Origin of the sequence: Gemmiger sp. An50 (assembly GCF_002161595.1) — a bacterium.
In the GTDB taxonomy this organism is placed as follows: domain Bacteria; phylum Bacillota; class Clostridia; order Oscillospirales; family Ruminococcaceae; genus Allofournierella.
Map to the genome: position 1 here is coordinate 1 of NZ_NFID01000009.1, position 57671 is coordinate 57671.

Below are 57671 nucleotides of genomic sequence, written 5' to 3' on the forward strand. Positions count from 1 at the left end.
GTAAAAAAGCAACGCCAAGTGCGGTTGGCGTTGCTCATTACGCACCTTTAGGTGCTGCTGGAATAATGGCCCTTATAGGGCCGTTCTGCAAACCCCACGTTCAACGTGGGGTTATGATTATATGTCGGTGAGCAGGCCCATCTCCTGCTTCAGCTCGTTTAAAAAGCATTCGGCAGCCTTGGACAGAACCTGATAGCGCTTCCAGATGATGGATGCTTTGGCTTCTATCGTGGGAGAAAGAGGGCGGAAACATAGATTGCTGTCTCCGCTCACGTTGATTAGCTTGTCAAAGCAGACCGCATATCCGAGTCCTTCCTCCACAAGCAGAGAGGCGTTGAACACCAGATTGTAGGTGGCCACCACGTTCAGCTTTGAAATGTCCTGCCCGAACCAGTTGGACATGGGCCAGGCATCGGCTTTCTGGGCGGAAAGAATCAGCGGCTTGTCCAGCAGGTCCTGGGGCTGGACGGCATCCTTTTTTGCCAGCGGGGAATCCCGGCGCATCAGAACGCCCCAGGTATCGTGAACGGGGATTTTAATGGTGCTGTAAATGCTGGTATCCACCGGGCTGTAAACAACGCCGAAGTCGATCAGGCCCCGGTCCAGATGCTCCTGCACGAAGGATGCGTTCCCGCTGAGAATATGATAGTGGATGTCCGGGTATTTTTCCTGAATTCGTTTGGCGGCCCTTGCAAAGATGCGAATCAGATCCGATTCGCCGGTGCCGATGTACACATCCCCGGCGATCACCTCGTTGGACAGGGAAATCTCACTTTCTGTCATTCGCACCAGCTCCAGAATCTCCTCCGCCCGTTTGCGCAGGAGCATGCCCTCCTCGGTCAGCAGCACCTTGCGGGAGCCCTTGGTCCCCCGAATCAGCAGCTGCTTGCCCAGCTCGTTTTCCAGTGCCTTCAGCTGGGTGGAAAGGGTCGGCTGGGAAAGATGCAGTGATTCCGCTGCCGAGGAAATGTTTTGTTCCCGGGCCACCGCCAGAAAGTATTGCAGCACGCGAAGCTCCACCTTCATCACCTCCTGATTTCAGTATAATTGAAAATTCTATAATTTTCAATTATGAAAATGCATCAAATATAAGTATTTGATATGGCATTCTTGCCGCTTTATAATGAAGCCAGAGATCAGGACCAACAAAGGAGGTTGTTGTTTTGGAAAAGGAAATGCTGAAAGGAAAGGTGGCCATCATCACCGGAGCCAGTTACGGTATGGGCCAGACGATGGCGGAACTGTTTGCCGAGGAAGGTGCCGCCGTGGTGCTCACTGCCAGAGGGCAGGAAAAGCTGGATGAGGTGGTGCAGGGCATCCGCGCCAAGGGCGGCCGCGCAGTGGGTGTGGTGGCGGATGTCTGCTCCACCGAGGATACACAGCGGGTGTTTGAAACCGCTCTGCGCGAGTTTGGGGATGTGGATATCCTCATCAACAACGCGGGCATCGGCGAACAGAAGATGATCGACGAGACCGACGATGACTGGATGCTGCTTGTGATGAACACAAACCTGGGCGGCCCCATGCGCTATATCCGCGAGGCCTTGAAAATCTTTATGCCGAAAAACGATGGCGTCATCATCAATATCTCCTCCGTGAACGGTGAGCGCCCCTTCTGTGGAGCTGCCTATACCTCCACCAAGGGCGCGCTGAACACGCTGACCAAGAATGTGGCCATGCGGCTGATTGACACCAACATCCGATGCAATGCGGTGGCTCCCGGCGCCACGGTGACCCCGGCCCACATCGCCAATAAGGCCGGCGAACAGCCCGGCGGCGCAAAAATGCTGGAGCACAGCGGGCATTTTGTGTATTTCCCCGGCCCGGAATGCGACCCCATGGACCAGGCCTATGCCTGCCTGTTCCTGGCCAGCAAAATGGGCCGTCACGTCAAGGGTCAGGTGATTCAGGTCTGTAACGGTGCGTTCCTGTAAACAGCGGCAGTGCGCTGTACAAGCAACAGCGAAAAAGAGGAGGCAATTTGAATGATACAACTGCTGATTGATCTGCTGACTCCGATCTTCATATCAATGGGCGTCAGCACAACCGATGTGCAGACATACGTAAACATGCTCAGCGGCTATATTTACACCATCATTGGCCTGTTGGCAGTGGCTGTTATTGTTATGGTAGCCGCCCATTTTCTTGTAAAAAAGGGAACACGTCACGTGGTGCGCTGGAGCGCGGGTCTTGCCTGGGCCCTGGCTGTGGCCACCATCGCCAACATCATGTGCTTTGGTCCGCTTTACAACAATCTTTCTCCCATCATGAACACTCGGGCACAGGTGAGCGAGGAGTCGATTCAGAACAGCAAGGCGGTGATCAAAGAGGTTGGAGAGGAAGGCATGGTTCTTCTGGAGAACAACGGCGTTCTGCCGCTGACCGATACCACCAATCTGAACGTGTTCGGCTGGGCATCCACCAACCCGATCTTCGGTGGCACCGGTTCCGGCTCTTCGGACAACAGCGCTTCGGTGGGAATTCTGCAGTCGCTGACCGATGCCGGCATTTCCTACAACAAGGAAATCACCGACATGTACACCGAATACAGCCCCACCCGCAACCTGGGCGGAAATGTGGTAAGCGTCACTTACACGGACTGGTCGCTGCCGGAACCGCCGGTGGAATACTACACGGACGAGCTGATGGCCAACGCGCAGAAATTTTCCGATACGGCGATGATCGTCATCTCCCGCTCCGGCGGCGAAGGGCAGGACCTCCCCACCGATATGAATGCCATCATCCACGGTACTTAACGGCCGCAGAGGAAGGTCTGATCGATTACGATGCCACGGTCCAGTATCCCTTTGGTTACGGTCTGAGCTACACCAGCTTTGCCCAGGAGATCGTGGACTTTTCCGACAATGGGGATACGGTATCCCTCACCGTCAACGTAACCAATACCGGCGATGTGGCCGGTAAGGACGTGGTGGAGGTTTACTTCACGCCGCCTTATACGAACGGCGGCATTGAAAAGGCTTCGGTCAATCTGGTGCAGTTTGCCAAGACTGCCCAGCTGGAGCCGGGCGCGTCCGAGACGGTCAGCTTCACCATCGACAAGGAGGATTTCGCCTCCTATGATTCCGGCTGTATCAAAACGGCCGACGGCGGCTATGTGCTGGAGGCAGGGGAATATGCACTGTCCATCCGGGCAGATTCCCACACCGTGCTGGACAGCGTGACCTTTACGGTAGAAAGCGATGTGGACTACAGCGCAAACGGCCGCCCGTCCGACAGTGCTGTACCCACCAATCAGTTCCAGGACTATTCCGCCGGCAACGTGACCTATCTTTCTCGCGCGGACGGCTTTGCCAATTATGCCGAAGCGACGGCAGCTCCCGCGGAAGACGCCTATTCCATGGACGAGGATACCCTGGCCCGCATCACGGAAAAATCCGTGGCCTATTATGACCCCACACAGTACGATGATCCGAACGATGAAATGCCTGTCACCGGCGCGGACAATGGCCTGAGCCTGGCGGATTTCACCGGCAAAGCCTACGATGACCCGCAGTGGGAGGAGCTTCTGGATCAGCTGACCTTTGATGAAATGTTCAACCTTGTAAACCTGGGCGGCTTCCAGACGGTGGCCATGAAGTCGGTGGGCAAGGTGCAGACCATGGACTCCGACGGCGGCACCGGCCTGAACGACTGGTACATTGGCGTTTACGGAACCTCGTTCCCCACGGCGGTGCTGATCTGCCAGACCTGGAACACCGACCTCACCTACCGCACCGGCGAGGCGCTGGGCGCAGAGTTTGCCGATTGCGAGATCTGGGGCTGGTACGGCCCGGGCATGAACACCCACCGCAACGCCTTCTGCGGCCGTAATTTCGAGTATTATTCCGAGGATGGCGTGCTGGGCGGTTATATGGCTTCCGCCATGGTGAACGGCGGTACCAGCAATGGAATCTACGCCTACATCAAACACTTTGTGCTCAACGATCAGGAAACCAACCGCTGCTCTTTCCTGCTGACCTATTCCGACGAACAGGCCATCCGGGAGATCTACATGAAGCCGTTTGAACTCTGCGTGAAGGAAAACCGGGATATGGGCGGCGCTGCTGCTGGGTATCTCATGGCGGTGATGACCTCCTTCAACTTCATCGGCGATGTTTACTGCGGTTCCAATCCCGCATTGCTCAATGATGTGCTGCGGGGCGGCGGCGATCTGATGCTGGGCTTTTTGCAGCACGAGTCCAATCAGCTGACCGACCGGGATTCCGCCACGCTGGTCAAGGCGCTGCGCCAGGCGGCGAAGAATATCTTCTTCACCACCGTGAATAGCGGTGCCTATACCCGCAGCACCGCCGGCACCGGTCTCAGCCCCATGGTCAAGACCTTCATTGCCATTGATGCGGGCATCCTTGCCGCGGTGGCAGTGGTGGAAGCCATTGTGATCGTGCGGTGGCGCAGAAAAAGCAAGACCACGACCTAAAGAATAAAAAACAAACCGGTTTGGTTTGCGGAATGAACGGATAAAAAATCACCTGTACTCCCGGCGGAAAACTGCCGGGAGTACAGGTGATTTTACGGTTTTAAGACTGTTTGTAAATGTTTTTCAGGAGTGGGTTTCTACGGTGACAGCGGGCTCTTTTTTCTTTTTGTAGCTGCGCAGCACCAGCATCTCCAGACCGATCAGAACAATTGCAGCGGCTGCGTCGGCGGCATACACATAAACGCGCCAGCCGATGCCCTGTTTGGCCTGATAGCTGTCGCTGTAAAGGTAGCTGTTGACCACCGTGTACATTACGTTTTTGCAGGCCCGGCGCATGTAGGTCACAGAGGAGGGATCGGTGCGGTCGGTCACAAAGTTGGGTCCGCCGTCCACAGTTGCCAGCATGCCGTCCACGCCATTGGCCAGCGCCGCGTCGGCATTCATGAAGCCGTGACCGTTGTTGCGGAAGAAGTCGGTGATGGCCATTCCACGGAAGCCCCATTCATCCCGCAGAACCGTCTGCATCAGGTTACTGTTTTCGCCGGTCCACTTGATGCCCAGGAAACTCCAGGAAACCATCAGGGCATTGGCCTTACCCTCCTTGACACAGATTTCAAAGGGCTTGAGATAAATTTCCCGCAGGGCCTGTTCGTTGGTCCAGACGCAGACCATCTTGCCGTTGAAGTCGTAGGCGGCAAAATGCTTGATGTAGGAGTAGACTCCCTTGCTCATGGCGCCTGCAACCGCTTGGGCGGCGATTCGCCCGGCCAGTACGCCGTCCTCGGAGAAGTATTCGTAGTTGCGGCCGCCAAAAGGGCTGCGGTGGGTGTTCATGGCGGGGGCGTACCAGCCCTGGATGCCCATTTCCACGCACATCTGGCCCATGGTCTCGCCCCACTGGCAGGCAAGCTCCTTGCTCCAGGTGTTGGCGATCACGATCTCGATGGGGAAGCCCAGCGAGCCGTAGCCGGTGAAGTTGTTGTTGATGGCGGCGGGGCCGTCCATGTCCAGAGTCTGGGCCTTGCCCACCGACTTCATGGCCGGGGTCTGGTAGCCGCACAGGGCGATCATATTGGCCATGTCATCCACGGTAAGCTGGTCCAGCAGCAGTTCCCATTGGGGATCGTCATAATCCAAACCGCGCATGTCGGCCAGGGTAAGGCCGTAGTCCGCTCCGGTGGTGGGCATGGAGGCGTTGGGGTCCAGGTAGGTGGAGGGGTCAAAGTTGCTGTTCAAGTGGTATTGCTGCACCAGGTCCTCCGGCATTTCCCTGGAAACAGGAGCAGCCACGGCGGCAGCGTAGTTGGCAAAATGATCTGCCCGGGAGAGGTATTCCACATCACCGGCGCAGTCGTCAAACCGGTTGGTGGCGGTCAGATTATCGCTGACCCGGCCCTCTTCGCCGTCGTACACGATTTTCTCCTCAAGCGTGAACACCTTCTGATCCAGAATGGTGTGAGAGTCGCTGTTGATGGAGATCACATAATCTCCGGCATCCAGAATGTAGGCCTTGGCATCTTTGTAATCGTAGGAGGCCATGTCCTCCAGCGCAAAAGAGAAGGAGAACGTCTGGCTCTGACCGGGCTGCAGCAGGTCAGTTTTTTCAAAATCAAGCAGATTGGCGGTGGCCTTCTCCACACCGCCGTTGATGTAGGGCGGGTTGTAGAATACCTCCACCACGTCTTTGCCCGCCACGCTGCCGGTGTTGGTGACCGTGACGTCGAACTGAACGGAGTTGTCGGTGACTGTCAGCTCACTCATGGTCTGGCGGAAGGTGGTGTAGCTCAGACCATGACCGAAGGGGTACTGAACTTCTTCTTCGTAATGAATCAGGCCCTCTGCGGCAGCAGTCTCGTAGAACTTGTATTCCACATAGATGCCCTCCACATAGTTGGTGAAAGAGGGGTAATAGGTTTGAGATACGCCGGAATTCATGCCCTCAACCGCCAGATGCTCCAGGTTGGAGTAATGGTAATCCTCGTAGTTGTTCCACCAGGGAGCGTTCTTCAGATGATAGGCAAAGGTATCGGTGCTTTTGCCGGAGGGGTTCACGGTGCCGCGCAGAATTTCGCCCAGGGCAGAAAAGCCCACATTGCCCGGGCCGGGGCACCAAAGCACCGATTTGATCTGCTCGTAATCGTTCACGAAGCCAAGTTCCATGGGATTGCCGCTGTTCACCAGCAGGATGACCGTATCAAAATTGCTGCACACCAGCTCGATCATGGCCCGTTCGGTCTGGGAAAGCTGCAGATAATGATCGTCCGGCTGGAAATCGGCGTAGGTATCCGAGTTGTTGTCGTAACCGGCTTCGCTCATTTTCATGGGCATGTCGTTATGTCCCTCACCGGCCAGGCGGGCGATGGTAACCACGGCCACGTCGGAGAAGGCCTTGGCGTTGTCCATCAGCTCCTGGGGATAGGCGTCCACCGGCGGTTCATACAGCGTCCAGGACTGGGTGGTGATGGTCATGTCCGGCCGCTGGGCGGAATAGTTCGTGTAAAAATCCAGCAGCTCCTGGTTCACAGAGAATCCGGCCTGCTCCAGACCCTGCTGGATGCTCACGATATCGTACAGCGCGTTGATGCCGCCCGAGCCGGTGCCGCCGTAAATGGGGTTGGAGGAGGCCCAGCCGAACAGATTCAGGCTTGTCGCGTCCGTCAGGGGAAGGGTGCTGTCCTTGTTTTCCAAAAGAACAAAGCCTTCCTCCGCAATTTGTAAAGCAGTCTCCTCGGCTGAGGTCATGGTCTGGTCGCTGATCTGCGCTTCCTTTTCCAGCGCCAGATCCAGCAGGGAGGAAACGCTCCCCAGCATAATGCCGTTTACTGCCACCAGAACGGCGAGCAGCATGGCCAGGCCAGCCTGCGCCCGCACGAGAAACCGCTGCGGGCGGGGCCGCCGCCCGGCCGCAAGCACAACAACGATCCCGGCCAGAAGCACAATGCCCAGACCGATCAGATACGGGGCGCATTTTTGCAGTACGCTGATCACATCTTCGATTTCAAATGAAAACATTGATTGCCCTCCTTGTTTTTCGCTGTTTGGGGTGATGCAAAAGAAAATGGCCAACTCTTTTTCCTTGCACAAATTATACCCGGGGCAGCGGGGGACGAAGAAGAGCAGAACAAAGCAAGTTGTACGGGAGCAGACAGTTTTACAAAAACTGTTCAGCAGCCGAACAGATTTCCGAGGATTGTACGTTTCTTGACAGTGTGTACAGTAATGTGACATAATGATCCCAGGAGGTGTTGGCATGGCGAAGGAAATAACCAAAAAGGAGGACCGCCGGGTCACATACACCAAAAACGCGATCAAGGATGCGCTGCTGGATGCACTGCGGCACAAGCCTTTTGAAAAGCTGAGCATCAGCGCGGTTTGCGCGGATGCTCAAATCACCCGCACAACGTTTTATACCCATTATGAAAATCTGAACCAGGTATTAGATGAGCTGATCTGCGAGGCCTTTGAAATGGCGGCGGAAAGCGCATCCGCTGTACACCTGAGCTTCCCGGAACGAATGGTCTATCTGACCCGGTTCAATACGGCGGAAGAGCTGCGCGAACATAACGGGGATCTGCCTACCTGCCAGCGAATCGCGGATACGCCAAAATACCGCGTTTTGTTTCAGGATGGCACCATTTCGGACTATATCCAGAACAAACTGTTCCTGATGCTGAAGCCCACCGTGGTGCCGGAGCTGGCGGAATACTGTCTGGTCTCCCCGCAGGAGGCAGAAGCAATGTTTCACTATTTCCTTTCCGGTTCCTACGCCTTGAACAGCGCCTTGGGCTGGATCAAGGACGACCGCTGGTTTTCCATGCGGCTGCATGTTATTCATTTGGAGGCGGCTGGCCTGGAGGCGATCCGTCAAAGAAATCTGAAAACGGGTACCCGCAGCTGAAAACTGCCTGTGATATAAGCTGGAGGGAAAAGATGTATCAGTACAAGACGATCGAAGGGATGTCGTTTAACAAACTGGCGGAATGCCTGAATCTGGCTTTTTCCGATTATTACCTTCCCATACGGTTAAATGCTGCCGCGCTTGCCGGAATCTGCAAAGCAAGCGGAGTGGACGAAAAATTGTCCTTCGCCGCGTTCCAGGAAGAGAAAATGGTGGGGGCACTTCTCCATTCCCGGGGCGTTTACCGGGGGAAAACCGTACTGTTTGATGTGGCCGCGGGCGTTGTTCCGGAGCATCGAGGCAGAAAGGTTTTCACAAACCTCTTTTCGCTTGCAGAGCAGGAGGCCAAACGACAGGGAGTGGAAGCTTGTTGTTTGGAGGTGCTGCAGCAAAACGAAAAAGCAATCGCGTTGTATCAGAAACAGGGCTTTTCAGTTTGCAGAGAGTTTGTTGTTTTGCACGGAGATGGTTCTTGCTGTTCTGTTTCCGCACCGGACAATGTGGAGTTTACGGAATATGAAGATTTCCCGTTTGAGGCAGTAAATGCCTGCCATTGCCCACTTCCTTCCTACGAGCATTCGGAAGCCGTTGTTCGGAAAAATCCGGAGCTGTATGGGGTGGCATCAGCAAAAAGGGAAAGAGCATTCGCGTTTTGTGTTTATGCAAAGGCGGATGGGAGCATCGTTCAGATGGGTTACCAAAAGATTGAGGATCTGAACCTGGTCCTTTGCAGTCTGCTTGCACGGTATCGCTCGCTCACGGCAAAAAACATTGACGAAGAGGAACGGGGAGTTCTGGAGCTGTTCCGCTGTCTCGGCTTCAAAGAAGTGGCAAGACAGTTTGAAATGGAAAAGCAATTTGCCCGGATGGAAGCGTTGAAATAATAAAGATCTTCCAAAAGCCGCCGTTTTCTTATGCCACACCGGCTAAAGGCATCGAGCTTTTTGCTCCCGCGACTTTCTGACACAACAAGAAAGCCGTGAAACCAGTGTTTCACGGCTTTCTTTATGGTGGACCTGGAGGGATTCGAACCCTTGACCTCTGCGATGCGAACGCAGCGCTCTCGCAAAGTGGTAAGTTTTCTGCCAACGGACTGCGGTGTATGGTATGCCAAAAATTGATTATACAGCATTTGCAGAAACAAAAATTTGCAATGGCTTTTTCTATCGACTTGTGACGCGGCGTTTTGTTACAAGTGGGCACTGATGTGGGGATAACTTTTTGCTCAAATGGTCTTGCTTAATTTCGTTCAAACGAATATACTAATAATAATTGAGTGTAAGCCCATAAGAGAAACTTTGAGGTGTCACAAGTGAACGGATATATGACAGTGCAAGAAGCTGCTGAAAAATGGGGCGTGACCCCCCGACAAGTTCAAATTTTGTGCAAAGAAAACCGAGTTGCTGGGGCGGCGCGCATGAGTCGGATTTGGATTATTCCAGACAATGCAGAAAAACCGACAACTGATAAAAGAGGACAAGGTAGGGAAAGAAATGATTCTCAAAAGCACCATGTATCAAAAACAGAATATTGATTTATCTTCCGCACCTTGGACGATGCATGAGTTTTTTGCTGGCAGTGGTCTTGTTGCGTATGGTCTAAGAGAAATGTTCTCTCCCGTTTGGGCAAATGATATCAGCGAACAGAAGGCCGCCGTTTATGAGGCTAATTTTGGGCGTGAGCGGTTTGTGCTGGACGACATCAAGAATATCAGGGGGAGCAACTTACCTTTCGCTCACCTCTCCTGGGCCAGTTTTCCTTGTCAGGATTTGTCTCTGGCTGGTTCTATTGGCGGAATCCATGCGTCCCGCAGTGGCTTGGTTTGGGAATGGCTACGGGTACTGGACGAGATGGACGAAAAACCTAAGATTCTATTGTTGGAGAATGTGGCGGGATTGCTGTCTACAAACGGTGGCGACAATTACCGTGTTCTTCATCTGGCGCTCGTAGAGCGAGGATATCGTTGCGGGGCCATCTTGCTGAATGCTTCCCATTTTGTGCCCCAATCCCGACCGAGGGTGTTCATTATTGCTGTACAAGAAGACTGTTCTATTCCAAAGGAATTAGTTGGGGATGAACCATGCTGGCTACACAATAATGCAGCGATACAACTGGGCCACGAACTGCCGGGCTGGGTGTGGTGGTATACAGAAAAACCTCCGCGCCGTGTTGTGTCTCTTAAAGATATTGTGGAGGACAGCGCGCCATTTGATAAAGATGACGTTTTACGGCTGGTTCCCGAGCGGCATCAAGCAAAATTGCGTGCGCACGATGCCGTATACGCCACAGGCTATCGTAGGACGAGAAACGGAACACAGCAGTTGGAGCTGCGTTTTGATGGGATTGCGGGTTGCTTGCGAACGCCAGAAGGCGGGAGTAGTAAGCAGTATCTGGTGGTCAAGAAGAACGGCCAGACTCACGCGCGTCTCTTGACCGTGCGCGAAGCTGCCAGACTGATGGGGGCACCAGACAGTTTTCTACTTCCAGGTAGCTATAACGACGGATATAAAGCGATGGGTGATGCCGTGGCCGCCCCGGTCGCACGGTTTATAGGAGAGCGTTTCCTGACAAAAATTGCGGAGGCTGTATACGATGATTAGTCCTGAAGAACGCCTGAAAGCGTTTCAATCTGAAAACCATATCACCACGAAGGGGCCCCTGTCTTTGGTCGTACAATTTACCCGTATGGTGAAAGATAAGGACTTTCCGCTGAATCCAGATGACTTCCAGACGAGCAGTAAAGGGCAGGTTGCCGGGCTTGGTGGAGCCAATCTGAAAAAGATACTAAAAGAACACGGCATTACCCAACAGTTGTCCTCCGAAGGCGGGAGAACCAGCCGGGGTAGCATGGGCCTGATGATTAAGTACGTGGACTTTTTGAACGAATGGAATGCAGAAGAATCCGTGGATTTTTCCGTGATCGAGGACTTTTGGGCCGAGCAGGTGCGTGAATACTTTAGAAATCAGCCGTTCGTTCTGACTGCAGACACGTCTAAAACTATCGGAGCAAATCTGGATGAACTGTTTGAGCAGGCGAAAAAACGCCAGAGTCAAAATCCCGGTACACAGTATCTCGGTACTGTGTTGCAACATCTTGTCGCGGCGAAGCTTTGTTTGATCATGCCGGAAAACTCTTTCGAAATTCACGGGGCATCCGTTGCCGATGGTCCCACGGATCGCAACGGCGATTTTGTCATCGGCAGTACGGTCATCCATTGTACGACCATGCCTGGCGCCTTGCTGATTGAAAAATGCAAGGCTAATCTCCGCGCTGGTTGCCGTCCCGTCATTATCACGATTTTTGAGCGCGTACATACCGCTCTTAATCTTGCCGAAGACGCTGGATTGGCCGGACGCGTAGAGGTATGGGATGTTCAGCAGTTTTTATCTGCTAACGTTTATGAGCATAGCCTTTTCGACGAGACAAGGCGAAACTCTACTCTCTCCGGAATAATCGACCGATACAACAAAATTGTGCTGGAAGCAGAAACAGATCCCAGTCTCCGCATAGAGTTTGAAGCCAGGTGATTTGTAGTGGCGGATATTTTCGATGCAGAAAAACGGTCCGACATCATGCGACAGGTCAAGTCCAAAAAGAATAAGTCCACTGAACTGCGTTTGATTGAAATATTCAAGCATAACGGAATCACAGGCTGGCGAAGAAACTATCAAGTAAAGGGACATCCCGATTTTGTATTTCCCAAGGAAAAGATCGCTGTGTTTGTGGATGGTTGCTTCTGGCACGGACATGATTGTCGGAATACACGTCCCGCCGACCATCAGGAATATTGGCAGAAGAAACGTGAACGGAATATGAAGCATGACCAAGAGGTAACCGCACTATTTAAGGCAAGAGGCTGGATTGTATTGCGGATTTGGGAGTGCGAGTTGAAGAAGAAAAATGAAGAGTTCTTAAGTGAGAAACTATTAAGCTTGTTAAATAGTAAAAGAACCCTTATGTCCAAGGAGGAACCATAGTTATGCCGGTTGCAGCGGTAGACTTATTTTGTGGTGTAGGCGGTCTCACCCACGGATTGGAACTCGCAGGGGTTCCTGTAGTTGTAGGTGTTGATGTTGAAAATTCATGCAAATTTGCATATGAACATAATAATCGTGCACGATTTGTTTTGCGCGATGTTACTCAACTTGCAAGCGATGAATTAGAAAACTACTTTCCTGAAGGAACTACAAAAGTACTTGTGGGATGTGCCCCATGTCAACCGTTTTCCACATATTCGCTTAGATACAATAAAAACGGTAAGAAGGATGATAAATGGCGGCTGCTATACTACTTTGCCAATTTAGTTGAAGCCGTACTTCCGGAAATAGTATCTATGGAAAATGTTCCGCAACTGTCCCACGAACCAGTTTTTAACGACTTCATTAGCAAGTTACAAGAACTACAGTACCATTGCTGCTGGAAAATCGTTAACTGCGCTGACTATGGCGTTCCACAAAGCAGGCGACGATTGGTTCTTTTGGCATCAAGGCTTGGAAATATAGAATTGATTCCTCCGTTATTTGACGAGGAACATTATTTAACGGTTAGAGATGCAATTGGAAACTTACCATATCTTGAAGATGGTGCAGTCGATCCTGACGACCCTCTTCATAGAGCCAGTCGATTATCGCAAACAAATAGACGAAGAATTCGGCAATCAGTGCCAGGTGGATCATGGAAAGATTGGGATGATGATTTAAAATTACCTTGTCACAAAAAAGCTTCTGGTAAAGGGTATCGTGCAGTATATGGTCGTATGGAATGGGATAAGCCATCGCCGACAATTACTACCCAGTACTATGGGTATGGAAATGGTCGCTTTGGGCATCCTGAACAAAATCGAGCTCTCTCTATGCGTGAAGGCGCATTATTGCAATCCTTTCCACCGGAGTATCAATTCCTTGATCCCGAACATTTTGAGACCAATCGAAGTATCGGCGTACACATAGGCAATGCCGTCCCTGTAGAATTGGGGCGAGCAATAGGACTTAGCATTATGGATCACTTAAATAACATGGGGGTGAGATAATGTCTACTAAGCAGGTCACTATTAGCGAGGCGCAAAAAGTTGCTGCTGAAGAGCAAATTAGCAAATTGAGGAAAGAAATTGACTATAACACACGCGATTATACGATAGACTTCTTAATCCAACAATTTAGGTCTGATGAGTTTTATATTCCCGACGAATATCAACGACAGTATATTTGGAATGAGGCGGACAAAAATCGATTCGTAGAGTCAATTCTTTTAGGACTTCCTATACCGCTCATGTTCTTTTCTGATACTGAAGATGGCCGTTGTGAGATAATTGACGGAGCGCAGCGAACTCAAGCTATGGAAGAGTTTATGTCTGGCGACTTAGTTTTATCTGGTCTGAAAAAACTTAATTCATTAAACGGCTTTTCCTACAACGATGTACCAGCCTATTTTCGCAAGAAATTTGATAAAACCAATATGCGAGTAATTGTGTTGTCTGATGATACTTCATTGGAAATCCGGCAGGAAATATTCAACAGAATTAACACAACAGGAAGAGAGGCTAAGCCAAGCGAAGTCCGTCGAGGGAGTTTTAGGGGTCCATTTATGGATTTCTTAATGTCATGCACTGAAGACGATATATTCAAAGAAGTGTGTCCTATAAGCGATACTATGAAAAAACGGTATGAGCAGTTGGAATTGGTGATTAGATTCTTTGCATTTTTAGACCATTATCAGGAGTTTAATCATCGCGTTGATAGTTTTTTAGATGATTACATTGAGAGCACAAAAGATTCTTTTGACGGCGAAAAAATGAAAACAGAATTTGATCGAATGCTCAGTTTTGTAAAAAAATACTTCCCATTTGGTTTCGCGAAGACTTCACGGGCCAAATCTACACCAAGAGTTCGCTTTGAAGCTATCTCTGTTGGTGTCGCATTGGCCTTGCGTGAAAAGCCTGACTTGGTTCCTCAGTCGATGGAATGGCTTGATTCGGAGGAGTTCAAACGCCATACAACTACCCATGCCAGTAATTCCCCTGCAAGGGTAAGCGGACGCATTCTTTATGTAAAAAATATGCTTCTTGAAGGTGCTGATTAATGCAAGCTATTTTGGATATGTTTGATGAGCGTGTTCAAGAAATTGACTTGTATTTCGAAGCGATAAAGGAATTAGACAGGGGCTCTATTGGACACGCTACCGATACTCACTATTTTAATGAAGAATTTATAAAAATATTAAAAGCCAATACTTTGCTCATGATCTACAACCTGGTGGAATCAACCGTAATGGGGGGAATCCTTGAGATATACGATAAAGTTAAACAGGAAGGTCTTACTTATTCTGGAGTTAGGAAAGAAATCAAGGATATTTGGTTTGCATATAAATTCATGCAGGTATATGATCAGCAAGCTCATTTTAACTCATACAAGAGCAAAGCGCTTGAAATTATTAATTCTATACTTAATGGAGAGATAATTGAATTAGATAGAAAGGCCACAGCCATTAGTGGAAACCTTGACGCACAACAAATACGGAATGTATGCAATGAGCATGGAATCAGATTTAGTGCTGAAGAAGGAAGCCGAGGTGGTATTGTTCTTGAGACAGTAAAGGAAAGACGAAACGATCTTGCTCATGGGACCTTGTCCTTTGCAGAATGCGGCAGAGATTATAGTATTGATCAGCTTATTGATATAAAAAAAGAAACAGTCCTATTTTTGAAAGGGCTTTTAACTGGCATGAAAAAATATTACGATGAGCAACAATATAAACTTTGAAAACACCACTATTTCATCGGAAATATTCATAAAAGGCTGGCTATTTTTGCCTACGTGTGCTATTGTGTCTTGCTACAAGGAGGCGAGACGTATGAACAACACACTGAAGCTACTGTATGACAGATTGTATACCGCTTTACCCATGTCAGAGGCTGAGCAGGAAATCGAAACTTGTCACCGGCAACTCATTGAGCGCCTGGAAAAACCGGAGAGAAAACTGGTGCTCCGAATCATGGACGCACAGGGCCTGATTGCAGAGGAACGCTCCGTGGACAGTTTCCTTTGCGGGTTTAAATTGGCGTGGGAACTGGCATATGAACTGAATCACTTTGAAATGGACAGGCATCCATCTCCAGTGGAAGAAGCGGAGATGGATGCCTGATTCTATCCCTACTTAATGACAAGGGTGCCGCCCAGCCGATACCGGCACAGTCCAAAGCCTGTTTCAGATCGCTCTAAAATGGTCTCCGGGATTTGTTTCAGATACTTCCGCCCAAAGCTGGTGGTGCCGAAATATGCGTCAAAGTTGGCCACCGGCAGCACCACCCAGTCGGAGTCCTCCGGCTTATTGGCAAGGTAGTAGGCCGCCAGCGTCTCCACCATCTCCACGGGAACGCCCTTAGGCGTGAGGCTGCGAAGTTGCACCACCAATGCGGGTGGAAGTATCGGCTCCTCTGTCCGGAGCGGCCCCAGCTCCAGAGCCTGGGCCAGAAAACTGTCAAACCGCAGGCCCCACTGCCCCTTGGTGGTGGGGGCAAACAGGGGGATCTGCATCTGAATTACCTTGTCCCGCCAGGCACGGTCAAAGCCTTTCTCAATGGAGGCGCACTTCTTTTGAGCGCTGCTGGATACCCGCTCGGGATTTTCCCGCACAAAATCCACCACCCGATGCACATGCCTGTGAAACCATCCGCTGCCGTTTTCCTCCACAAGGCCGGGAAACTCCCCATGGAGTTTTCCAAAATCACTGCTGAACTGCCACGCCTCCCGAGGCGTGGCTTTTTTGCTGCTTGGCACACTGCACCAGGCGCACAGACCCCGCTTGGCATAGTCGATTCGCTCCCGGGGCGCTTTGACCGGGCTGCCATCCTCGTTATGAAACAGAAACCCTCTTGCCAGGATGGTCAGCACCCGGTTGAGTCCCTCGAAATCCAAAATGGTGTCGAAGGTAAAGAGGCCCAGGTAGGTGGTGTCCTGCTTGTTCCGGGCGGTGTACTTTACCGCACCGGTGTAGTCCTGAAATTCCTTCCACTCATTCAGCATGATCCACCTCCAGCACATGTTCCTCAATATGATCCGGCAGCAGATCCCACAGTAGGTTCCGCTTGCCCAGGGCTACCACATAGGGCGCCGCCAGGCTGGGCCGGACGATCTTGTCCAACAGCTTGCGGCAGACCTTGGACACCACGGCCCGCTCGTTGCCGCTGAAAGGGGCGGACAGATAGGCCTCCATCATCTTCTGGAAGGCCGGGGAGTCCGCCGGGCGGCGGAGCTGCTTCCGTTCCCGGGCTGCCGCCAGATCGTCCGTATCACAGACCAGATCTCCCAGCAGACGGAACCCGCCGTGGCGGAAGTCGGTCAGAAGATCGTAGTAGTCGGCTCCCTCCGGCAGCCACTCCCGCAGAAATTCTTCTCTCTGCCCTTCTGCCATCAGGTGCCACTGCTGTTCCACGATTGCCTTTCGCAGAACGGCGATACGCTCCGGGGAAAGCTGCTGGAAGAAGGCATACAGCTCGTCGCTGTCGTAGAGTTCCTCTTGCCCCCTGGCGTAGAGGATACGATCGATGTCCGTTTTCCGCTGCTGTCCCTTGGCGGGGGCGCGGCAGGCCCGAATGCGGGAAAGACAGTGCTCGTAGTCCCACAGCAAGGCAGAGACAGAAGAAAGAATGTTCTCATCCAACTGTTTTTTCCAGTTTCGCTCCTGAGCGAAGGCGAATAGTTCGCTGTCCTTCGCTGGTTTCTCCTGAATCTTCGGCGTGTTGCGCTCCAGCTGGCGGGCCAGCCAGGGCAATCGCTCCACCGGGGAGTCCACCGTGTCCCAGTCGATCCCGGCAAAGAAGGTCTCCAGCCGCTCCCGGTGGGTGGGCTCATACCAGGCGCGGTTACGCTCCTCCGCACGCTCCACCAGGTACTTGTATTGGAGGAAGGGGGTGCGTTTCACGCTTTTCCTGCTGAGAAATTTATCCAGGTTGGGCCGCACACCGGTCTTGGCCGCGTCGATCTCCAGTCCGCTGTAGATGGCCAGGGCCTCCAAGTCCCGGCGGCACCGCTTGCGCTCCTCCGGGTCGGCGTGGTTGTTGTAGGCGATGACGCTGCGATCCAGGGCGGCGTTGCAGATCTGTCCAATGCGGGCAGCAAAGGTGTTCTCCACCGTCTGAAACCGGGCCTGCCAGTCGTTAGCGTCGGACTTGGGTGCGGACAAGGATGGAATTTTCAGCAGGGGCAGGTTGGCGTTATTGGAGAGCTGCTGATGGACATCGTAGTCATAGTTCCGCTTCACACATCGGTTCAGAATGGGATCGGCAATGGTCTTGATGAGGTCGCCGTCGTAGTCGGCGCCGCCCAGCCGCTCCGCTGCCAAACTGTCAGCGGTCACCATGACCACATCGGTGAGGTGGCCCAGGTAGTGTTGGCGCAGGTCGTCTCCCCCCGGATACACCGACAGCTGCAATTCCTCGTTCCGGGCGATGTGGGGATTGCGCAGCAGAGTACAGCTGTCCTCATGGTCATAGGCTGCACCAGGAGCAAAGAAGCTGTCCTCCGCAAAGAAATCTCCCATCACCTGATTGCAGAAGTCCCGCTCACCGGGCAACTGGAACACACGGGGCGCAATTAACTGCCGCAGCAGTTCCAACAGATCACCGGAGAGGAATCGGTTGTCCCCTGGCACCAGCAACCGCCCAACGGCGTAGCCTCGGAGGATCTTCCGGGCCTGCCCATCCAGCTGTTCCGCGTAGATAGGTTCCCGGATAAACTTCGGGTTCTTCTCCAACACCCGGGCCATGATGTTCGCCCGACTTCCTTTTGACTGGCTCAGGCCCCGGCGAAAGTATTCCTGCTGATATGCTTCATTGGCACGAAAGTTATAGTAGGCCGTCTCGGTGGCCTTGGTCAGCCATTGCCGGGGGTCATCCTCTGGACTGTGGCTCCAGCCATCCGGCAGGTCGGCGGGGCGAAACTCCTCCAGCTGGATGGAGAGGGTGGAGAGAAATTGATAGTTGAGCTCCACCAGCTTCTCTGGCTCCGTCTTACTCAGGTTGGTGATGTACAGGGCGTGGTTGTAGTCCCGAAAAGCGTCCCAATAGTCCTCCCAGGTCATACCGTTCTCCCGCAGCCAGCCGTAGGCTTTGAACTGGCTGCGGGTGAGGATGATGTCCACACTGCGGACAGGGTGCGCCTTGCCCCAGATGTCCACAATGGTCTGGGTGCCGCTGCGCTTCAAAAAATCCTTGAAATCCACCTGATGGAGCATCCCCTTGATGTAGGGCATCCGAATCTGGAAGGAGGTGTGAGTGTGGCTGCCGCAGCAGGCCTTGTCCACTACCTCGGCGTACTCTTTGGAGATGAGGCCCACGCCGTCAAAGCAGGTGATGTCCAGATCTTCCAGTGTATCTGCCCGGTAAAAGGTTCCCGGCTCTCTGCCTTCCCGCAGGGTGATGACAGGGGCTCGCTCCACTCTCTTGGTTGGATTGTCTATGACGATGACCCGGTGTTTTTTGTCAATGCGGATGCCGTCCACCCGGGTTCCGCTGGAGAACATGAGACCATTGTAGGCGTAGCGTTTGCTGAGCTGGCATCGGTCCAGCTCCATATTCAGCATGATCCGCTGGCGCATGGGCTCATACAGATCCGCCCGGATGAAGGAGAGACGGGACTGACGGCTCATGCTGGCGGAGCGCTCAAAGGCCACATAGCGGTGTAGACCGCTGCCGAAGTCCAGGGTGATCCCCTCGGGGCGGAACATGTCTCTGGCCTTCTCCCGGCGGGCCTGCTGCGTCTTTCCGGTTCCGCGCCGGTCAAAGATTCCGGCGAAGTCCATATAGAACAGCACATCGGAAAGCGATGTGACTTTCTCATCGCTACGCTCCCGCCAACCCTCCCCGTGGAGTTGGTACATCAGCTGATGGAACATAGCGCAGCTGTCCTGCTCGTGCTTGGCGCCCGGTACCTTGCAGTGCTCGGTGGCACTGCGGTTCAGAGCAAAGGTGTAAACGCCGTCTTGCTCCGCGGCATAACTCATCACCGCCCGGGCAGAGAGTTCGTAGATCTGATAGGTCGTCATTGGCTCACCTCCGTTTGCTCTATTCTACCACAAACCATTTCAAAATCAAAATGAATACTACTCCCACTTCTTTTGAGGTGGGAGCTTTTTGTATTCAAATTCTTGAAATGGAGGTACTAAACATGAACAACAAAATGAACCATCCCCTGATCACAGTTGACGGCAGAACCCTGATGGATCGTCCGCTGGAACCGCCCAATTTTGTGGTGGACACCCTGATCTCTCAGGGCCTGCACATCCTGGCAGGCTCCCCGAAAGTGGGCAAGTCCTGGCTTGCTCTGTGGCTGGCGGTGACGGTGGCTAAGGGAGAACCTGTCTGGAACATGACCACCAGGCAGGGTACCACCCTCTATCTCTGCCTGGAGGATTCTGTCCTCCGCATCCAAAACCGGCTTTTCGAGATCACGGAGGATGCACCAGACAGCGTCCACTTCTGTACCGAGTGCGCCCTCATCGGCCAAGGGTTGGAGGAACAGGTGGACGCATTCGTCGCCGCACACCCCGACACCGTGCTGGTCATTATCGACACCCTGCAGATGGTCCGACCGGTACACGACGCCACCTACGCCAATGACTACCGGGATCTGTCTGTGCTCAAGCGGCTGGCGGACAAGCACGGCATTGCCATCCTGCTCATCCACCATCTGCGGAAAGAAAAGGCGGAAGATGTGTTCCATCGGATCTCTGGCACCACCGCTATCAGCGGTGCAGTGGATTCCAGCTTCACACTGGTGGAAGAAAAGCGGGGCAGCGGCAGGGCCAGACTGACCTGCGTGGGCCGGGACATCGAATACCGGGAGCTGGAGCTTCGACGCAGCGAGGAAAATGTGTGGGAGTTGGTTTCGGATAGCAGAGAAGAACCCGTGCTGCGTGAGGATCGGATCGTCGTTCTCCTCTCTGCATTTATGAGCACCAGAACAATATTTATCGGCACTCCCACGGAACTCTCCGAAAAGATCGACCCTGACAGAATCGAAGGGGTAACGCCCAAAAAGATTTCAAGGCTGATCCTGCAAAGCATTGAGGCCCTAAGAAAAAATGGGATTCAGGCAACGGTTCGCCGCAGCAACGGGAAGCGAGTAATTGAGCTGCGTCGTGCCGATAGTGTCGATTTGGAGGGTGACGGAGAAATCGTCCCTATCGACCCTGTCGGGGCGCTGTGCGGCGATTTACGGGCAGTTTCCAGGTGCGGTGAGTAAACCCCGCAAGGCAAAAGAAACGCCGCGTGGGGCCGTTTGTGGCCGAAGGTGGAACGCGGGTGTTCGGCGTGGGAGAATCACCTCCTTGGAGGTGGCCAGCATCGCGTTTGTCTGGTCACCGGCACAGCCGCCGCCCGCCTTCCGCCTGTTTGCGGGGCGCTGCCCCACACCCCATTTTTACGAAAGACTGGAGGAAACGACATGAAAAAAGATATCAAATTCAGCACCAGGATGGCATCCGAAGACCGAGAGGCCATCAAAGAATTGGCGAAACGCTCCGGGATGTCCATGAGCGATTATGTGACGGCCTGCTGTCTGGGAAAGCAGGTGGTAGTCATTGACGGACTAAAAGAAGTGCTCAAGGAGCTGAAGTCCATGGGTAGAAATCTAAACCAGCTTGTCACCCTGGCGCACATGGGACGCGTCACGGTGGTCAACCTGGACGGTGTACGCCAGGCGTTCTCTGAACTCTGCACTGCTGTCCGGCTGATCCTGGAACGAAGGCGGTGGTGAAAAATGGCGATCATCAGCTTCACTAACTACAAGCGTGGTCAGAGCACCGGATGCATGGGAGCCGTGATGCGGTACACCATGCAGAACAAGAAAACCGAGTGTGACGGCCAACAGTTGGTCACAGGCATCAACTGCCAGCTGGAATCTGTCTACTCGGACTTCATGACCACCAAGCGGCTGCATCACAAAACCGACGGCGTGCTGTTCTACCACATGGTGCAGAGCTTCCCGAAAGGCGAAGCGGTCGACCCGGTCGCCGCCCATGCGGCGGCATTGAAGCTGGCTGAGTACTATGAGGGATATGAAGTCTTGGTCTGTACCCACACAGACCGGGAACACATCCATTCCCACTTTCTCATCAACTCGGTCAACTTCGACACTGGGAAGAAACTGCACATCGCAAAGGAGCAGCTCCAGGAACTGCGACAGCGCAACGATCAAGTCTGCATGGAGTTTTCTCTCCCTGTGTTCAACCCCACGAACAGGAAAGAGAAGAGCAAGACGATGTCCATCGGCGAGTATCACACGGCCGCCCGTGGCCAAAGTAAGAAACTGCAGCTCATGAACATCATCAACGACTGTATGCGCCACGCCTCCAGACGGGAGGAGTTTATTGCGCTGATGGAGGGCGAGGGCTACAAGGTACGCTGGGAAAGCTCCCGGCGGAACATCACCTACACCACACCCAGCGGCTGGCAGTGCCGCGACCGCCTGCTGTTCGGGGACAAATATCTGAAGGAGAATATGGAATATGAATTCAGGATCAGAGAAGAAATTATCTATGGACGAGCTGTTGGAAAAGAATCGACCTACGCAGATGGTACAGACCACACCGCAGCCTCCGGCGCAGGAGTTGACACTGCCTCCCGAAGTGCATCCCACGAAAGCAGAGTGGGAGAATCTGCTGAGCGACCTCTGCACACTGGGGTACCGCACCGAGAGACAGACTGGCTATCTGAAGAAGAGCAGCGAACTGCTGGCGCAGCTCCCGACGCGGACGCAGATGGACGAACTGCTGAAAGCGGTGAGACATCTGGAGCAGATGAGCGAACAGGCTGGGAAACAGAAAGAGAAGCGTTTTTCTCTGCCCAGCATCAGACTGCCCAGACCGAGTCTGCCGGACATTCCATGGACCAGTCTGCTGTTGGGACTGGCGGCTCTGGCGCTGACTGGGCTGGTGCTGTGGGTGGTGTGGTCCAGCTTGGACACGCTCTGGAGCGCGGCCAGGGGCCTGCTCCTGTGATGGACGCTACCACTACGCACCACCACACCGACAGCAAAGCCCTTCGGAAAGAGCGGCAAAAGAAAATCGCTCTCGGTCACAAGGAGGACGATCATGAAGAAGAACCAACTTGGCAGCAGACCATGTAAAGGAGGATGATCACATGAGTTATCAGCAGGCAATGTATGATCGGGAGCATCCCCGATACTCTGAGCCGACAGAATATATCACGATGGAAGTGGACGGACTGATTGTTGCTCTCCGCTTCAAAAACACCATCACAAAGCCTGACACAGTGTCTGAAATTGAGCAGACGCTGTTGATGGCACAGGACTTTGAAAACCTGAACAAGCCTGCTTGATTCAGTAGACTTTTTACCAGTGGTGTGGGATACTGTGTGTGCATATGAACCTTGACAATTTAATCTGAGCAAACCATATGCACCGCAGTCCTATACCAGAAAGGACAAGGTGCAATCATGGAAAAAAGCAAACGAGTATACTGCCTCTATCGAGTCTCTACCAAAGGACAGGTAGAAAAAGATGATATTCCGATGCAGAAACAATACTGCCGTGAATTTGCGGAGAGCCAGGGATGGACGATCATCAAAGAATTTGCGGAAAAAGGTGTCTCGGGTTTCAAGGTGGCTGCTGCTGACCGCGACGCGATTCAGGAGATCCGTCAGGATGCCGAGGAACGGAAGTTTGACATCCTGCTGGTGTTCATGTTCGACCGCCTGGGACGGAGAGATGATGAGACGCCCTTCGTGGTGGAGTGGTTCATCCGCAACGGAATCGAAGTGTGGAGCGCAATGGAAGGGCAGCAGAAGATGGATGATCATATCGACAAACTGCTGAACTATATCCGTTACTGGCAGGCCTCCGGTGAGAGCCTCAAAACCTCCGCACGAACAAAGACACGTTTGTCACAAATCGTGCAGGAGGGGAGGTTCCGCGGCGGGATCGTTCCCTATGGATACCGCCTGGAAAAGCAGGGGCGCTTCAATAAAAAGAATCACGAAGTCAACGAGATTCTGGTTGACCCGGATGAAGCTGCGGTGGTGCGCATCATCTTTGAAAAATATGTCTATGAGGGGTTCGGTGCACAGCGGTTGTCCCGGTGGTTATATAACAACGGCTATCTCAATCGAAAGGGAACCAACTTCGCCAATACCACCATCATCAAAATGCTGAAGAACATCATGTATGTTGGAATCCTGCGCAGTGGGGATACACGCTCAGAAATCTTTCCGGAGCTGCAAATCGTTCCACTGGATCTGTATGAGCGGGCACAGGAGCTGATGGAGGCCAGGACAATGCACCACAATGAGGTGCCCTTTAACTCCAAGGGGAAGTCGCTGCTCTCCGGGATGGTCTACTGCGCCCACTGCGGTTCAAAGTTGGTGCTGACCACCAGCAGCGGCAGACGTGCCAAGGGTGAGCCCAAACGGGAAACCCGTATCCGATACGCCTGCCACTACAAGATCCGTCATCCTCAGGACTGTGACGGTCAGACCGGATACTCCGGTGAGAAACTGGACGGCATTATTGATAAGATTGTCATCCAACTCTTTGAGCGAATGAAGACTGCACCCAGGAGCCAGCTCATTCAAAAGCAGCGGGAGAAAGAACTCCAACTGGCAAACAGTTCGGTGGCCAATCTGGAGAAACTCCATGCCGCCGCAGAACGGGAGCTGGAGAGCTACAAAAAAGAGATCATCAAGACCATCAACGGGACTGGTAGTTTTGGAGCGGACATCCTCGGTGAGATGATAGAGGACACCCGGAGCAAACTGACGGCACTGGCACAGGAGCTGGAACAGGCCAAGGAAAAAGCGGCTGATCTGAAAAACTCTGCCGTTGCCGTTCAAAAGGAGTATGACAAGATCATGTCCTGGGCCGACCTGTATGCGGGCAGCAGCATTGAGGGAAAGAAGATGATCCTGCGGCAGCTCATTGAGCGGGTGAATATCGGGAAGAACTTTGAAATCGAAGTGGAATTCAAAATCAGTGTCACACAGTTCTTCGACTTCCTGTATCCGGAAGGGGACAAGAGTGTGTACTATCGCGCATCCTGAAGGCATGAAAAAACTCGGGAGATCTCGTTTTGAGATCTCCCGAGTGTGGTGGACCCGAAGGGGATCGAACCCTCGACCTTACGGATGCGAACCGTACGCTCTCCCAGACTGAGCTACGGGCCCAAATCAACAGTTCCAAAAGCGGAACAGAAGAATAAACAATATGAAATTATAGGTGTGGCAGAAAACCGAACCCTTTGCGCTCCCAACTGAGCTACAGGCCCATGCGAAGCTTACTTTTCATATTTTACTCTGTTTTCTTGAAAAGTCAATACCCAAAATCAAAAAAATCGAGCGTGTTTTTGTTCTTTCCGGCAAGGGCATTTCAAAACAGACGGGAAGCTTTGAAACACCCCTGCCGGAATAGTATGGATTTTTCAGCGAAGGCGCAGCTGCCAGAATGCCACAGCACTGGCGGCAGCAACATTCAGCGAATCCACTCCGTGTTCCATAGGGATCATCACGGTGTAATCGCACCGGGCGATGGTCTGATGGCTGAGTCCATCGCCCTCGGTGCCAAGCAGAACGGCCAGCTTTTCCTCCTGCCGAAGCCGCGGGTCATCGATGGAGATCGCCCGGTCATCCAGCGCCATAGCGGCTGTTGCAAAGCCATTCCGGCGCAGCAACTCCATGCCTGTTTCCGGCCAATCGGCGGGCGAGTCGCCAATCCGCGCCCAGGGTACCTGAAAAATCGTGCCCATGCTTACCCGCACTGCCCGGCGGCACAGCGGGTCACAGCAGGTGGGGGTGAGCAGAACGGCATCCATGCCAAGAGCGGCGGCTGAGCGGAAAATCGCACCCATATTGGTGGAGTCAACGATGCCCTCCAGCACGGCAACGCGATGGGCGCTGTTCAGAAGCGATTCAGCGGTTTTGGGTACAGGGCGCTGCATGGCGCACAGGATTCCCCGGGTGAGGGCGTAACCGGTAAGGCTGGCCAGCACGTCACGGTCGGCGGTGTAGACAGGTATCCCGGGGCAGCGCTCCATTAGTGGGGCCCCTTGTCCCTGGAGATGCCGCCGTTCCATTAATAAGGAAAGGGGGACGCAGCCCGCATTCAAGGCAAGCTCGATCACTTTCGGACTTTCGGCGATGAAAACGCCGCGCTCGGCTTCCAGCCGGGCACGCAGCTGGGCCTCAGTCAGGCGGGCGTACACATCCAGCTCAGGGGCATTCAAATCGGTGATTTCGATGATTTCATTCATATTTATATATACTCTCTTGTACTTTAGAGTGGATCGCACAGAAAAGAGTGCTCGCGGACATGCCCTTTTCTGCATCGGAATGTTTCTATTATAGCACGCTGCCAGCCGCAGCGCCAGGCGAAGTAAAACGAAGAATAAAACCTGTTGCACGGTATGACATATTTCGCTACTATTATATTAGGCGATGATACGCCCAAGCGGCCGAAGGCACTGAAACGTACGGTGCTGGGGCACGAAAAAGATAAATGGTGGGAAGTTTGACGTGGAAAAAAGCAATCGAGAACAGGTGCGGGCGGCAGTGAAAAACATTGTGTTGGTTTATGCCGACCCCATTATGCTGCGAACCCTGAACTGCCTGCTGAATATGAACGGTTATCAGGTTGTGAATTCCTTTCAGACCGGGCGCAGCGCTCTGCGCTTTTTAAAAAGTGGCCAGCAGGTGGATCTTGTGCTGCTGGGCTGTTATTTGCAGGACATGGATACCGTGCGCTTTTTGCGGCAGATGGAGCAGGAATGCGCCGACCAGCGTCTGCGCGTGATCCTCACCGGCCCGGCCCGATATATCGAACTGGTGGAACAAGGTCACTTGTCAAACTGTGTGGATTATTATATGATAGAGCCATACGATCCGGACGATCTGCTGTCGGCGATGGCGATGTTTTCACCGGCGCGCCGCTTGCCTCAGGTCACACCGCTGGACAAAATCATTCACCGGCAGCTGCGCTCGCTTGGTGTTTCCGATACGATGGAAGGGTATTGGTATCTGGGCGGCTGTCTGCAGGAGTGGCTGCGCCTGATCGGAAGCGGACAGGTCCCTCAGATGAAAAGTGTCCTGCCGGATGTGGCACGCTATCATGGAGTGGCGGTCAAAGCGGTGGAAAGCGGGATTCATCGGGTGATCCTGCAGCTGAAGAAGGAGGGGAAAATTCCTGCTCCCTACCAAAAGATGAAGCCGTTTCTCGGCTGGCTGGCAGATCGTGTCTGGGCGGAATCCTTGCAGGAAGGTTTGAACGACAGTTATGAACAAGAGCCTGGAACAACAACTGTGTGAACAAAAGCAGAGGGGAGCGCTGTGCTCCGGTCTCTCTCATGAAATATATCAGGCATTGTCTGCGATCCGGGCTTCCAGCGGCCTTTTGCGTCAGTCGATGGGGAAGGAGTCTCCCCAGGCCTGCGGGCAGCTGAGCTGGGTGTTTGAAAACATCGACCAGAGCACGCTGCGGCTCAGCCGGGTGGCGGAAAACCTGCAGGATCTGCTGCAGGCCGAGCGGGGCACGCTGGTGCCGCGCCTGGAGTCGCTGGATCTGAAGGGCCAGTATTCCGAGGCCATGGAACTGCTGACCAATGGTGCGAAGCTTTACGGCGTTTCGCTGGAGTGGGAATGCGATCTGGAACAAACGGTTTTTCTCCCGGCCGACAGCGACTGGGCCGATAAGATCCTGCTGCATCTGGTGACCAACGCGGTGCTGTGCAGTGAGCGGGGGCAGACGGTGAAGGTGGCGCTGCAGCCGCAGGGGCAGGCGCTTGCCCTTACGGTGGAGGACCAGGGGCCGGGGCTGCCTGACTGGGTGCAGGAGCATCTGTTTGAAGCGTTTGTGGGGCAGTATGATCCCATGGGCGAGGGTGCTGCTGCCGGTTCGGGGCTGGGGCTTTATCTGGTGCATATGTATGCGGAGGCCATGGGCTGGAAGCTGGAACTGAACAGCACGCAGCAGGGAACAAAAGCCTGCGTTTTGATCCCGCTTGTGCAGGCAGAGACGCCGGTAGTGCCTGCTGCCGATCCGGTGCTGCGAAGCGAAGCGCGCGGCTGGCAGGGCTCGGTGCAGCGAAGCCGCGTTCTGGCGGAGCTGGGGGTATGGCAGGCCCGCAAGATCGCTGGTGAGGAACAGGAAAGCATATAAAAGTGTTACGCCGGGGAAGGGTTTCCCCGGCATTATTTTTTGTTTGTTGTTTACAAGAAATACGTTTTATTGTAAAATAGGAACAAATATAATATTGATCAGGCGGTGTATTGGTTTTGGATACAAAATACAAGCGTATTTTATTGAAGGTCAGCGGGGAGGCGCTGGCGGGCAGCAAGGGCACCGGGTTCGACGAACCCACCATGGAGGCCATCTGCCGCGGCATCAAACAGGCATATGATCTGGGTGTACAGATCGGTCTGGTCGTGGGCGGCGGCAATTTCTGGCGCGGCCGTTCCAGCGGCAGCATGGAGCGCACCTGCGCCGATAAGATCGGCATGCTCGCAACCGTGATGAACTGCCTTGCAGTGGCGGATCAGCTGCGTCAGCTGGGCGTTCCCGCACAGGTCCAGACCTCGATCGTCATGCCCCAGGTGGCTTCCGTTTTCACCCGCGACAGTGCGGTGGAAAGCATGGAGGCCGGCAACGTTGTTCTGTTCGGCGGCGGCACCGGCAACCCGCTGTTCTCCACGGATACCGCCAGTGCGCTGCGGGCCATCGAGACGGGCTGTGACGTGATGTTCAAGGCCACGATGGTGGATGGCGTGTACGACAAGGACCCGAAAAAATATGCGGACGCCGTGAAGTATGACCAGCTCACCTTCACCGAGGTGCTGGAAAAGAACCTGGCTGTGATGGATGGCACCGCGGCCACCCTCTGCCGGGAGAATAAGCTTCCGATCCTGGTGTTCGACCTGAAGGGCCCGGATAACATCGCAAGAGCGGTGCGCGGCGAAACCGTGGGCACCCTGGTTGTGGAGGAGTAACAGCGCAGCTTTCCGTGAAAGCTGCGCTGAAAACCGGCCGCACATTGCCGCCGGAAGATTCAAAGAGCATAGGATTCGGCCCAAAGCCGAAGAAAAGGAGTATAACACATGAGCACTTACACCAAGCCCTACGAAGACAAGATGAACGGCGCTATTCACCACCTGGGCAAAGAGCTGGCCGCCATCCGCGCCGGCCGCGCCAATCCCGCTATCCTGGACCGCGTGGCGGTGGACTACTACGGCACCCCCACCCCCATCAATCAGGTGGCCGCGGTGGCTGTGGCGGAAGCGCGCATCCTGACCATCACTCCCTGGGATACCTCTCTGATTCATCCCATCGAGCATGCTCTGCTGGTCAGCGACATCGGCATCAACCCCACCAACGACGGCCGTGTAATCCGTCTGGTGTTCCCCGCTCCCACCGAGGAGCGCCGCCGTCAGCTCACCAAGGACGTACAGAAGCTGGGTGAGGAAACCAAGGTTGCGGTTCGTAATGTGCGCCGCGAGGCTATGGACAAATTCAAGACCCTGAAAAAGAACAGCGAGATCACCGAGGACGATCAGAAGAATCTGGAAGAAGAGATGCAGAAGATCACCGACAAGTTCGTCAAGCAGGTCGACAAGGACTGCGAGGCCAAGAACAAGGAGATCATGGAGATCTGATTCTCGGGCAACAAACATCATGTGCCGCGTGCGAGTTTTGCGCGCGGCACCACTTTGTAACAGGAGAGATTTGCGCTTATGCCACAACCGGAAAATTTTGCAAAAGGGCTCAGCATCGGCATTATCATGGATGGCAATGGCCGTTGGGCTAAGAAGCGGGGCCTTCCCCGGACCGCCGGCCACAAAAAGGGTGCGGAGGTTTTTCAGGATATCACCCGTTACTGCAATTCCATTGGGGTGGAGTCGGTCACCTTTTACGCCTTTTCCACCGAAAACTGGAAGCGTCCCTATGAAGAAGTGGGCGCAATCATGAAGCTGTTCGGGGAATACCTCATCAAGGCCTTCGATTATGAAAAGGAAAACAACCGGGTCGTTTTTCTGGGCGACCGCAGCGCTCTGGAGCCCAAGCATCAGAAGCTGATGAACGAGATCGAGACCAAAACAGCCAATAATACCGGTATGACGCTGAACATCGCGGTAAACTATGGCGGACGGCAGGAGATCGTGCGTGCGGCGCGCAGCCTGGCGGAAAAGGTGCAGAAGGGAGAGCTTCGGCCGGAGGAGATCACCGAAGACCTCATGAGCGCTCATATGTATACCTGCGGCCAGAAGGACCCGGATTTCATCCTGCGGCCCAGCGGAGAGAAGCGTCTGTCCAACTTCATGCTGTGGCAGGCCGCTTACTCGGAGCTGGTGGAGATGGATGTCCTTTGGCCGGACTTTACCCGCGCCGACCTTGATCTGGCGATTGAGGAGTTCAACCGGCGCAGCCGTCGCTTTGGCGGGATCTGAGCATTGCGGAAAGAAAGGAAAAGCCTGTTGTGAAAACAAGGATCATAACTGCTGCGGTCGGCCTTTGCGTGCTGGCCGTGGTCATGCTGATGTTCAATACCCTGGTGTTTGAAGCCGTGGTCGCGCTGATTACCGTCATTGCCGTTCACGAAATTTACAAAGCGTTCGCATTGGGCGAAAAAGAATCACACATTTTTATCGCATTTGTCCCGTATACTTTTCTGGTAATGTTCTCCCACGTGCCTGCGGTAAGGGCGCTGCTGGTTCCCGGCAGCTACCTGTTGGCAGTGTATCTGGCGGTGTGCCTGCTGTGGCATAACCAGACCCTGAGTGCCGCAAAGCTGGGGGGCATGGTGGTGTTCAGCGGGATGATGATCTCCTGCTTTTACTCCATCGTGTTCATCAAGAACCATCTAAACAATCAGTTTGAGTCCATCTACCTGATCATGATGATCCTGTGCTTTGCCTGGGGTGGAGACAGCGCGGCCTATTTTGCCGGACGCTACTTCGGCAAGCACAAACTGGCACCGGTGGTCAGCCCCCACAAAACCATCGAGGGCGCCATTGGCGGCGTACTGGGTTCCGGTGTGCTGGGCGTATTGTGCACCCTGGCAGCCCAGTCGCTTTCGGCCCATCTGGCGGGCGGTAAGGCCTGCCTGCTGCTGGAGCGCATGTCCGCCAGTGCGGTAAGCTATCTGGTGGTGTTCGTCCTCGGTATGGCCTGCTCGCTGCTGGGCATTCTGGGCGATCTGTTTGCCAGTGCGGTGAAGCGCCAGTGTGCCATCAAGGATTACGGAACCATCTTTCCGGGCCATGGCGGTATTATGGACCGGTTTGACAGCGTTACCTTTATCGCGCCGGCCGCCGCTCTGCTGGTCTGGCTCACCACAACGTTTTTGAAGTAACGAGGAACAGAAAATGGCTAAGAAACTGACTTTGCTGGGGTCCACCGGTTCCATCGGTACCCAGAGCCTGGATGTGGCTCGTGCCCAGGGCTATGAAGTGTATGCCCTGGCGGCAAATTCCAATGTGGATCTGCTGCTCAAGCAGATCGAAGAGTTCCGCCCCGCCTACGTGGCGGTTGCAAATCCGGATGCCTGCGATCAGCTGGCTGCCCGTCTGGGCGGTGTGGCTGGTGCACCCAAGCTCCTGCGCGGTGCGGAGGGGATTGTGGAGCTGGCAAAAATGGAAGGTCCGGACGTGGTGCTCAACGCAGTAGTTGGCATTGCGGGGCTGGGCGCAACCTTGGCTGCACTGGAAAACGGGCACGATGTGGCCCTGGCCAACAAGGAAAGCCTGGTCACCGGCGGCCATCTGGTCACCGAAGCCGCTGCCAAGCACGGCACCAAGCTGCTCCCGGTGGACAGTGAGCACTCCGCTATCTTCCAGTGCCTGCAGGATGCCCATTCTGCCAAGACACTCACCAAAATCTTGCTCACCGCCTCCGGTGGTCCCTTCTTCGGCATGAAGAAGGAGGAGCTGGCGGGCAAGACCCGGGCGGATGCCCTCAAGCATCCTAACTGGAACATGGGCGCAAAGATCACCATCGACTCCGCCACCCTGATGAACAAGGGCCTGGAGCTGATCGAAGCAGTCTGGTTATTCGGCCTGCCGCCGGAGAAAATTCAGGTGGTGGTGCAGCGCCAGAGCATCATTCATTCTATGGTTCAGTTCAGCGACAATTCCATCCTGGCTCAGCTGGGTGTGCCGGATATGCGCATTCCCATTCAGTATGCGCTCACCTGGCCTGACCGGTTCCCGGGCTGTGCGCCCGAGCTGGATTTCACCCAGCTCAAGTCCATCACCTTTGACGTGGCGGACGAGGAGACCTTCCGCTGCCTGGCAGCCTGCAAAAAGGCCATCGCCAAGGGCGGCCTTGGTCCCTGTGCGGCCAACGGCGCCAACGAGGAAGCCGTCCGGCTGTTCCTGGAAGACAAAATCGGCTTTTTGGACATTGGCCGTCTGGTGGAGGCCGTGGTGGACAGCGATTCCTTCGGCGGCAGCTATACATTGGCTGACGTGTATGAATGTGACCGCATGGCCCGGCAGTTTGTGCTGAGCCACATTTAACAAGAAAGAGAGATTATTCGCACATGGCAACAATCCTTACCCTCATCATATCGGTGCTGATCTTCGGCCTTGTGGTTATGATCCACGAGCTGGGGCACTTTGTCTGTGCCAAAAAGGCCGGGATTCAGGTGAATGAATTTTCCATCGGCATGGGTCCCGCTCTGTTCACCACAGTGCGGGGCGGAACCCGTTACAGCGTGCGCGCATTGCCCATCGGCGGCTATGTGAGCATGGAAGGGGAGGATGAAGAGCTGGAAGAGCCGGAGACCGGCGATGCACTGCAGGAGCTTGACGCGGCGGAAGAGGAGCAGCCCAAAGGTTTGCCTTTTCCGAAGGTAAAGGTCTGGAAGCGGATCATCGTGGTGGCGGCTGGTGCGATTATGAACCTGATTCTGGGTTTCCTGGTTCTGCTGCTCATGATGGCATTCGGCGATCCCGGCGCCAGTAAGACCGTTGGCTTTGTGGAAGAGGGTTCCCCAGTGCAGGCCGCAGGCCTGCAGGTGGGTGACGAGATCCTGGCGGTGAACGGCCATCATTGCTTTGTGATGAACGACGTGCTGTATGAGCTGCAGCGCACCCCGGACCAAAGCGCGGATCTGACTGTGAAGCGCAATGGCGAGATCGTGCAGTTGGATAACGTGGGCTTTGAGCTGGTGGAGACCGGCGATTCCGTTACCATGAACATCGGCTTCAAGGTCTATGCACTGGAAAAGAACGTGAAGACCGTAGTCTCTCAGGCCTTCAATTACACTCTGTTCTATGCCCGGCTGGTTTTCCGTTCGCTGATCGACCTGGTTGTGGGCCGGGTGAGCGTGAACGAGCTTTCCGGCCCGGTGGGCATTGTGTCTGCCATCGGGCAGGCAGCGAGCATGGGCGTGGCCGAGGTGCTGTCCCTGCTGGCGCTGCTCACGGTGAATCTGGGCGTGTTCAACCTGTTGCCGGTGCCGGCGCTGGACGGCGGCAAGCTGGTATTCCTGGCGCTGGAAGGTATCTTCCGGCGGCCGGTGCCCAAGAAATTTGAAATTCTGGTGAATGCGGCGGGCATGTGCTTCTTGTTCGGGCTCATGATCTTTGCCACGTTCAACGATATCATTCGTCTGTTTTAAAAGCAGGAGGATAAGCAATCATGCGTAAGGTCAAACGTGAAGTGAAAATCGGCAACGTGGTGATCGGCGGTCACAATCCGGTGGCAGTTCAGACCATGCTGAACGTGCCTGTGGCGGATATCCCGGGCAACGTGGCCCAGGCCAAACGGGTGGTGGAAGCCGGCTGCCAGATTCTGCGCGCCAGCGTTCCCAGCCTGGAGGACGTGCGCATTGTGGAAGCAGTGAAAAACGCAGTGGATGTGCCCTTCGTGGCCGACATTCATTTTAACTACAAGATCGCGCTGGCCTGCGTGGATGCGGGCGTGGATAAGATCCGCATCAACCCCGGCAACATCGGCGCGGATGAAAATGTGCGCGCCGTGGCCCGTGCCTGCAACGCCAAAAACATCCCCATCCGCATCGGCGTAAATGCCGGCAGCCTGGAGAAAGAGATTCTGGCCAAGTACGGCGCACCTGTGCCGGAGGCTCTGGTGGAAAGCGCCATGTACCATGTGGCTCTGCTGGAAAAGCACGATTTCAACAACATTGTGATCTCCATCAAATCCAGCAATGTGCCCACCATGATGCAGGCCTATCGTCTGCTCAGTGAGAAGTGCGATTACCCGCTGCATGTGGGCGTTACCGAGGCCGGTACCTACCGCATGGGTCTGATCAAGTCCGGCATGGGCATCGGCGGCCTGCTGCTGGAGGGCATCGGCGATACTCTGCGGGTGTCCCTGACTGATGAGCCGGAGAAGGAAGTGCAGGCCGGTTACGACATCCTGCGCGCCGCCGGTCATGCGGTGGGCGGCCCGGAGATCATCAGCTGTCCCACCTGCGGCCGCACCAATATCCAGGTGGCCAAGATTGCCGACGAGGTGGAGAAGCGCCTGAAGGGTTATAAAAAGCCCATCAAGGTAGCCGTGATGGGCTGCGTGGTGAACGGTCCCGGCGAGGCCCGGGAGGCGGACATCGGTATTGCCGGCGGCAAGGACGAGGCACTGCTGTTCATCCGGGGCGAGAAAATCCGGATGCTGCGGGGCGACATCGTGGGCCAGCTGGTGGATGAGATCTATAAGCTGTGATGTGTTTTTGAGCCTGCGGGCGGGATTTTCCTGCCCGCAGGCCATTGCTTTGTAAAAAAGGAGACAACCCATTGAAACCTTTGGTAACACAACTGTGGCCCCAGTTCACGGTGGACGAGACCTTTGCCCGCTGTTTTGCGGGAGTGCTGGTGGAGCATGTGGAGATGCTGCGCCTAAGCCGGAAGATTCGCATTCATCTGCGTAGCGGTGCGCCGCTGCCGGTGAATCTGTGCGACCGCCTGTGCACTTCGCTCAGCCCTCTGTTCGATGGCTTTCAGGTGGAGATTCAGAACAGCTTTCCCTATGAGACCATCACCCCGGAGAGCATCCAGAAGCTGATCGGCGAGCTGCGGGACGAGGATTATCCGGTCAACGGCTTTCTGGACCATGCCGCCATCGACATCGAAGACCAGTTCATCCGGCTGCATATTAAAGTGGGCAAAAAAATTCTGGAGGAGATTCAGTTCCCGCAGGCCCTGGCCCAGCGCATTGAGCAGCGCACCGGAACTCTGCCCCAGGTGGAGCTTGCCCAGACCGGCAAGACCGCCACGGTGGAGGAATGGGAGAAGAAGGTTCTGCAGAAGGTGCCCACTGTAAAGTTTGAGGAGAAGAAGGGCCTGCCGCCCATCAAGATCCCCGGCCTGGACCTGACCGACAAGCCGGTTAAGCTGTTCCACGGCAAGAACTTCAAGCCCGGCGAGCTGACCCCGCTGAAGGAGCTGGGCGGCGACGGCGGCCGTGTGATGATCTGGGGCGACGTGTTCGCAGTGGAGGTAAAAGGCAACTTCCAGAAGAGCTACATCGTTTCCATCACCGACTACACCGGCTCCATCAACCTGAAGCTCCGCAGCCGGGAAGGGGAGGACTTCAGCAAGTGGGAGGAGCTGAAAAAGGGCACCACCCTGGTGTTGAAGGGCGAATGCACCTACGATAAGTACGAGCACGACTATGTGGTCTACCCCTACGACGTGCTGCAGGTGGAACGCCGCAAGCGGGAGGACAACGCCCCCCAGAAGCGGGTGGAGCTGCACCTGCACACCAAGCTTAGCAGCATGGACGGCTTCTGCGACCCGGGCGAGATCGTGCGTACCGCACATCGCATGGGCCATCGGGCCATCGCTATTACCGACCACGGTGTGGTGCAGGGCTTCCCGGAAGCAATGCTGGCGGCGGATGCCATCCGCAAAAGCGACCCGGATTTCAAGGTCATCTACGGCGTGGAGGCCTACTTTGTGGATGACATGATCCCGGTGCTGTACGGTGAAGCCACCGGCCCCATGAGCGGCAGCTTTGTGGTGTACGATACCGAGACCACCGGCCTGGACCCCAACACCGAATTCCTCACCGAGATCGGCGCGGTGGTGGTGGAGAACGGCCAGATCACCGAGACCTTCGGTACCTTCGTGAACCCGGGCAAGCCCATCCCGCCAAAGATCGTGGAGCTCACCGGCATAAACGACAGCATGGTGGCGGACGCCCCCACGCCGGACGAAGCGGTGCGCATGTTTGCAGAATTTGCAAAGGGTCGGGTGCTCATTGCCCACAACGCCCACAAGTTCGATATGCGCTTCATGCACATCGCCGCCAAACGGGCGGGCATCGAACTGGACAACGCCTACATCGACACGCTGCCCATGGCCCAGAACCTGTATCCAGGCCTGCGCAACTATAAGCTGGATACCATCAACGACCATCTGGAGATCGAGCCCTTCAACCATCACCGGGCGGTAGACGACGCCATGGCCCTTGCCAAGATCTTCTGCAAGATGCTGGAAGATTTGACGGAAAAGAAGATCGAGCGGCTGGAAGACATCAACATCGGCCTGGGCGGCGGCAACAAAGAGGTCATCAAGAAGAAGTATTATCACCTGATTATCCTGGTGCGCAACCAGGTGGGCCTGAAAAATCTGTACAAGATCGTTAGCGAGGCTCATACCAACTACTTTTTCAAGAAGCCCCGGGTGCCGCGCAGCATTCTGAACAAGCACCGGGACGGACTTTTGATTGGTTCTGCCTGTGAAGCAGGCGAACTTTACAGAGCTGTTGTGGAGGGTCAGAGCTTTGAAAAGCTGTGCCAGATCGCGGAATACTACGATTTTCTGGAGGTACAGCCTCTGGGGAATAACGAATACATGGTGCGGGAGCATCTGGTGGATTCCATGGACAAGATTCAGGACTTCAACCGCACCATCATCAAGTTGGGCGAGGTGCTGAACAAGCCGGTGGTGGCCACTGGCGACGTGCATTTTCAGGACCCGGAGGACTCGGTCTACCGGGCGGTTTTGCAGGCCGGCAACGGCTTCAAGGACGCGGACAATCAGGCGCCTCTGTACTACCGCACCACCGAGGATATGCTCAACCAGTTCAATTATCTGCCCAAGGAAAAGGCTTTTGAGATCGTGGTGACCAACCCCAACAAGATTGCCGACATGGTGGATGGGGGAGTGCGGGCCATTCCCAAGGGTACCTTCCCGCCCTCCATCGAGGGCGCTGAGCAGCAGCTGCGCGACGCCACCTGGAACACCGCGAAAAAGCACTACGGCGACCCCTTGCCGGAGCTGGTGCGGGCCCGTTTGCAGCGGGAATTGGATTCCATCTGCGGCCACGGCTTCGCGGTACTGTATGTAATCGCTGTAAAGCTGGTTGCCTTTTCAAACCAAAATGGGTACCAGGTGGGCAGCCGTGGCTCGGTTGGCTCCTCTGCGGTGGCCCATTTCTCGGGAATCTCCGAGGTAAACAGCCTGCCGCCTCATTATCTGTGCCCCAATTGCCAGTACAGCGAGTTCATCACCGACGGCAGCGTGGCCGACGGCTTCGACCTGCCGGATAAAAACTGCCCCTGCTGCGGCGCGCCCCTGATCGTGGACGGCCACGACATCCCCTTTGAGACCTTCCTGGGCTTTGACGGCGACAAGGAGCCGGATATCGACCTGAACTTCTCCGGCGAGTACCAGAGCTTCGTACACCGGTACACGGAGGAGCTGTTCGGCAAGGAGTTCGTGTTCAAGGCGGGCACTGTGTCCGGTTTGCAGGATAAGACCGCCTACGGCTACGTGAAAAAATATCTGGAAGAGCGGGGCCGCATCGTGAATCGTGCGGAGGAAAACCGACTCACTCAGGGCTGCACCGGCGTGAAGCGCACCACCGGCCAGCACCCGGGCGGCATGGTGGTTGTGCCGGATGTGCACGAGATCCAGGATTTCTGCCCCATCCAGCACCCCGCCGACGATAAGGAAAAGGGTGTGCTTACCACCCACTTCGAATTCAAATATCTCCATGATACCCTGCTCAAGCTGGATGAGCTGGGCCACGATGTGCCCACCATGTACAAGTATCTGGAGAACATGACCGGCATCCCCATGGAAAAGGTGCCTATGAATGATACCAAGGTGATCAGCCTTCTGGTCTCCACCGAGGCACTGGGCGTTACCCCGGAGCAGATCGACAGCCAGACCGGTACCTTCGGCATTCCAGAGCTGGGCACCCCCTTCGTGCGGCAGATGCTCATCGAAGCCCAGCCGAAGAACTTCAGCGACCTGATTCAGATTTCCGGCCTTTCCCACGGCACTGACGTTTGGAACGGCAACGCCCAAGACCTGATCAAGGACGGCGTGTGCACCATTTCCGACGTGATCGGCTGTCGTGACAGCATCATGACCTACCTGCTGCACAAGGGTCTGGAGCCCAAGCTGGCCTTCAATATCATGGAGCTGACCCGAAAAGGCAAGGTGGCAAAGGGCGGCTTCCCGCCGGGAGCAGAGGAGACCATGAAGGAGTGCGGTGTGCCGGACTGGTACATGGATTCCTGCCGCAAGATCAAGTATATGTTCCCCAAGGCTCACGCTGTGGCTTACCTGATCGCGGCCATCCGGCTGATGTGGTTCAAGGTGTACCATCCCCAGGCGTTCTACGCCACCTACTTCACCGTTCGCGGTGATGACATCGACTATGAAGCAGCGGTGGGCGGTGTAAAGGTAGCCCAGCAGCATTTGAAAGAGGTGAACGCCCGCCTGCGGGAAGAGCGGAAAGCCAAGGACGAAGACATCCAGGTCTCGCTGCAGCTGGTGAACGAAATGCTGGCCCGCGGCTATGAATTCCTGCCCATTCAGTTGGGCAAGAGCCGGGCCACTCAGTATGTGGTGGAGGACGGTAAGGTTCGTCTGCCGTTTACCTCGCTGAAAGGTGTGGGTGAGTCCGCTGCTGTCGCGCTGGAGCGGGCCACCATTAACGGGCAGGAGTACCTGTCTATCGAAGAGCTTCAGCAGGCCACCGGCGTTTCCAGCGCCGTGATGGAGAACCTGAAAAATGTGGGTGCTCTGGGCGGCCTGCCGGATACCAGCCAGGTGAGCTTCTTCTGATTGTTTGATTCTCGCAGTATGCTTTTTAACGCAGCAGGCGAGAAAAGATAGCTCGAACAAAAGAGCGAAACGCGTTTTATGAACATGTTTCGCTCTTTTTTCTTATGCTATGGTGGAAGAAGAGAGACAAAAACGCCCGTCACAGAACGTGACGGGCGTGAAAAACTTTTTCAAAAGCAAAGACCAGGAAGAGCTTCCCTCTGCCAAAATAGGGGAGAACCGCACTCAAACGGGCAAAATGCAAAAATATGCAGCCGCCTGCCGGGGAAAATTCACCGGGGCCCCAGTTTGGCCAGGTCGTTGAAGGTGGTCAGGATCTGGGGCTGCTCCAAACGGATCTGCTTGCCGCTCAGGTAATGCAGCGAGCTTTCCTCCGGAATCTGGCCGAAGGTCAGCTGCACTGCACACAGGGCCTGGGTTTTCAGTCCGGCCTTCTCGTTCCACTTCCGGTTGCCGTATTTGATGTCGCCCAGAACCGGCGCCCCCAGAAAAGCCAGATGGGCGCGGATCTGATGAGTGCGGCCGGTCACCAGTCCGATGCGGCAGAGGGTGAAGGGGCCGATTACCTTTTCCGGGGTCACCTCGGTGATAATCTCCTTGTAGCCCTCGGCGGCGTCGGCACGCACCTGCACCTTGTTGTTGGATTCATTGTGGCGCAGCCAGGCGGTGTGGCGGCCCTTGGGAGGCTTGCCGAAGGTGATGGTCAGGTACTCCTTGCGGACCAAATCGGTGCGGATGATTTCGTTCATGTCCCGCAACGCGGCGTAATTCTTTGCGGCCACCACCAGACCTTCGGTGCCCCGGTCCAGCCGGTTGCACAGGGCGGGGGCAAAGGTGTGCTCCTGCCCGGCAATATATTCGCCTTTCTGGGTAAGATAAGCGGTGAAGGCATCCACCAGATTGGCGTCGCCGGTGCGGTCCGAGTGGCAGAGCAGGTGAGCGGGCTTGTACAGCACCGCCAGATTCTCGTCCTCGTAAACCACCTGAACCGGCGGCTGGCGGCGGGTCGGTGCCTTGGGGGCAGGCGCAGCGGAAAAGAACTCGTCGTTGATATAAAGCTCCAGCACATCCCCGGCATGAATGCGGTAATCCGCGTCGGCTTTTTTGCCGTTCACCTTGATGCGTTTGTTCCGAAAGCTCTTGTACAGCAAGCTGTTGGGCAGATTAACAGTAACGTTTTGCACAAAACGGGAAAGGCGCACGCCTTCCTCATTGGTGCCCGCGGTAAAGCGTTTCATTCAAAAGGTTCCTCTCTTTCCAATAACCTGTAAATAGTATATAATATAAAGAATAGCGCGTAAAGCGTAACTTTGAAGGGAACGGGGAACACAGCATGGCACAGCAGCAGATCCACGCAAACCACCGCCAGCGGATGCGTAAGCGGTTTGAAGAGACCGGCTTCGACGGCTTTTCCGATCATGAGGTGCTGGAATACATCCTGTTTCATGCCATTCCCCGCAAGGATGTAAACCCAATTGCCCACGCGCTGATGGACCATTTCGGCGGGCTGGACCGGGTGCTGGAGGCCAGTGAGCAGGAGCTCACTCAGGTGGAGGGCGTGGGCCCGGCTACTGCCCGGCTGATCCGCCTGTTTCTGGCGGTGGACCGACGCTATCACCAGCATAAGACTCGACCGGTGCGCACCGTGAAAAGCCTGGAAGAGGTGGGCGAACACATGGAGTCGCTGTTTTATGGCGCTCGGGTGGAGCAGGTCTACGCCATGTATCTGGACGACCGCAACCATATCCTCAAGGTGGAAAAGTGTTTTGAGGGCACGGTGAACGCCTCGTCAGTGTTCGTGAATGTGCTCAGCAGCCGTATGATCACGCTGGGCGCCACCCAACTGGTGCTGGCCCACAATCACCCCAGAGGCTTTGCGCTGCCCTCCCGCGAGGATATGAACCTGACCAGCCAGATCCGCCAGAAGCTGGGGACCCTTGGTCTGAAGCTGGTGGACCATGTGATCGTTGCGCCGGACGGCTATATCTCCCTGCGGCAGAGTGACCGGTTCCAGAGCCTGTTTACCTGAGTCCGAAGGCAGAAAAACACGCGGCCCTGCCCGCGAACAGAAAGGATGATCGAATGGATCAGTTTAAACTTGTAGCACCCTATCAGCCAACGGGCGACCAGCCCCAGGCCATTGAAACACTGGCCCAGGGCATCCTGAACGGCGACAAGGCCCAGACCCTGCTGGGTGTGACCGGCAGTGGTAAAACCTTCACCATGGCCAACGTGATCGCCAAGGTCAACCGGCCCACACTGGTACTGGCCCACAACAAGACCCTGGCGGCCCAGCTTTGCACCGAGTTCCGAGAGTTCTTCCCGGAGAACGCGGTGGAATATTTTGTATCCTACTACGACTACTACCAGCCGGAGGCCTATATTCCGTCCACCGATACCTACATCGAAAAGGACAGCGCCATCAACGACGAGATCGACCGGCTGCGCCATTCCGCCACGGCGGCCCTGTCCGAGCGGCGGGATGTAATCATCGTGGCCAGTGTGTCCTGCATCTACAGTCTGGGCGACCCCATCGACTACCGGAGCATGGTCATCAGCCTGCGCCCCGGCATGCAGATGGATCGGGATGAGCTGTGCAAGCGGCTGGTGAAGCTGCAATACGAGCGCAACGACATCAACTTTGTGCGCAACAAGTTCCGGGTGCGGGGCGACACGGTGGAGATCAACCTGGCCTACATGAACGACGTGGCCATCCGGGTGGAATTCTTCGGCGACGAGATCGATCGCATCAGCGAGATGAACCCCCTCACCGGCGAGCGAAAAAACGTGGTCAAGCACGTGGCCATCTTCCCGGCCAGCCATTACATCGTTTCCCCGGAAAAGATGCAGGCGGGCCTTGTGAGCATCCGGGAAGAGATGGACCGGCAGGTGAAGAAGTTCACCGAGGAGGGCAAGCTGCTGGAGGCCCAGCGCATTGCCCAGCGCACCAACTACGACATGGAGATGCTCCAGGAAGTGGGCATGTGCAAGGGCATCGAGAACTATTCCGCGGTGCTTTCCGGCCGCGCTCCCGGCTCCACCCCCACCACGCTGCTGGACTACTTCCCCAAGGACTTCCTGCTCTTTGTGGACGAGAGCCACGTGATGCTGCCCCAGCTGCGGGCCATGTACGGCGGCGACTACGCCCGCAAGAAAACCCTGGTGGACTTTGGCTTCCGACTGCCCTCCGCTTTCGACAACCGCCCCCTAAAATTCGAGGAGGTGGAAAGCAAGCTGAACCAGATTGTGTTCGTGAGCGCAACGCCCGGTGAATACGAACGGGAGCACAGTGTGCGGGTGGCCGAGCAGGTGATCCGCCCCACCGGCCTTTTGGACCCCCAGATCATCGTCAAGCCGGTGGAGGGCCAGATCGAGGACCTGCTGGGCGAGATCAACCAGCGCACCGCCCGAAACGAGCGGGTGCTGGTGACCACCCTGACCAAGAAGATGGCCGAGGACCTGACCGACTTCCTCACCGAGCACGGGGTCAAGGTCAAGTACATGCACCACGAGGTGGATACCTTCGAGCGCATGGAGCTGATCAAGGATCTGCGCACCGGCACCATCGACGTGATCGTGGGCATCAACCTGCTGCGCGAGGGCCTGGACCTGCCCGAGGTTTCGCTGGTGGCGATTCTGGATGCGGACAAGGAAGGTTTCCTGCGCAGCGAGACCAGTCTGGTGCAGACCATCGGCCGCGCCGCCCGAAATGCGGACGGCATTGTCATCATGTATGCGGATGAGGTTACTCCCAGCATGGAGAAGGCCATCACCGAAACCGAGCGCCGCCGCTCCATTCAGATGGCCTACAACGAGGCCCATGGCATTACCCCGAAAACCATCGTGAAGAGCATCCGCGACAGCATCGAGATCAGCGACCACAAGGAGAACGCAAAGTTTGGCACCCGCCGCATGAGCAAGGCGGAGCGGGAGCAGCTGATCACCCGCCTGACCCGCGAGATGAAGGAGGCGGCCAAGCTGCTGGAATTCGAGCACGCGGCCTTCCTGCGTGACCGCATTGAAAAGCTGCGCCGGGGCGAGAATCCCAGCGACGATGCCAACGAAACAAAGCCGAAAAAGAGGAAAGGAAAGTTCTGAGCATTGAATAACGATAAGATCGTCATCAAGGGTGCCCGCGAGCACAACCTGAAAAATGTTGATTTGACCATCCCGCGGGACAAGCTGATCGTCATGACCGGCCTGTCCGGCAGCGGCAAGTCCAGCCTGGCCTTCGATACCATTTACGCGGATGGCCAGCGCCGTTATATGGAGAGCCTTTCCAGCTACGCCCGCCAGTTCCTGGGCCAGATGGAAAAGCCGGATGTGGACGACATCCAGGGACTTTCGCCGGCCATCTCCATCGACCAGAAGACCACCAACCGGAACCCCCGGTCCACCGTGGGTACCGTGACGGAAATCTACGATTATCTGCGCCTTTTGTACGCCCGCATCGGCGTACCCCATTGCCCCATCTGCGGCCGGGTCATCAGCCAGCAGACGGTGGACCAGATGGTGGACGCCATTCTGGCGCTGCCCAAGGGCACCAAATTCCAGGTGCTGGCCCCGGTGGTGCGGGGCCGTAAGGGCACCCAGCAGAAGGAGCTGGAGGCAGCCCGGCGGGGCGGCTATGCCCGCGTGCGCATCGACGGCAACCTCTATGACCTGGATGAAGAGATCAGTCTGGAAAAGAACAAAAAGCACACGGTGGAGATCGTGGTGGACCGTCTGGTTATCAACGACACCGTGCAGAGCCGTCTGGCGGATTCGCTGGAAACAGCCATCGCCCTCACCGGCGGCTTGGTGACCATCGATGTGAACGGCGGGGAGGAGATGCAGTTCAGCCAGAGCTATGCCTGCCCAGACCACGGCATCTCCATCGACGAGCTGGAACCCCGCATGTTCAGCTTCAACAACCCCTTCGGAGCTTGTGAACGCTGCACCGGTCTGGGTACCTTCATGCGGGTGGACCCGGAGCTGATCATTCCCAACAAGGACCTGTCCATCCGGGAGGGTGCCATCAAGGCCAGCGGCTGGTACTACGCTGAGGGCTCGGTAAGCGAGATGTACTATAAGGGCCTGGGTAAAAAATACGGCTTCACACTGGACACTCCCATCAAGGAGATGAGCGCCGAGGCGGTGAACGCCATTCTTTACGGCACCGGCGGCGAACGCATCGAGATGTACCGGGAAAACGAGTTCGGTTCCGGCCGTTACCTGAACGAATTCGAGGGCATCGTGAACAACCTGGAACGCCGCTTCCGGGAGACCAGCAGCGAATGGATGAAGGAAGAGATCGCCACCGTGATGAACGGCGTGGAATGCCCGGATTGCCACGGCAAGCGGCTCAAGCCCACCAGCCTGGCGGTCACCGTGGGCGGGGTGAACATCAGCGACCTGTGCGAGATGAGCGTGCGCCAGGAGCTGAACTTCATCAACGACATCCAGCTGACCGATCAGGAGCACCGTATTGGTGACGGTATCCTGAAAGAGGTGCGCGAGCGCTTGGGCTTTTTGCAGAGCGTGGGCCTGGATTACCTGACCCTTGCCCGGGGTGCGTCCGGTTTGTCCGGCGGCGAGAGCCAGCGCATCCGACTGGCCACCCAGATTGGCAGCGCCCTCACCGGCGTACTTTATGTGCTGGACGAGCCCAGCATCGGCCTGCACCAGCGGGACAACGACAAGCTGATCGCCACCCTGAAACGGCTGCGGGATCTGGGCAACACCCTGGTGGTGGTGGAGCATGACGAGGACACCATGCGTCAGGCGGACTACATCGTGGACATCGGCCCCGGCGCGGGTGTGCACGGCGGCGAAGTGGTGGCCGAGGGCTCGGTGGAGGACATCTGTAAGGCCCCCCGCAGCATCACCGGTGCGTATCTGTCCGGCCGCAAGCGGATCGAGGTACCTGCCACCCGCCGCAAGGGCAACGGCAAAAGGCTGCGCATCGTGGGCGCGGCCGAGAACAACCTGAAGAATGTGAACGTGGATATCCCGCTGGGCAAGATGATCTGCGTGACCGGCGTATCCGGCAGCGGTAAGTCCAGCCTGATCAATGAGATCTTCTACAAGGCCCTGGCCATGGAGCTGAACGGCGCCAAGCGCCGCCCCGGCAAATACAAGGAGATCAAGGGCCTGGAAAACGTGGACAAGGTCATCGGCATTGACCAGGCACCCATCGGCCGTACGCCCCGTTCCAACCCGGCCACCTATACCGGCGTGTTCACCGACATCCGCAACGTGTTTGCCCAGACCCAGGACGCCAAGATGCGCGGCTACGGCCCCGGCCGGTTCAGCTTCAACGTGAAGGGCGGACGATGCGAAGCCTGTGAGGGCGACGGTATTGTGCAGATCGAGATGCACTTTTTGCCGGATATCTTCGTGCCCTGTGAGGTGTGTAAGGGTGCCCGCTACAACCGGGAGACTCTGGAGGTAAAATACAAGGACAAGAGCATTGCCGACGTGCTGGACATGACGGTGGAGGAGGCCTGCACCTTCTTTGCCAACATTCCCCGCATCCACCGCAAGCTGCAGACTTTGCTGGATGTGGGCCTTGGCTACATCAAGCTGGGCCAGAGTGCAACCACCCTTTCCGGCGGTGAGGCTCAGCGTGTGAAGCTGGCGCTGGAGCTGGCCAAGCGGGAGACCGGCCAGACCGTATACGTGCTGGACGAGCCCAGCACCGGCCTGCATGTGGCGGATGTGCACAAGCTTATTACCGTACTGGATCGTCTGGTGGACGCGGGCAACACCGTGGTCATCATTGAGCACAATCTGGACATTATCAAGCGGGCGGATTATATCATTGATCTGGGCCCCGAGGGCGGCGACGAGGGCGGTACCATCGTGGCCACCGGCACCCCGGAAGAGGTAGCCAAGGTGCACGCCTCCTACACTGGCAAATATCTGGGCCCTATCCTGGAGCGGGACCGGGTGACCGAATAAGAAAGCAAAGAGGGATTCCATGGAAACCATCCTGTTGGTGGAAGACGACGCGGCGCTGAGCGAGGGGATTGCTCTCGCTTTCAGTCAGCAGCCCTATGAATTTGTTCGCTGTGCCTCGCTGGCCGAGGCCCGGCAGGCGCTGCAAACGCGAGTGTTCGCTCTGATCCTTCTGGATCTGGGTCTGCCGGACGGCAACGGGCTGGAGCTTTGCCGCCAGCTGCGCAGCCGGCGGGACCCGGTGCCGGTGCTTTTTCTCACCGCCAATGATACCGAGTACAGCGAGGTGGCGGCACTGGAAGCGGGCGGTGACGATTATATCACCAAGCCCTTCAGCCTGGCGGTGCTGCGGGCAAGGGTCACTGCCGCGCTGCGCCGCCGCGCACCCGCCGGGCCGGAGCTGGTAGAGATCGGCCCCTTCCGGTTCGATTTCGCCCGGCTTCGATTTGAAAAGCAGGGTGTTGAAGTTGTGCTCAGCCGCACCGAACAGCGCCTGCTCCAGCTGCTGGTGAAAAACCGGGGGCAGATTGTTCCCCGGGATACCTTGCTGGACCAGGTGTGGGACGGCGGAGAGTTCGTGGACGAAAATACCCTGTCGGTAGCAGTGCGCCGTCTGCGCGCCAAGCTGGAAGAGGACCCGCGCCGCCCCAGCTATATCCAAACGGTCTATGGTGTGGGCTATACCTGGAAGGGGAACGCCGATGAATGACTGGTTTTTCAGCGTCACTCCCGGGCAGCTGGCCCTGCTGCTGGGATTGGGCGCGCTGGTGGTCGCGGCGGCAGGTGTTGGTGTTGCCGTATATGGCTGGTACACCCGGCGCACCATGCGCCGCCTGGAACAGATGCTGGAGCAGGCCATTGCGGGCAGCTTTGAACAGGGTGACTACAGCGAAGCCCGGCTTTCCCGTCTGGAGGAGAAGCTGAGCCGGTTTCTGCACTCCAGCCAGCTTTCCCGCAGGGCCATCGAGGAGGACCGGGGACGCATCAAGTCCCTGATGGGAGATATCTCCCATCAGACCAAGACCCCGCTGGCAAACATTCTGCTCTATGGGCAGCTGCTGGATGAGCAGCCACTGCCCGAAGCTGCCCGCCCCATGCTGGCTCAGATCAACACCGAGGCGGAAAAGCTCCGGTTTTTAATCGAGGCGCTGGTTAAGCTGTCCCGCCTGGAAAGCGGAGTTGTTCAGCCCGTGGCCCAGGTTCAATCGCTGGAGCCGTTGCTGCAGGCGCTGGAACATTCCTTCCGGCCTGTGGCAGAGCAAAAGGGTGTTTCGCTGCGGGTTTTATCCACGGGTGCCCGGGCCTGCTTTGACTGCAAGTGGACCCAGGAGGCGGTGGGCAACCTGGTGGACAACGCCATCAAGTACACCCCGGCGGGCGGGCATGTATCTGTTGCCTGTGAGCAGTATGCCATGTTCTGCCGTATTGCCGTGAGGGACGACGGTCCCGGCATTCCGGAATCGGAGCAGGCGGCGGTATTTCGGCGGTTTTACCGGGGCAGCGCTGCGGCAAAAAGCCCGGGTGTCGGAGTAGGACTGGCCCTGGCAAGGCAGATTGCCACGCTGCAGGGCGGTTACATCAAGCTTGCCTCGGAGCCGGGCAAGGGCAGCGAGTTTTCGCTGTATCTGCCCCTGGAAGCGCAAATGTGACAGAACTGTTCGATTTGTCCCGCTGCCTGTAAGGCTGCGGTAAGCTTTGTTTGGTATAGTCTGTGCTGTAAAGAAAAGTGCGTTCGCGCACTCTTTACCGCACAGACTATTTTTATCGGGAGGTTTTGGAGGAATGAACGTTCTGGAAACAAGAGCGCTGAAAAAATACTACGGCGAGGGCGAGACCCAGGTGCGCGCCCTGGACGGGGTGGACCTGACGGTGAAAGAGGGGGAGTTTGTGGCCATCGTGGGCATCAGCGGCAGCGGAAAATCCACTCTGCTGCACATGCTGGGCGGGCTGGATGAACCCACCAGCGGCAAGGTGCTGGTGGAGGGCAAGGACATCTTTCAGCTGAAAAAGGATGCCCTCACCATCTTCCGCCGCCGCAAGATCGGTTTTGTGTTCCAAAGCTACAATCTGGTACCGGTGCTGAACGTATACGAGAACATCGTGCTGCCCATTGAGCTGGATGGCAACCGGGTGGACCGGGCCTTTGTGAGCCGGATCATCGCCACGCTGGGGCTGGAAAACAAACTGCAAAGCCTGCCCAGCCAGCTTTCCGGTGGCCAGCAGCAGCGGGTGGCTATTGCCCGGGCGTTGGCCACCAAGCCCGCCATTCTTTTGGCAGACGAACCCACCGGCAATCTGGATTCCAAGACCAGTCAGGATGTGCTCAGCCTGCTTCGGGTGACCAGTGAACGATTTGGACAGACCATTGTAATGATCACCCACAACGAGGAGATTGCCCAGCTGGCGGACCGGATTGTGCGCATTGAGGACGGTCGCATCCGGGAAGGGCGGTGATGGGCTGTGTTAAAGATCGACAACCGCAAGGCTTTGTATCGCCTGGCGGACAAAAGCTTCCGGGCAAACCGGGGCCGTAATCTGATTGCTATTCTGGCAATTATACTCACCACCATTCTGTTCACCAGTGTGTTTTCCATTGGTGGCAATCTGATTGCTTCCTTTCAATACAGCACCATGCTCCAGTCCGGCGGCAGCGCCCACGGTACCTTCAAGGATCTTACCCAGGAACAGTTCGACCGGCTTAAACAGGCGGCCCCGGCGGGCGCCATTCTGGACCGGAACATCATCTGTGCCTATGAGGTGGAAAATCCGGAGTTTTTAAAGCGTCATCTGGAGCTGTGGTATCAGCCGCCGGAGGCATATGAGCGCCGGTTCTGCCAGCTGACCGGCGGCCGCGCGCCCCAGGCGGCAGACGAGATCGCCATGGATGAGCGAAGTCTGGAGCTGCTGGGAATCACTCCGGAGGAAGGACAAACGATTACGTTGCAGCTTAAGATGGGGTATGACCAGCCGGTGATCGAGCGTCAGTTCACGCTGGTGGGTTGGTTCGGCTACAGCGATATCATGAACACGGGCTTCGGAATCGTGAGCGAGGCCTATCTCACGGAGCATGCCGGTGAACTGGCCGAGGCAAGCGAACAGACCGGCAGCCAGGTGGGATTGATTCAGTGTGACGTAACCTTTTCCAATGGCATCAATATCAGCGGTAAGCTGCGGGCCATGGCCGAAAAGGCGGGCTTTGCGGAAGAGGTGGAGTGGAACGAAAACTGGGCCTATGTGGGTGCAGGCATCACCGACTGGACCAGCATCGGCGCAGTGGCAGGCCTTCTTCTACTCATCATGCTCACCGGATATCTGATCATCTATAATATTTTTCAGATTTCCGTCATGCAGGACATCCGCTATTACGGACTGCTGAAAACCATCGGGACCACCGCAAAACAGATCCGGCGGATTCTGCGCCGCCAGGCGCTGGTGCTGTGCGGCTTTGGCATCCCTGTGGGGCTGGTGCTGGGCTTTTTGCTGGGCACCGCGTTCACACCGCTCATTTTGCAGATGGTCAATACGGTGGACGATGTCAAACTGGCGCTGAACCCGGCGGTTTTTCTGGGGGCTGCGGCCTTTTCGGTGATCACCGTGCTGCTGAGCATGCGCAAGCCCGCCCGGCTTGCCGCAAAGGTTTCTCCGGTGGAGGCTGTCAGGTATACCGAAGGAAACGGCAGGACCGCCAAAAAGGCAAAGCGCTCCACCGGCGGCGGGAAGCTCTGGCGAATGGCTCTGTCTAATGTGGGGCGCAACAAGCGCCGCGCTGTGCTGGTGGTCCTCTCTATGAGCCTTTCGCTGGTGCTTATGAACAGTGTGTTCACGCTGACAGGCAGCTTTGACATGGACAAATATCTGGCCCGTTTTATCAAAACAGACTTTGTGATAGCCAACGCCCGCTATTGGGGAATCGACTCCTTCCGCGCACTGGACGGTGAGGATGCGGTGAGCGATACATTAATTGCCAATGTGCAGGCGCAAGAGGGTTTTGTGCAGGGTGGCGCGATCTGGTGCGATATCTATTCCTGGACGGAGGAGTATCAGTGGCCGGAGGATACCATATGGGACGAAGCGGGAAACCCCTGCCGTTCCGATGGAAGAAACCGGCCGCAGGCAGTGGACGATGCAAAAAATCCCTTCACTGTAATCTATGGAGCGGACGATTTCATTCTGGATAATCTGCAGATAATGGAAGGGGAGCGTGACCCGGAAACGATCCAGCAGAAGCTTGCCACCGGTGAATATATCCTGTTTGCGGGCCAGGTGAACGACGAGGGCAAGCTGGAGCCGGACCAGCGCCACAAAGTGGGTGATGTGGTTACCCTGTACGATGCAGATGGCGCCCGGCATACCTTCACCATCCTCTCGGTGATCAACCCCGCCTATTACTGCGAGACAGCGCAGGCCAGCTTTTCCGAATTTGTCTATTACACTACGGCGGATGTGTATGCAGAAATGTGCAACACAGCCAACAAGATGAACTACGCCTTTGAGGTGGAGCCGGAGTCGGTGGAGGCCATGGAGCAATACCTGAATAGTTATACCAATCAGATCGACCCGCTGATGGATTACCGTTCCCGGGATGGCTATATCCAGGAATATTCTGGAATCCGGTTCCTGTTTGTAGCGGTGGGCGGTTCGCTCTCGCTTGTAATCGGGCTGATCGGTGTGCTGAACTTCATCAACTCCATCTTGACGGGCATCATCACCCGCCGCCGGGAATTTTCCATGCTGGAGGCCATCGGCATGACCAGGCGGCAGCTTCAGACGATGGTTGCGCTGGAGGGCAGCTGCTATGCGCTGTTCACCATCCTGTGCAGCCTGGGCGTGGGGGTCGGCGTTTCGCTGCTCTGCGTGAAGCCGCTGGTGGATAGCCTGTTCTTTACCAGCTACCGGTTTGTGATCTGGCCGCTGCTGGCGGCCATTCCGGTGCTGGCAGTGCTGGGAATTGCGATCCCACGGCTGGCGCTGCACTTCGGTGCCGGGCAGCCGGTGGTGGAACGGATGCGGCAGGCGGAATAACCGGAAGAATAGGATGGAAAACAGGCCCCGGCCGCTGAAAAATGTTTTTCGGTGGCCGGGGCTTTTGCATGCCTGCAATTTTACTGCGGCAGGCGTGGATATCCGGCCCAAAGGGCTTGTGAAACAGGAAAAAGTATTGTATACTAAAACGGTGTATTGAAACCAAGCTATTTTCAGAAGGAGCTCATATTTTGGAGATCATTCATTTTGAACATAACAAACAGGCGGCGGAGCTGGTGGCCAAATGGTACGACAGCCCTCCGCTGGCCTATGTGCATTCCTTCGGCTGCCAGCAGAATGTGAACGACGGCGAGAAGATCAAGGGCGTTCTGGCGGACATCGGCTACGGCATGTGCGACTCGGTGGAGGAGGCGGACCTGATCCTCTTCAACACCTGCGCGGTGCGGGAGCACGCGGAGCAGCGGGTCTTCGGCAACGTGGGCGCGCTCAAGCGACTGAAGAAGGACAAGCCCGACCTGATCATCGGCCTGTGCGGGTGTATGGCCCAGCAGCAGAGCATCGTGGACAAGATCCGCGAAAGCTATCCCTTTGTGGACATCGTGTTCGGTGTAAACGGCATCGACACCCTGCCGCAGCTGCTGTGCGAAAAGATCGCCGGCAACAAAAAGCGCATTCTGCTTACCCCCACAGAGCGGGCCGAGGTGGTGGAGGAGACTCCCATCCGCCGGGATTCCAACTTCCGGGCCTGGCTGCCCATCATGTACGGCTGCGACAACTTCTGCACCTACTGCATCGTGCCCTACGTGCGCGGGCGGGAGCGCAGCCGCCGCAGCGCGGACATTCTGGCTGAGTTCAAGGAGCTGGTGGCTGCGGGCTGCAAGGAAATCACTCTGCTGGGGCAGAATGTGAACTCCTACGGCAAGGGGCTGGAGGAGCAGATTGACTTCTCGGACCTTTTGAACCTGCTGTGCACTGTGCCCGGCGATTATCATATTCGCTTCATGACCAGCCATCCCAAGGATGCTAGCCGCAAACTGATCGACACCATCGCCGCGCAGGATAAGATCTGCAACCATCTGCATCTGCCGGTGCAGAGCGGCAGCGACCGGATTCTGGCCCAGATGAACCGCCACTACACCGTGGCCCAGTATCTGGAGCTGATGGATTATGCCAAGGAGAAGATCCCCGACATCACCTTCTCCAGCGATATCATCGTGGGATTCCCCGGCGAGACGGAGGAGGATTTTGAGGGGACTCTGGAGCTGATCCGCAAGGTGGGCTACATGCAGCTGTTCACCTTCATCTATTCCAAGCGCAGCGGCACCAAGGCCGCCACCATGCCGGACCCCATTACCCGCAAGGAGAAGACCGACCGCATGGCCCGGCTGCTCAGCGTGCAGGACGAGATCGCCCGCAAGCTGGTGGCGGACATGACCGGCCAGACCCAGCGTGTGCTGGTGGAAGGTCCCGGGCGAGATGAGGGCACCCTTTCCGGCCGCCTGACCAATAATCTGGTGGTGGAGTTTGCCGCCGAGCCCTCTCTGGTGGGCAGCTACGCCATGGTGCACCTGACCGGTTCCCGCGGCACGGTGCTCAAAGGCGAACTTGTGTGAAAAAAACTGAGCGAGCCGCTGTTTTTTGTAATTTTGTGGTATAATATTTTTATTATATAAATTGTTCCAATCAAAGGAGAATCATCATGGACGTTATCGACCTGTTTAAGAAAGCCGCCGCAGCCCTGCAGACCGACGCCCGTTACCTGGCGCTGGATGCCGCCCGCAAAGCCAACGATGCGGACGAAGCTCTGCAGAACATGATCGGCGAGTTCAACCTGGCCCGTCTGGATCTGAACAACGAGATCGCCAAGGACGAGCGTGACGAGGCAAAGGTGGCCGAGCTGAACGCCAAGGTCAATCAGCTGTACACCGACATCATGAACAGCGAGAGCATGGTTGCTTACAACGAGGCCAAGGCTGAGGCCGAAGCCCTGATCGGTTACATCGACGCCATCATCAACACCGCGATGAACGGCGGCGACCCCATGACCGTACAGGAGGCCCAGGCCGGCTGCAGCGGCAGCTGCTCTTCCTGCTCCGGCTGCCACTAAAAGGCATTTGCCATAAAAGCGTTCGTGCGGCCCGGAGGGTGCTGAGTTCCAGTGCTCTTTGGGCCGCACTCTTTCCCGTCTAAAAAATGCAGAGGTGATAACCGTTGGCACAGCTTTCGCCCATGATGGCGCAATACTTCGAGATCAAAAAGCAGCATAAGGACGAGATCGTCTTCTTCCGGTTGGGCGATTTTTACGAGATGTTCTACGACGACGCGATCCTGGCGTCCAAGGAACTGGAGCTTACCCTCACCGGCCGCGACTGCGGGCAGGAGGAGCGGGCCCCCATGTGCGGCGTGCCCTTCCACAGCTACGAAAACTATGTGGCGAAGCTGATCGCAAAGGGCTACAAGGTCGCCATCTGCGAGCAGATGGAAGACCCTGCCGCCGCCAAGGGCCTGGTCAAGCGGGATATCATCCGGGTGATCACGCCGGGTACCGTGATCGAGAGCAGCATGCTGCAGGACGACAAAAACAACTACATCGGCAGTGTATACTTAAAGAACGGGAGCATCGGTGTCTGCTTTGCCGACGTTTCCACTGGCAGCGCCCACACCACAGAGCTGGCGGGGGAGAAGCTCTCCACCCAGCTGATCGCGGAGCTGTGCCGCTACAATCCCAGTGAGCTGCTGTTCAACACGGCCCTTCTGGATTTCAAGGACGTGACCGCCTACATCAAGCAGCACATGACCTGCTCGGTGGAGCTGATGGAGGACGAGTGCTACGCCCCGGACGAGGTGGAGCGGCTGCTGACCGAGCAGTTCGGTGCGGACTGGTCCAAGGCTACCGGCCTTTCCCGGGACGGCAATGCTCACGCGGCGCTGAGCGCGCTGCTGGGTTATCTGCATCGCACCCAGAAAAAGGGCGTGGAGCGGCTCAAGCTGGTGCACAGCTACGCCGAGGCCCAGTACATGCAGCTTTCCCCGGTGACCCGCGCCAATCTGGAGCTGACCGAGACCATGCGCGGCCGGGAAAAGCGGGGTACCCTGCTCTGGGTGCTGGACAAGACCCAAACCGCCATGGGCAAGCGCCTTTTGCGCAGCTGGCTGGAGCAGCCGCTGGTGAGCTCCGCAGCTATCAACCGGCGGCTCAACTGTGTGCAGGCCCTTTACAGCGAGAACATCCAGCGGGCCGAGCTGAGCGAGGCGCTGTCCCACGTGTTCGACATGGAGCGGCTGATGACCCGCACGGTTTACGGCTCCGCCACCCCCAAGGAGATCTACGCATTGGCCAGCACATGCACCCAGCTGCCCCTGATCCGAGAGCTGGCCGCCGGCTGCGGCTGCCCGGAGCTGGAGGAGCTGGCCCAGCGCATTGATCCTCTGGAAGATATCCGGGACCGTATTTTTGCCGCGCTGGAAGAGGAGACGCCTGCCACTTTGAAGGATGGCGGCGTGATCAAGCAGGGCTACAACGCCGAAGTGGACGAGCTGCGTGACATCGTACACGGCGGCAAGGGGTATCTGTCCCAGCTGGAAGCCCGCATGAAAGAGGAGACCGGCATCCGGACCCTGAAGGTGGGCTACAACCGGGTGTTTGGCTATTATCTGGAGGTCAGCAAATCCTTCACCGATCAGGTGCCGGAGAACTTTATCCGCAAGCAGACTCTGGCCAACGCAGAGCGCTACATCACTGAGGAGCTCAAGCAGCTGGAAAGCAAGATCCTGGGGGCAAGCGAGCGGCTGCTGGCGCTGGAGCGGCAGCTGTTTGAGGACCTGCTGCAGGACCTCTCCGCTCAGATTCTCAGGGTACAGAACACCGCTTCCGCCCTGGCTCAGCTGGATGTGTTCACGGCTCTTGCCCAGGTGGCGGTGAACAACAACTATGTGCGCCCGGTGGTGGACGACGGTGATGAGCTGATCATCACCGAGGGCCGTCATCCGGTCATCGAGCAGATGCTCAAGGGCAGCCTGTTCGTGCCCAACAACACCCTGCTGGACTGCGGGGAAAACAATATGCTTATCATCACCGGCCCCAACATGGCCGGTAAATCCACCTACATGCGCCAGAATGCGCTCATCACCCTGATGGCGCAGATCGGCAGTTTTGTTCCGGCGCAGGAATGCCGGGTGGGCGTGGTGGACGCCATCTTCACCCGCGTGGGTGCATCGGACGATCTGGCTGCCGGTCAGTCCACCTTCATGGTGGAGATGACCGAGGTGGCCGAGATTCTGCAATACGCCACCAAGCGCAGCCTGGTCATTCTGGACGAGATCGGCCGCGGCACCTCCACCTTCGACGGCATGAGCATTGCCCGGGCAGTGGTGGAGCACATCGCCGGCCAGATCGGCTGCAAGACCCTGTTTGCCACCCATTACCATGAGCTGACCGAGCTGGAAAACGCCATGGACTGCGTGAAGAACTACAACATCGCGGTGAAGAAGCGGGGCGACGACATCACCTTCCTGCGGCGGATTGTTCGCGGCCCGGCCGATGACAGCTACGGCATTCAGGTGGCGAAGCTGGCCGGCCTGCCGGACAGTGTGACCAAGCGTGCCAAAGAAGTGCTGCGTGCACTGGAAGCATCTGCGCCCAAAAAGCATCAGGTGGAGCAGCTGGACTTCGGCGTAGTGGTGGAGATGAGCAGCCCGGCGCTGCCCAGCGAGATTCTGGACAAGCTGCGCAATACCGATCTGAACACCCTGACCGGTATCGAGGGGCTGCAATTCCTGTGTGAAATCAAAAATGCGCTGCAATAAGGCGGCGCTTTCAGGGAGGTGACCGGATTTGGCGGTCATACATATTCTGGACAAGCATACCGCAGAGCTGATCGCCGCCGGTGAGGTGGTGGAGCGGCCTGCTTCCGTGGTGAAGGAGCTGCTGGAGAATTCCATCGACGCCGGAGCCACCAAGGTTACGGTTACCATTGAACGGGGCGGCGTTTCGCTGATTCAGGTGGCAGACAACGGCAGCGGCATCGAGGCGGAATACATTTCCACCGCGTTTATCCGCCACGCCACCAGCAAGATTCAAACCCAGGAGGATCTGGAAAGCATCCACACCCTGGGCTTCCGCGGCGAGGCGCTGGCCTCCATTGCCAGCGTGGCCCGGGTGGAGGTGCTCACTCGCACCGAGCCGGACGAGTTTGCCTGCTGCTACCGCATCGAGGGCGGGGAGGAGCTTGGCATGGAGCCGGGGGCCCGGCCCATCGGCACCACCATCTCGGTACGGGATCTTTTCTACAACACCCCCGCCCGGATGAAGTTTTTGAAGAAGGATTCCAGCGAGGGCACCTTTGTGGGCGAGACGGTCAGCCGAATCGCCCTGTCTCACCCCGAGGTGAGCGTGTCTTTTATCCGTGAAGGTAAACTGCTTTACAAGACTCCCGGCGACGGAGATCTTCGCAGCGCGGTCTATGCAGTGCTGGGCAAGGAGTTCGCCCGGGATCTTTTGCCGGTGAAAACCAGTATTGGTAACTACTCTGTATCTGGCCTGATCACTCCGCCCCGAGCCTGCCGGGCCAGCCGGGGCATGCAGTTCTTCTTCATCAACGGGCGGTTTGTAAAGAACCGCACGATGATGGCCGCCATGGAGAACGCATACCGGGGAACCCTGATGCAGGGCAAGTTTCCGGGCTGTGTGCTGATGCTGGATATGCCGGCGCAGCTGGTGGATGTGAACGTGCACCCGGCCAAAACCGAGGTGCGCTTTGCCCGGGAAAACGATGTGTTTGACGCAGTTTACGGCGCGGTGAAAAACGCGCTGGGCCAGCCCGGCGGTGGGGAACAGCAGTTCCAGTTCGCTGCCGGTCAATCGGCTGAAAAGGAATCGGTCAAGCAGCCCGCGGCGCAGCCGGAAGCAGCGAAAAAAGCATTTAATTTTACTGTGAAGCAAGATGACTTTACAGTAAAAATGGAGCCGAAAAAGGCGGAAACCGGCGGAATCTGGCCGGTTCTGCCCAAAAAAGAGGAGCCGCTGGAGCCCATCGTCACGGTGCCGGATGAAGAGGACGCTCCGCGCATTTCCCGCGTTTGGCAAAGTGGCCCGAGCAGCTTTGCGAAGCCGGTGGGAGAGGGCTTCCGTTCGGAGCCGGTGCCGCTGGCAAAATACGCCGGGCCGGAGGAAACCGCGGAAGAGCCTGCCAGGCAGTGGGGTGCAGCTGCAGTGCAGCCCGTGCCGCAGCCGGAACCGGAAGAGCCTGTGGAACAGACTGTGTTTTCTGAGCCTGCGACAGAACCGCTGGAGCCCCGGCAGCAGACGATGGAGCCGGAGCAGACCAGCCAGCCGCTCCAGTATGTGGGAGAGGTGTTCAAAACCTACATCATCACCCAGCGCGGGCAGGAGATGTGTCTGATCGACAAGCACGCAGCTCACGAGCGCATTTTGTATGAACGGCTGGCCGCAGATTACGGCAAGGTGAGCAGCCAGCTGCTTCTGGCTCCCGTCACGGTGAATCTTTCCGCCGAGGAGAAGAACGCCATTTTGGAGCACGAGGCCCTGTTGCGGGATGCCGGTGTGGAGACCGAGGATTTCGGAGGCAGCACGGTACTGGTTCGTTCGGTTCCGGCCGATGTGGAAACCCCGGACGTGGAAGGCCTGATCTGTGAGCTGGCGGCAAAGCTGGCCCGAGGCAGCCGGGATGCTTTGAGCGAAAAGACCGAGTGGGTGCTGCATTCCATCGCCTGCCGGGCCGCCATCAAAGCGGGCGACCGCACCGCCAGCGCCGAGCTGATGCATCTGGCGCAGGATATTTTGGACGGCAAGGTGCCGCCATTCTGCCCCCACGGCAGGCCGGTGGTACTGAAATTGACAAAGAAGGAGCTGGAAAAACAGTTTGGGCGGATCGGATAAACCAAGAGTTCTCGCCATCGGCGGACCTACAGCTTCCGGCAAGACCTCTTTGTCGGTGGAGCTGGCCAAGCGTTTGAACGGCGAGGTGATCTGTGTGGACTCCATGCAGATCTACCGGGGGCTGGATGTGGGCACCGCTAAGGTGACTGAAGAAGAGATGCAGGGAGTGCCCCATCATCTGGTGGGCTTCCTTGCGCCGGAGGAAGCCTTCAGCGTGGCGGATTTTGTCTCGCTGGCAGACCGGTGCATCCGGGACATCAGCGCCCGGGGCAAGCTGCCGGTCTTAGTGGGCGGAACCGGCCTTTACATGGAAAGCCTGCTGTGCGGTCTTCGCTTTGCTGAGCAGAAGACCGACCCGGCCGTACGCAAGGAGCTGGAAGAGCAGGCGGAACGGCTGGGAGCCGATGCCATGCACGAAAAGCTGGCGAAGATCGACCCGGAGTACGCGGCCACGGTCCACCCCAACAATGTGGGACG

At 56.3% G+C, this 57671-nt stretch carries 46 protein-coding genes and 1 tRNA gene (1 of these 47 running past the window's edge); 40 read left to right on the top strand and 7 right to left on the bottom strand.

The features are described from left to right. Nucleotides 1-117: 117 nt before the first annotated feature. Entirely contained in the window at nucleotides 118-1020 is a 903-nt protein-coding gene (locus B5G03_RS09105; RefSeq protein WP_087181524.1) for a LysR family transcriptional regulator, read from the bottom strand. Between the two features lie 143 nt (nucleotides 1021-1163). Between B5G03_RS09105 and B5G03_RS09110 the strand changes: the two genes are divergently transcribed. The 3 genes from B5G03_RS09110 to B5G03_RS17880 all read left to right on the top strand — a co-directional run bounded on the left by B5G03_RS09110 (nucleotide 1164) and on the right by B5G03_RS17880 (nucleotide 4438). After that, nucleotides 1164-1934, top strand: coding sequence for an SDR family NAD(P)-dependent oxidoreductase (locus tag B5G03_RS09110; RefSeq protein ID WP_087181405.1), 771 nt, complete (start codon nucleotides 1164-1166; stop codon nucleotides 1932-1934). A 51-nt stretch (nucleotides 1935-1985) separates the two neighbouring features. After that, nucleotides 1986-2756 carry a hypothetical protein gene (locus tag B5G03_RS17875; protein ID WP_242962381.1) on the top strand — a complete coding sequence of 257 codons (771 nt, stop codon included), beginning with the start codon at nucleotides 1986-1988 and terminating at the stop codon, nucleotides 2754-2756. Nucleotides 2757-2848: 92 nt separating this feature from the next. Beyond that, nucleotides 2849-4438, top strand: coding sequence for a glycoside hydrolase family 3 N-terminal domain-containing protein (locus tag B5G03_RS17880; RefSeq protein ID WP_242962383.1), 1590 nt, complete (start codon nucleotides 2849-2851; stop codon nucleotides 4436-4438). A gap of 123 nt (nucleotides 4439-4561) precedes the next feature. Here B5G03_RS17880 and B5G03_RS09120 read toward each other — a convergent pair whose 3' ends face one another. After that, nucleotides 4562-7450, bottom strand: a complete 2889-nt coding sequence (locus B5G03_RS09120) for a glycoside hydrolase family 3 C-terminal domain-containing protein (RefSeq protein WP_087181406.1) — start codon at nucleotides 7448-7450, stop codon at nucleotides 4562-4564. A 238-nt stretch (nucleotides 7451-7688) separates the two neighbouring features. Here B5G03_RS09120 and B5G03_RS09125 point away from each other — a divergent pair, with 238 nt between their 5' ends. The 10 genes from B5G03_RS09125 to B5G03_RS09170 all read left to right on the top strand — a co-directional run bounded on the left by B5G03_RS09125 (nucleotide 7689) and on the right by B5G03_RS09170 (nucleotide 15477). Further along, the gene (locus B5G03_RS09125; RefSeq protein ID WP_087181407.1) at nucleotides 7689-8336 is read left to right on the top strand and encodes a TetR/AcrR family transcriptional regulator; all 648 of its coding nucleotides are present in this window, start codon (nucleotides 7689-7691) and stop codon (nucleotides 8334-8336) included. A 32-nt stretch (nucleotides 8337-8368) separates the two neighbouring features. After that, nucleotides 8369-9220: a GNAT family N-acetyltransferase gene (locus B5G03_RS09130; RefSeq protein ID WP_087181408.1), complete on the top strand. Its 852-nt coding sequence runs from the start codon at nucleotides 8369-8371 to the stop codon at nucleotides 9218-9220. A gap of 419 nt (nucleotides 9221-9639) precedes the next feature. Beyond that, a complete protein-coding gene (locus B5G03_RS09135; protein ID WP_481808412.1) occupies nucleotides 9640-9870 on the top strand; it encodes a helix-turn-helix domain-containing protein in 231 nt (76 codons plus the stop codon). Continuing rightward, nucleotides 9830-10936, top strand: coding sequence for a DNA cytosine methyltransferase (locus B5G03_RS09140; RefSeq protein WP_242962385.1), 1107 nt, complete (start codon nucleotides 9830-9832; stop codon nucleotides 10934-10936). Before B5G03_RS09135 ends, B5G03_RS09140 begins: the two co-directional genes overlap by 41 nt. Further along, a complete protein-coding gene (locus B5G03_RS09145; RefSeq protein ID WP_087181409.1) occupies nucleotides 10929-11864 on the top strand; it encodes a DUF4928 family protein in 936 nt (311 codons plus the stop codon). The genes B5G03_RS09140 and B5G03_RS09145 overlap by 8 nt, the downstream gene beginning before the upstream one ends. A 6-nt stretch (nucleotides 11865-11870) precedes the next feature. Continuing rightward, nucleotides 11871-12314, top strand: a complete 444-nt coding sequence (locus B5G03_RS09150; RefSeq protein WP_087181410.1) for a very short patch repair endonuclease — start codon at nucleotides 11871-11873, stop codon at nucleotides 12312-12314. A gap of 2 nt (nucleotides 12315-12316) precedes the next feature. After that, a complete protein-coding gene (locus B5G03_RS09155; protein ID WP_087181411.1) occupies nucleotides 12317-13366 on the top strand; it encodes a DNA cytosine methyltransferase in 1050 nt (349 codons plus the stop codon). Continuing rightward, a complete protein-coding gene (locus tag B5G03_RS09160; RefSeq protein ID WP_087181412.1) occupies nucleotides 13366-14415 on the top strand; it encodes a DUF262 domain-containing protein in 1050 nt (349 codons plus the stop codon). Before B5G03_RS09155 ends, B5G03_RS09160 begins: the two co-directional genes overlap by 1 nt. Beyond that, a complete protein-coding gene (locus tag B5G03_RS09165) occupies nucleotides 14415-15095 on the top strand; it encodes an MAE_28990/MAE_18760 family HEPN-like nuclease (protein ID WP_087181413.1) in 681 nt (226 codons plus the stop codon). Before B5G03_RS09160 ends, B5G03_RS09165 begins: the two co-directional genes overlap by 1 nt. 91 nt (nucleotides 15096-15186) lie before the next feature. Then, nucleotides 15187-15477 carry a DUF6809 family protein gene (locus B5G03_RS09170; protein ID WP_087181414.1) on the top strand — a complete coding sequence of 97 codons (291 nt, stop codon included), beginning with the start codon at nucleotides 15187-15189 and terminating at the stop codon, nucleotides 15475-15477. An 8-nt stretch (nucleotides 15478-15485) separates the two neighbouring features. Here B5G03_RS09170 and B5G03_RS09175 read toward each other — a convergent pair whose 3' ends face one another. Then, nucleotides 15486-16358 (bottom strand): hypothetical protein, encoded by an 873-nt coding sequence (locus B5G03_RS09175; RefSeq protein WP_087181415.1) that lies wholly within the window; start codon nucleotides 16356-16358, stop codon nucleotides 15486-15488. Further along, complete coding sequence (locus B5G03_RS09180) at nucleotides 16348-19377, bottom strand: RNA dependent RNA polymerase (protein WP_242962387.1); 3030 nt, start codon at nucleotides 19375-19377, stop codon at nucleotides 16348-16350. The genes B5G03_RS09175 and B5G03_RS09180 overlap by 11 nt, the downstream gene beginning before the upstream one ends. 122 nt (nucleotides 19378-19499) lie before the next feature. On the opposite strand from B5G03_RS09180, the gene B5G03_RS09185 reads away from it, so the two are divergent. The 5 genes from B5G03_RS09185 to B5G03_RS09205 all read left to right on the top strand — a co-directional run bounded on the left by B5G03_RS09185 (nucleotide 19500) and on the right by B5G03_RS09205 (nucleotide 24388). After that, nucleotides 19500-20576, top strand: a complete 1077-nt coding sequence (locus B5G03_RS09185) for an AAA family ATPase (protein ID WP_087181416.1) — start codon at nucleotides 19500-19502, stop codon at nucleotides 20574-20576. A 201-nt stretch (nucleotides 20577-20777) separates the two neighbouring features. Further along, nucleotides 20778-21089 carry a plasmid mobilization protein gene (locus B5G03_RS09190; protein WP_087181417.1) on the top strand — a complete coding sequence of 104 codons (312 nt, stop codon included), beginning with the start codon at nucleotides 20778-20780 and terminating at the stop codon, nucleotides 21087-21089. 3 nt (nucleotides 21090-21092) lie between these two features. Further along, nucleotides 21093-22460 carry a relaxase/mobilization nuclease domain-containing protein gene (locus B5G03_RS09195; RefSeq protein WP_087181418.1) on the top strand — a complete coding sequence of 456 codons (1368 nt, stop codon included), beginning with the start codon at nucleotides 21093-21095 and terminating at the stop codon, nucleotides 22458-22460. A 14-nt stretch (nucleotides 22461-22474) separates the two neighbouring features. Then, the gene (locus B5G03_RS09200; RefSeq protein ID WP_087181419.1) at nucleotides 22475-22672 is read left to right on the top strand and encodes a hypothetical protein; all 198 of its coding nucleotides are present in this window, start codon (nucleotides 22475-22477) and stop codon (nucleotides 22670-22672) included. Between the two features lie 117 nt (nucleotides 22673-22789). Continuing rightward, nucleotides 22790-24388 carry a recombinase family protein gene (locus B5G03_RS09205; RefSeq protein ID WP_087181420.1) on the top strand — a complete coding sequence of 533 codons (1599 nt, stop codon included), beginning with the start codon at nucleotides 22790-22792 and terminating at the stop codon, nucleotides 24386-24388. A gap of 46 nt (nucleotides 24389-24434) precedes the next feature. Here B5G03_RS09205 and B5G03_RS09210 read toward each other — a convergent pair. Continuing rightward, nucleotides 24435-24511 (bottom strand) — tRNA-Ala (locus B5G03_RS09210). 254 nt (nucleotides 24512-24765) lie between these two features. Beyond that, nucleotides 24766-25593: a TrmH family RNA methyltransferase gene (locus B5G03_RS09215; RefSeq protein WP_087181421.1), complete on the bottom strand. Its 828-nt coding sequence runs from the start codon at nucleotides 25591-25593 to the stop codon at nucleotides 24766-24768. 262 nt (nucleotides 25594-25855) lie between these two features. Here B5G03_RS09215 and B5G03_RS09220 point away from each other — a divergent pair, with 262 nt between their 5' ends. The 10 genes from B5G03_RS09220 to B5G03_RS09265 all read left to right on the top strand — a co-directional run bounded on the left by B5G03_RS09220 (nucleotide 25856) and on the right by B5G03_RS09265 (nucleotide 38374). Then, complete coding sequence (locus tag B5G03_RS09220) at nucleotides 25856-26644, top strand: response regulator (protein WP_087181422.1); 789 nt, start codon at nucleotides 25856-25858, stop codon at nucleotides 26642-26644. After that, nucleotides 26613-27494 (top strand): sensor histidine kinase, encoded by an 882-nt coding sequence (locus B5G03_RS09225; protein WP_087181423.1) that lies wholly within the window; start codon nucleotides 26613-26615, stop codon nucleotides 27492-27494. Before B5G03_RS09220 ends, B5G03_RS09225 begins: the two co-directional genes overlap by 32 nt. A gap of 116 nt (nucleotides 27495-27610) precedes the next feature. Continuing rightward, entirely contained in the window at nucleotides 27611-28321 is a 711-nt protein-coding gene (gene pyrH, locus B5G03_RS09230; RefSeq protein ID WP_087181424.1) for a UMP kinase, read from the top strand. A 108-nt stretch (nucleotides 28322-28429) separates the two neighbouring features. Continuing rightward, complete coding sequence (gene frr / locus B5G03_RS09235; RefSeq protein WP_087181425.1) at nucleotides 28430-28984, top strand: ribosome recycling factor; 555 nt, start codon at nucleotides 28430-28432, stop codon at nucleotides 28982-28984. Nucleotides 28985-29062: 78 nt separating this feature from the next. Beyond that, nucleotides 29063-29776, top strand: coding sequence for a polyprenyl diphosphate synthase (uppS, locus tag B5G03_RS09240; RefSeq protein WP_087181426.1), 714 nt, complete (start codon nucleotides 29063-29065; stop codon nucleotides 29774-29776). Between the two features lie 29 nt (nucleotides 29777-29805). Further along, nucleotides 29806-30681, top strand: a complete 876-nt coding sequence (locus B5G03_RS09245) for a phosphatidate cytidylyltransferase (RefSeq protein WP_087181427.1) — start codon at nucleotides 29806-29808, stop codon at nucleotides 30679-30681. A gap of 13 nt (nucleotides 30682-30694) precedes the next feature. After that, nucleotides 30695-31846 (top strand): 1-deoxy-D-xylulose-5-phosphate reductoisomerase, encoded by a 1152-nt coding sequence (gene dxr / locus B5G03_RS09250; RefSeq protein WP_087181428.1) that lies wholly within the window; start codon nucleotides 30695-30697, stop codon nucleotides 31844-31846. Nucleotides 31847-31869: 23 nt separating this feature from the next. Further along, nucleotides 31870-32952 carry an RIP metalloprotease RseP gene (gene rseP, locus B5G03_RS09255; RefSeq protein ID WP_087181429.1) on the top strand — a complete coding sequence of 361 codons (1083 nt, stop codon included), beginning with the start codon at nucleotides 31870-31872 and terminating at the stop codon, nucleotides 32950-32952. Nucleotides 32953-32972: 20 nt separating this feature from the next. Next, complete coding sequence (ispG, locus tag B5G03_RS09260) at nucleotides 32973-34016, top strand: flavodoxin-dependent (E)-4-hydroxy-3-methylbut-2-enyl-diphosphate synthase (RefSeq protein ID WP_087181430.1); 1044 nt, start codon at nucleotides 32973-32975, stop codon at nucleotides 34014-34016. Nucleotides 34017-34087: 71 nt separating this feature from the next. Continuing rightward, nucleotides 34088-38374 carry a PolC-type DNA polymerase III gene (locus B5G03_RS09265; RefSeq protein ID WP_087181431.1) on the top strand — a complete coding sequence of 1429 codons (4287 nt, stop codon included), beginning with the start codon at nucleotides 34088-34090 and terminating at the stop codon, nucleotides 38372-38374. Between the two features lie 272 nt (nucleotides 38375-38646). Here B5G03_RS09265 and B5G03_RS09270 read toward each other — a convergent pair whose 3' ends face one another. Further along, nucleotides 38647-39612 carry an RluA family pseudouridine synthase gene (locus B5G03_RS09270; protein WP_087181432.1) on the bottom strand — a complete coding sequence of 322 codons (966 nt, stop codon included), beginning with the start codon at nucleotides 39610-39612 and terminating at the stop codon, nucleotides 38647-38649. Nucleotides 39613-39707: 95 nt separating this feature from the next. Here B5G03_RS09270 and B5G03_RS09275 point away from each other — a divergent pair, with 95 nt between their 5' ends. From B5G03_RS09275 to miaA, 12 genes are all read left to right on the top strand, one after another. Continuing rightward, nucleotides 39708-40403 (top strand): JAB domain-containing protein, encoded by a 696-nt coding sequence (locus B5G03_RS09275; RefSeq protein WP_058962927.1) that lies wholly within the window; start codon nucleotides 39708-39710, stop codon nucleotides 40401-40403. Nucleotides 40404-40456: 53 nt separating this feature from the next. Continuing rightward, nucleotides 40457-42472 carry an excinuclease ABC subunit UvrB gene (gene uvrB / locus B5G03_RS09280; protein ID WP_087181433.1) on the top strand — a complete coding sequence of 672 codons (2016 nt, stop codon included), beginning with the start codon at nucleotides 40457-40459 and terminating at the stop codon, nucleotides 42470-42472. A 3-nt stretch (nucleotides 42473-42475) separates the two neighbouring features. Next, complete coding sequence (gene uvrA / locus B5G03_RS09285) at nucleotides 42476-45316, top strand: excinuclease ABC subunit UvrA (RefSeq protein ID WP_087181434.1); 2841 nt, start codon at nucleotides 42476-42478, stop codon at nucleotides 45314-45316. 19 nt (nucleotides 45317-45335) lie between these two features. Then, entirely contained in the window at nucleotides 45336-46022 is a 687-nt protein-coding gene (locus B5G03_RS09290) for a response regulator transcription factor (RefSeq protein WP_087181435.1), read from the top strand. Beyond that, nucleotides 46015-46962: a sensor histidine kinase gene (locus tag B5G03_RS09295; protein WP_087181436.1), complete on the top strand. Its 948-nt coding sequence runs from the start codon at nucleotides 46015-46017 to the stop codon at nucleotides 46960-46962. Before B5G03_RS09290 ends, B5G03_RS09295 begins: the two co-directional genes overlap by 8 nt. 133 nt (nucleotides 46963-47095) lie before the next feature. Then, entirely contained in the window at nucleotides 47096-47767 is a 672-nt protein-coding gene (locus tag B5G03_RS09300; protein ID WP_087181437.1) for an ABC transporter ATP-binding protein, read from the top strand. Nucleotides 47768-48490: 723 nt separating this feature from the next. Then, a complete protein-coding gene (locus B5G03_RS09305) occupies nucleotides 48491-50335 on the top strand; it encodes an ABC transporter permease (RefSeq protein ID WP_481808413.1) in 1845 nt (614 codons plus the stop codon). A 191-nt stretch (nucleotides 50336-50526) separates the two neighbouring features. Next, nucleotides 50527-51909, top strand: a complete 1383-nt coding sequence (gene miaB / locus B5G03_RS09310) for a tRNA (N6-isopentenyl adenosine(37)-C2)-methylthiotransferase MiaB (protein ID WP_087181439.1) — start codon at nucleotides 50527-50529, stop codon at nucleotides 51907-51909. Between the two features lie 86 nt (nucleotides 51910-51995). Beyond that, nucleotides 51996-52403 (top strand): YlbF/YmcA family competence regulator, encoded by a 408-nt coding sequence (locus tag B5G03_RS09315; RefSeq protein WP_087181440.1) that lies wholly within the window; start codon nucleotides 51996-51998, stop codon nucleotides 52401-52403. Between the two features lie 104 nt (nucleotides 52404-52507). Beyond that, complete coding sequence (gene mutS, locus B5G03_RS09320; RefSeq protein WP_087181441.1) at nucleotides 52508-55102, top strand: DNA mismatch repair protein MutS; 2595 nt, start codon at nucleotides 52508-52510, stop codon at nucleotides 55100-55102. Between the two features lie 28 nt (nucleotides 55103-55130). Further along, nucleotides 55131-57194 (top strand): DNA mismatch repair endonuclease MutL, encoded by a 2064-nt coding sequence (mutL, locus tag B5G03_RS09325; RefSeq protein WP_087181442.1) that lies wholly within the window; start codon nucleotides 55131-55133, stop codon nucleotides 57192-57194. Then, nucleotides 57178-57671, top strand: partial view of a tRNA (adenosine(37)-N6)-dimethylallyltransferase MiaA gene (gene miaA, locus B5G03_RS09330; protein WP_087181443.1) — the 5' portion only. It continues 463 nt past the right edge of the window; 494 of the gene's 957 nt are visible here — the first part of the coding sequence; the start codon lies at nucleotides 57178-57180; its stop codon lies off the right edge, out of view. The genes mutL and miaA overlap by 17 nt, the downstream gene beginning before the upstream one ends.

What these genes read in the sequence shown, in the direction of transcription:
- B5G03_RS17875 (WP_242962381.1), top strand. Translation starts at nt 1,986, where the DNA reads ATGATACAACTGCTGATTGATCTGCTGACTCCGATCTTCATATCAATG.
- B5G03_RS09120 (WP_087181406.1), bottom strand. Translation starts at nt 7,450, where the DNA reads ATGTTTTCATTTGAAATCGAAGATGTGATCAGCGTACTGCAAAAATGC.
- B5G03_RS09125 (WP_087181407.1), top strand. Translation starts at nt 7,689, where the DNA reads ATGGCGAAGGAAATAACCAAAAAGGAGGACCGCCGGGTCACATACACC.
- B5G03_RS09130 (WP_087181408.1), top strand. Translation starts at nt 8,369, where the DNA reads ATGTATCAGTACAAGACGATCGAAGGGATGTCGTTTAACAAACTGGCG.
- B5G03_RS09140 (WP_242962385.1), top strand. Translation starts at nt 9,830, where the DNA reads ATGATTCTCAAAAGCACCATGTATCAAAAACAGAATATTGATTTATCT.
- B5G03_RS09145 (WP_087181409.1), top strand. Translation starts at nt 10,929, where the DNA reads ATGATTAGTCCTGAAGAACGCCTGAAAGCGTTTCAATCTGAAAACCAT.
- B5G03_RS09155 (WP_087181411.1), top strand. Translation starts at nt 12,317, where the DNA reads ATGCCGGTTGCAGCGGTAGACTTATTTTGTGGTGTAGGCGGTCTCACC.
- B5G03_RS09160 (WP_087181412.1), top strand. Translation starts at nt 13,366, where the DNA reads ATGTCTACTAAGCAGGTCACTATTAGCGAGGCGCAAAAAGTTGCTGCT.
- B5G03_RS09165 (WP_087181413.1), top strand. Translation starts at nt 14,415, where the DNA reads ATGCAAGCTATTTTGGATATGTTTGATGAGCGTGTTCAAGAAATTGAC.
- B5G03_RS09170 (WP_087181414.1), top strand. Translation starts at nt 15,187, where the DNA reads ATGAACAACACACTGAAGCTACTGTATGACAGATTGTATACCGCTTTA.
- B5G03_RS09175 (WP_087181415.1), bottom strand. Translation starts at nt 16,358, where the DNA reads ATGCTGAATGAGTGGAAGGAATTTCAGGACTACACCGGTGCGGTAAAG.
- B5G03_RS09180 (WP_242962387.1), bottom strand. Translation starts at nt 19,377, where the DNA reads ATGACGACCTATCAGATCTACGAACTCTCTGCCCGGGCGGTGATGAGT.
- B5G03_RS09185 (WP_087181416.1), top strand. Translation starts at nt 19,500, where the DNA reads ATGAACAACAAAATGAACCATCCCCTGATCACAGTTGACGGCAGAACC.
- B5G03_RS09190 (WP_087181417.1), top strand. Translation starts at nt 20,778, where the DNA reads ATGAAAAAAGATATCAAATTCAGCACCAGGATGGCATCCGAAGACCGA.
- B5G03_RS09195 (WP_087181418.1), top strand. Translation starts at nt 21,093, where the DNA reads ATGGCGATCATCAGCTTCACTAACTACAAGCGTGGTCAGAGCACCGGA.
- B5G03_RS09200 (WP_087181419.1), top strand. Translation starts at nt 22,475, where the DNA reads ATGAGTTATCAGCAGGCAATGTATGATCGGGAGCATCCCCGATACTCT.
- B5G03_RS09205 (WP_087181420.1), top strand. Translation starts at nt 22,790, where the DNA reads ATGGAAAAAAGCAAACGAGTATACTGCCTCTATCGAGTCTCTACCAAA.
- B5G03_RS09215 (WP_087181421.1), bottom strand. Translation starts at nt 25,593, where the DNA reads ATGAATGAAATCATCGAAATCACCGATTTGAATGCCCCTGAGCTGGAT.
- B5G03_RS09225 (WP_087181423.1), top strand. Translation starts at nt 26,613, where the DNA reads ATGAACAAGAGCCTGGAACAACAACTGTGTGAACAAAAGCAGAGGGGA.
- frr (WP_087181425.1), top strand. Translation starts at nt 28,430, where the DNA reads ATGAGCACTTACACCAAGCCCTACGAAGACAAGATGAACGGCGCTATT.
- uppS (WP_087181426.1), top strand. Translation starts at nt 29,063, where the DNA reads ATGCCACAACCGGAAAATTTTGCAAAAGGGCTCAGCATCGGCATTATC.
- dxr (WP_087181428.1), top strand. Translation starts at nt 30,695, where the DNA reads ATGGCTAAGAAACTGACTTTGCTGGGGTCCACCGGTTCCATCGGTACC.
- rseP (WP_087181429.1), top strand. Translation starts at nt 31,870, where the DNA reads ATGGCAACAATCCTTACCCTCATCATATCGGTGCTGATCTTCGGCCTT.
- ispG (WP_087181430.1), top strand. Translation starts at nt 32,973, where the DNA reads ATGCGTAAGGTCAAACGTGAAGTGAAAATCGGCAACGTGGTGATCGGC.
- B5G03_RS09270 (WP_087181432.1), bottom strand. Translation starts at nt 39,612, where the DNA reads ATGAAACGCTTTACCGCGGGCACCAATGAGGAAGGCGTGCGCCTTTCC.
- B5G03_RS09275 (WP_058962927.1), top strand. Translation starts at nt 39,708, where the DNA reads ATGGCACAGCAGCAGATCCACGCAAACCACCGCCAGCGGATGCGTAAG.
- uvrB (WP_087181433.1), top strand. Translation starts at nt 40,457, where the DNA reads ATGGATCAGTTTAAACTTGTAGCACCCTATCAGCCAACGGGCGACCAG.
- B5G03_RS09290 (WP_087181435.1), top strand. Translation starts at nt 45,336, where the DNA reads ATGGAAACCATCCTGTTGGTGGAAGACGACGCGGCGCTGAGCGAGGGG.
- B5G03_RS09295 (WP_087181436.1), top strand. Translation starts at nt 46,015, where the DNA reads ATGAATGACTGGTTTTTCAGCGTCACTCCCGGGCAGCTGGCCCTGCTG.
- B5G03_RS09300 (WP_087181437.1), top strand. Translation starts at nt 47,096, where the DNA reads ATGAACGTTCTGGAAACAAGAGCGCTGAAAAAATACTACGGCGAGGGC.
- B5G03_RS09305 (WP_481808413.1), top strand. Translation starts at nt 48,491, where the DNA reads ATGGCCGAAAAGGCGGGCTTTGCGGAAGAGGTGGAGTGGAACGAAAAC.
- B5G03_RS09315 (WP_087181440.1), top strand. Translation starts at nt 51,996, where the DNA reads ATGGACGTTATCGACCTGTTTAAGAAAGCCGCCGCAGCCCTGCAGACC.